Below are 56,672 nucleotides of genomic sequence, written 5' to 3'. Positions count from 1 at the left end.
CGCGGTGCGCCACCCGGGCCGTTCGGAGAACATCCGCCAACAGTTGGAGTGGTTCGCGTCGCGGCGGGACGGTCCCGAGCGGGAGTTGCAGGAGCGGATCGTCAACTGGCTCGCGGGCCGCGCGTCAAGCACCGCCGGCCGTTCCGACCGCTGACCGCACGGCCCCGGCGCCGGGGACCCGAGGCCGGGGCCCGGGGGGTCAAGGCCCGGGCCCCCGGGGGGCCGAGGCCCGCAGCGCCATCGCCGTTCTGATGACCGTGAACGCGACCGCCCGGACCGGACATCGGCGCGGACATCACCCTCCGTGCCGCGCCGGCCGGTGGGCGTCCACCTCTATCTCGATCTTCATGCGTGGGTCCGCCAGTCCGCACACCAGCATCGTCGCCGCCGGGCGCACCTCGCCGAAGTGGCGGCGCAGCACCGGCCAGCAGGGCTCGAAGTCCGCGCGGTCGGGGAGGAGATAGCGGACTCGGACGACGTCGGTCAGGCTGGCGTCGGCCTCGGCGAGGGCGGCGGTGATGTTGCGCAAGCACTGCTCGGCCTGCTCGACGACGTCGTCGGAGATGGTCGTGGTCGCGTAGTCGAAGCCGGTCGTCCCGGAGACGTGCACCCGGTCGCCGTCGACGACGGCGCGGGCGTAACCGATCTGCTCCTCGAACGTCGAGCCGCTGAGGACGGCGCGGCGGACTCCGTCCGGCGCCGCCGCGGCCGGGCGCTCGGCGGGGGTGGCGAAGTCCACCTCGGCGGCGGGCAGGACGCGCACGCTGCGGCGGGGGAAGGCCATGCCCCTAAAGATCCAGTTGTGATGGGCGACCACCTGCTCGGGCGCCGTGAACGCGCCGTCGGCGAGCGGCACGGCGGTGGTGTGCCCGTCGGAGACGTACACCAGGTCGTAGCCGTGGCTCAGGGCTTGGCGGGCGGTGGCCTCCACGCACATCTCCGTCGCGAAGCCGGTGACGACGACCTCGGTGACGCCGAGGCCGCGGAGGATCCGATCGAGGTCGGTGCCGAGGAAGCCGTCCGCCGTGGTCTTGTGGACCACGAGGTCCAGCGGGTCCTTCGGGTCCGGGGCGAGGTCGGGCACGATGCGCCAGCCCTCCGTGCCGGGCACCGCGTCCGCGCCCTGGTCCTGGACCGTGACGATCGGGACCCCGGCCGCCTTGGCGCGCCGTCTGAGCCCGGCGATGGTGGCGACGGTCTCGGCGCCGCGGAAGGCCATCGGCAGATAGCCCTGCTGCATGTCGATGACGAGAAGTGCCGAGAGCGCTGGACGTGCTGTTCCAAGTGACATGCGTTCACCGTAGGGCGGACCGAAATCCCCCGCTGAAGCCTGTGGATAACCTCCGCCCCCGCGCCCGGGCGTTTCATGCTCCGGAGCGGTCCTCACGGATCGGCCACTGCCCGGAATGGCCGGTGGGAAGCGCGAGATCGCTTCGTACGGATTCGTAGTACCGGGCGCGCGCCGCCCGTTGCTCCACGGGCAGCGCGGCCCATCGCTCCGGGTCGTGCGGCCCCGCCCGCAAGAAAGCCTCCATGTCCATCACCACCGTGACCCACTCGCGCGCGCTCGCCACCACCTCCTGCGCGCCCAGCATCAACAGCGCCTCCCCCGACGCGTCCCGGGCGTCGGCGGCCTCGGCGAACAGCGGTGCGGCCTCGGCGGGGGTGAGGGGGTGCGGGTGGGAGTCGCAGCCGAAGTGGGCGGCGACGCGGTACGCGAGGGTGACGGAACGCTTCAAGTCCCGTGCGTAGTCGGCGTACAGCGCGAGTCGCCGCTCCTCCCAACGCGCCTCCTGCTCGCGCTGGAAGCGCGCCCGGTCCCCGCGGGTGATGGCCAGGTACGAGCCGATGGCGCCCACGACGACGCCTATGAGCGCGGGCAGTTGCTGTACGAACGCGGTCATGCGCCTCACGCTACGGGGTGGCCGCCTCGCCTGCTCCGGAACGTCAGCCACCCCCGTACCACCAGCAGCGCCACGCCGGCCGCGGCTGCGACGTACAGCGCGACCGTCGCGTCCGGAACCCACGTCCACGCCTGCCCGAGGGGCATGGCGCGGGCGAGCAGCCAGAGGGCCACCAGCGGCAGGGCGGCCAGCAGGCACCACAGGGCCGTCGGAAGCCAACCGTGGCGGCGGGCGGGACCGCGGCCAGGGCCGTGGGCGGGGCGGCGCAGGAGCAGCAGGGAGCGGGTGGTGGCCGCGAGGAGGAGCACCGCCAGGGCCGTGGTCGTCCACACCGTCAGGTGGTGGACGGTCGCCGACGGGGAGCCGTCCGGGCGGGGCGCGCCGGCCAGCATGCGGGCCGCGCCGAAGCCGACCTCCATGATCGTCTCGTCCTGGAGCAGTCCGTACAGGTTCTGTTGGAGGACCAACGCGACGCCCTGTTCCGGCAGCAGGAAGAGCATCGCCGCGTAGCCGGGACTGGCGCCGGTGTGCCAGACGGCCTTCTCCAAGGGTGCGTCCAGGCCGCCGACGCGCCAGCCCAAGCCGTATCCGCTGCCGGCCTTGCCCTCCTGGCGCATCAGGCGCACGGAATCGGGCGCGAGGACGGGGGCGGCGGCGCGCAGTTGGAAGGAGGCGAAGGCGGCGAGGTCGTCGAGGTCGCCGCCGGTGTAGCCGTACGCGGCGCCGTGGTCGTCGACGCCGTCGGCGGTCGCGGCGGGCATGCCCCACAGGAGTTGGTGGCCGGGGGCGAGGCGGCGCGCGCGGGCCGATTCGCGGTCGACGATCGCTTCGGACATGCCGGCCGGCGCGAGCACCGTGCGCCGCAGCTCGTCGGCGAACGACCGCCCGGTGGCGGCTTCGACGACCGCGGCGAGCAGGAGGTAGTTCGCGCTGGAGTAGGCGTACGCGGCGCCGGGCGGGCCGAGCGGCGTGACGTCGTCGAGTGCGCCGACGCGCTCCCCGGGGCGGGGGCAGTCCGCGTCCAGGCAGTCGGTGACCTTGAGCGTGGCGGAGTTGGGGACGCCCGCGGTCTGCGTGAGCAGGTGTCGCACCGTGACGCGGGACGCGTGGTCCCTGCCGCCGAAGCGGAAGCCCGGCAGGTGGTCGACCACGGGGTCGTCCAGGCCCAGTCGCCCCTCCTCGACCAGGGCCAGCACCGCGGTCGCCGCGATCGGTTTGGCGACCGAGCCCCAGAGGAAGGGGGTGTCGGCGGTGACGCGGTCGCCGCGGCCGTCCGTGCCCCAAGAGCGCTGGTGGAGGGGGCCGTCGGGGCCGACCACCGCGTACGAGAGGCCGGGGGTGTCGGTCGCCGCCATCCGCTCGCGGACGTACGCGTCCAGCTCGGCGTACGAGCTGGGTGACGGCGCTTCAGGCGCAGCCGCGGCCGGCGGCGGTACGGCGAGCAGGCAGAACAGCAGCGGCAGCACGGCCGCGGCGGCGCGGCGCCACCCGGAGCGCGGGGGCAGGTACAGGGGCATGGCGGTCCTCAGGTCCGAGGCGGGCACGGATAACCATATGGCTGTACGGTTTTTACCGTACGCTGGTACGGTTATCAAGTGCCAAGGACCGCCGACCACGACGAACGCCGACGTCAGATCGCCGCCGCCGTCTGCGAACTGATCTCAGAGAACGGGCTCGACGCCGTCACCGTCGCCCGCACCGCCCGGACCGCCGGCATGTCCGTCGGGCTGGTGCAGCACTACTTCCGCTCCAAGGACGAGATGCTGCTGCACGCCTTCACGACCGTGAGCGCGCGCATCCGCGGCCGGGCGGAGGAGCGCATCCGCACCGGGACGCGGCACCGGCGGCCGATCGCCGGGATCATGGCGGAGGTGCTGACGGAGTTCATTCCGCTGGACGACACCCGGCGCGCGGAGTACCGGGTCGCCCGGGCCTTCGCGGGGCGCGCGCTCGACGCGCCCGCGCTCGCCGCGGTGGACGTCGAGACCGCGCGCCGGATCCGCGAGGACCTCGCCCGCGCGGTGCACAACGGCAAGGAGTGCGGCGAGGTCGAGCCGGACGTCGACCCCGCCGCGGCGGCGGTGCGCCTCGCCGCCGTGACGGAGGGGCTGGCGCTCCAGGTGTACCGCGAGCCCCTACCCGACGCCGCCGCGCTCGGCTCTTCGCTCGTCTCCTCGATCGTCGCCGCGGAACTGGCCGCGGTCTTCACCGGCGAGTGCCGTCAGTACGAGCGCAAAGGCGCCCCGGCGAAGGACTGACCGTCAGCCATCGGTCGTCGGTCGTCAGTCGTAGGTCGTCAATCGTCGGCTGTCAATCGTCGGCTGTCAGTCGTGCTCGTGGCTGGAGGACGTGTCCTCCGGGGGCTGTTGGCGTCCGCCGTCGTGGCCCGACAGCACGACGGCCAGCAGCGCGGCGACCACGCCGGCCGCCGCCACCCGCCCCGTCAGCCGTACGCCCCACAACGGCTTGGACGACGCCGCCGACACCGCCGGCAGCCGCTCCGAGCGACGGGCCGGGCGCATCAGCCGGGCCAGGAGCAGCAGGGCCACGGGGATCTGGAGGAGCCAGATCGTGGTGCGGAACCAGCCGTCGTACCAGACGTTCGTGCCGTACAGCAGGGTGTGCCAGACGCTGAGCACGTACACCACGATCACGAAGCGGTGCATCACGCGCCAGGTCTTGGGCCCTATCCGGTGGCGCACGTAGAACAGCAGGCCCAGCGGGATCGCCAGGTACAGCGCCGCCTGGCCGACGGGGATGGCGATGCGGCCGGTGCCGGACTGGTAACCGCCGGGGACGAACGCCTCGACGAAGGCGGTCCAGGTCGCCGCGGGCCAGGAGTCGTCGTCGAAGCGGATGAGTTCCGCGGCGAACAGCAGCGCGTGGGCCGCGATCAGGATCATGGTGTTGAGGCTGGTGGTGCGGTGCAGGCGCTCCAGCCGGGTGGCCGAGATCCGCAGCCAGGAGGGGCGGCGGCCGGAGAGCAGCAGTCCGAGCAGGACCGTGCCCCAGGCCCACAGCAACGCCGACCAGCCGAACGCCTGGCTCAGGAAGTAGAGCCAGAAGGCGCGGGGGTCTTCGGCCATGAAGGGCATCACCGTGGCCGTGGAGGAGGCCCCGGACGTGATGCGGGCCCAGATCAGGGCGAACAGGCCGGCCGTGATCACCACGGCGATCAGCCCGTCGACCCAACTAGCCCGCAGGTCAGCGCGGAGCGTTATGCGCGGCGCTCTGGTGGATTGCGGGGTGGCCGGCTGGGGGGCGGGCGTGGTCCGCTCCGAAGGGGGGTGCATCGAGGTCACTCCTCCGAGATCCGATGTGTACGTGTGGGGGGAAACCAGGGGGATCAGGGGGAACGGGGCGTCAGGAGGTCGGTGAGCCCGGTGAAGTGGGGGAACTCTTGGTGGGGATTCCTGGTGGGACTCCTCGTGGGATTCCTGGGGGAGGACCCCTGGTAGGGGATGGTGTGCTCTCTCAAGTGGTCGGGAGCAGGGGCGGGAAAGTTCCCCGCGTCTTTTCGTGACGTGGGTCACCACCGCCCTCCGTGGCGGTAAACCGCCCAATGGGCGGACATCTGATGATCGAGCCGCTCTCCCAGAGCCGGCCGTCACGCTGGCAACATGAGCCGCATGAGAGCCGGATCCGCGCTCCGCCTCGTCCACACCGCGGTGCTCACCGCCGTGTGCGCCGTGGTGTCCGGGCTCGGCCACACCCTCGCGTCGGGCGACTCGCCCCCGAGGTACGCGTACGGCCTCGCTCTGCCGCCGCTCGCCGCGATCGCCTGGCGATTGACTCGAAAGGAACGTTCCGCCGGGGCCGTCGTCGGCGTCAGCGCCGCCGCACAGGTCGGGCTCCACCTGCTCTTCGCGGCCGTCGGCCACGGCGCGGCGCCGGCGGCGGGCGTCGGAGCGCCGCACCACCCCGGGCCGCACCCGGGCATGCGCTCCGCCCCCGTGGCCGCGCTGGACCGGGCGCTCGACCCCGGACTCCTCACCTCCGGCATGACCTTCGCGCACCTGGTCGCGGGCGCCGTCTGCGGCTGGTGGCTGTGGCGCGGCGAGCGGGCGCTCGCCCAACTGGCCCGACTGGGGCGGGCCGCACCGCTGCCGCAGGCCGTACGACAACGGCTGCTGGCCGTACGACAACGGCTGCGGCTGGTGCGCGCGGCGCTCGGCGGGGGGTGCGCGGCGCTGCCGTGCGCCGTACGCCTCGTCACGGCGCCGCGTCCGCCGCCGCGCCCGCCCGCGTCGCTCACTCCGCTGAGGGCCGTGACCCGTCGCGGGCCGCCCACCCTTCCGTTCTTGACCTCTCTTGGGAAAAGTTCGGATGTGAAGGGCGATTTGTCATGTCTCATTCGCTTTATCCGCATGCCGTGCGAACCGGTCGGAGCGATGCGTCGCGACGCAGCCGGAACGACGCGGAGATCACCGGCTGGGCCCTGGCGGCGGGCGGTGGCGACCGGCGGGCCACGGAGCTGTTCGTCGAGGCCACGTACGAGGACGTACGCCGTTTCCTCGTCCATCTGACCACCGACGTGCCGGGCGCGGACGACCTCGCGCAGGAGACGTATCTACGCGCGCTCACCAGCCTCAGCGGCTTCGCCGGGCGCTCGTGCGCGCGGACCTGGCTGCTGGCGATCGCCCGCCGGGTGGTCGTCGACGGAATCCGGCGGGCCTCGGCCCGCCCCCGGATCGCGGACACCGCGGACGACTGGCTCGCCGCGGCCGACCGCGCCGGGGCGGCCCGGCTGCACCTGCCGGGGTTCGAGGAGTCCGTGGCGTTCATGGACGCGGTGGGGGCGCTGGAGCAGGGGCGGCGGCAGGCGTTCGTGCTGACGCGGCTGTTGGGCCTGTCGTACGGGGAGGCGGCGGACGTGCTCGGCTGCCCGGTCGGCACCATAAGATCCCGGGTGGCCAGGGCCCGCCGCGAGCTCGCGGCGGTCTGGCTGGACGAGGCGCCGCTGCCGCCACGGGAGGCGGCGGAGGAGGGTGCGGGGGTGTTGGTCGCGGCGTAGGGCGTCCCGCCCGGGTGACGGGGCGGCGGGCGGGTGGGCTGGGCCCACCCGCCTCCCCTCTCCCCCTCAGTCCAGCCAGTCCAGTCAGTCCAGGTCGGACATGTCGAGCACGAAGCGGTAGCGGACGTCGCCTCGCCGGAGGCGGTCGAGCGCGGTGTCCACCTGTGACGACGGGAGCACTTCGACGTCGGCGACGATGCCGTTGTCGGCGCAGAACCGAAGCATCTCGGCCGTCGCCGGGCGGCCTCCGCTGCCCGCGGAGCTGAGCTTCTTGCGGCCGATGAGCAGATCCGTGGCCTCGACGGTGACGGGGCCCAGCCGCCCGAGGAGGCTGAGGGTGCCGTCCATCGCCACCAGCTTCAGATACGGGCCGAGGTCGTGCGGGGCGGGGACGGTGTCGACGACGACGTCGAAGGCGTCTCGCAACGCGGCCATCTGCCGGGCGTCGGTGGCGGCGACGAGGTCGTGCGCGCCGAGCCTGCGGGCGTCGTCGGCCTTGTCCCGGGTGCGGCTGACGACGGTGGTGGTGGCGCCGAGCGCCACGGCCATCTTGACCGCGAGGTGGCCCAGGCCGCCGAGTCCGGCCACGGCGACCCGACTGCCGGGGCCGACGCCGAGGTGGCGCAGGGGTTCCCAGACGGTGACGCCGGCGCACATCAGCGGGGCAGCGGCGGCCGGGGCGAGGCCGGAGGGGAGCGGGTAGGCGAAGGCGTCCCGTACGACGTACTCGCGGGAGAAGCCGCCCAGGGTGGTCGTTCCGTCGTGCCGGTCGGTGCCGCCGTAGGTCAGGGTCGGGAAGGAGCGGCAGAAACCAACGTCGTGCCCATCGACGCCGACGACCTCGCGGAGTGGGCGGTCCGCCTCTACGACGAGTACCTGCGCCGCCCCGACCTCATCCGGCTGGCGACCTGGGCGCGGCTGGAGCGACGGCCTGCGGGGCATCTGGTCGAGACGCACCAGGAGTACGACGACCGCAAGCTCGCGGCGATCGCTGCGGCGCAGGCTGCGGGGCGGGTGCGCGGGGGTGACCCGTTCGACGTCATGGCCGTGGTCATCGCGATGTCCATGGCCTGGTCGCCGGTGAGCAACGTGTACGCGGCCAGCGGTGAGGAGCCGGGTGAGGTGCTGCGCGGCGGCGCGAACTGCTCCGTGAGTGCGTCCGAAGCGCGATCGCCCCGGGCGGGGGCGATGGCGCCTGAGGCGCCTCTTGAACCTGCGGCGGGGTGCGGTTGCTCGTGGGGTGGGGGGCGCGCGGTTTCTCTGCGGGTGCGTTGGTCTCTGCAGCCCGGTGGTGAGCTGGTCGCGCTGTTCCGCCCCCTACGCCCAGAGGGCGTGGGGGGGACCCCAGCGCCCCTGAAAGCCCCACGCCCTGCGGGCGTCGGGGCATCTTGTGGCCGGTCGGTCCACTGCCCGCAGGTGGCCAGCTACGGGAGGCCCATCAGGGGCGCGAGGAACTGCGCGAGCAAACCACCACCGGGCCGCAGGGGGCAACGCTCTCGGAAGGGGCGTTCGGGCTACGGGTGGGGCGCGGTGGGATTTGGGCTGCGGGGACGCGTCGTCAGGGGGAGGCACAGCAGCAGGGGGAGCAGGACGGCCTGGGCGGATGCGGCCAGCCAGAAGTGGGACGCGCTGCCCGCGCGTTCGGTCGCGGCGTACAGGGGGGCGCCCAGAAGCGCCGCGGTGCTGGCGCCGAGGCCGGCTGCAAGGCGTTGGCGGGCGAAGACGGTCGCCGGCGGGGCGGTCGAACGGGTCAGGGCCTCCAGGTCGTTGCGGAGGAAGAGGACCGCCTCCGCCAGGCAGATCAGCACCGCGCCCGCCGCGATCCACGCGTGGCCGCCGCCCGCCAGCGTCGCCAGGCCCAGGGCCATCGTGCCGAAGCCCAGCCGTAGGGCGCGGCCGTAGGTCAGTTTCGCCGTCCGGGCGGCGAGCAGCGGCTGGACGACTACCAGCAGGAGGGCGTAGCCCATCAGGACCGCGCCGTAGTAGCCGGTCGAGGTGCGGGGGATCGCGTACAGCGCCAGGTAGTGCTGGAAGAACATGAAGACGTAGACGGCGAGGACCGTGTAGGCGAAGGGCGCGCCCGCGAAACCGCGAGCAGCGCCCGCATAACCGCCCACCGGCTCGTCCGACGCCTCGTCCGACGCCTCGTCCGACGCCTCGGGCAGCAGCAGGTGCGCCGCGCCCACCAGCGCGAACAGCACAGCCACCGCCCCGAACAGCACACCCGGGTCGCCGAGCACCAAGGGCGCGGCGGCCGGCGGGCCCAGGGCGATGCCCGCGTTGAACGCCGATCCGCTCGCCGCCAGCAGCCGGGGGCGCTCGCCGGCCGGGCGCCCGGCCACCAGGTGCGCCTTGTTCGCCGGCAGGTACAGCGCCGCGCCCGCCGACACCAGGAACAGCGCCACCACGGCCAGCCACGGCCGCCCGAGGCCGGGGACGAAGCACGCGAAGCCGACCGTACGCACCGCCAGCGCCAGCAGCATCGTCGCCCGCAGCCCGATCCGCCGGGCCAGCGCCGCCCCCACCACGCCCCCGCTGAACTGCACGAACGACGCCATCGCCAGCACCACGCCCACGAGCGGCAGGCCGAGGCCCAGGCGCTCGTGCAGCAGCACCGACATGTACGGCAGCACGGCGAAGCTGCCGAGGGTGATGAGGAACGAGGCCGTGAGGAGAAGGACTTGGGAGGCGCTGAACCGACGGTCCACCCGCGGTCAGGGGGCGATCAGGGGGCGTACGGTCGTCGCCGCGCTCCACGCCCGGTGCTGCGCCAACTCCGCCGTGGGGCCCTCGGCCAGCACCATGCCGGTGCAGCCGCGCTGGTCGTCGACGGCGGGGACGGCTTCCCCGGGCTCCCGCACCGGATACCACTCCACCCCGCCGGGGAACGCCCGCAGCCCCTCCAGGCCCCGCCAGCCCGTCAGGACCCCGGGCCGGTCCGCGTACACCAGCACGAACGCGACCGCGGGCGCGCCGCTCGGCGCCGGCGCGTCCAGGAGCGCGGGACGCTCGCCGAGCGTGACGGCCACCAGCGCCTCGTACACCTCGTTCCCGTAGGAGCGGCACAGCGCCTCGCCGATGAGCGCACCGCCCATGCGTCGGTTGACCTCGACGAGTTCGGGGCCGTGCGCGGTGAGGACGAACTCGACGTGTGCGAAGCCCTGGTCGTGGCCGGCGACGGCCAGCACGTCCGAGACCCAGGCGGCGACCCGCTCGCCCTCGTGCGGCGGGAGCGCGACGGGGAACGCCGCGGCCTCCTCCCGTACCGCGGGCGTACGGGAGGTCTGCCGGCTCGCCACGCCCAGCAGCCGCGTCTCGCCCTTCCACGTGAGCGTCTCGGCGCTGTACAGCGGGCCGGCGAGGAACGGCTCGGCGAACAGCGTCCCCTTCAGGGCGGCGGTGGCCGCGGCGGCGAGCGCGGCGCGGCGCTCCGGCTCGCCGTGCACGATCCACACGGCGCGCGACGACGTGCCGGCCGAGTCCTTGAGGACCGCGGGCAGTTCGACCGCGGTCGGGTCGTCGGACGCGCTGCCGCGGCTCAGCCCGGCGCGGTGCAGCTTGCGGCGTACGACGGCCTTGTCCCGCAGGTCGCGCACCGCGGCCGGGTCCGGGCCCGGCAGGCCGAACTCGGCGGCGAGGTCGGCGGCCGGCACGCTCCACGTGTCGGTGGTGTTGACCAGCCCGGCGAGGTCGGGCACGGCGGCCAGCGCGCGCCGCACGGCGTCGACGTCCGTGGTGTCGACGTCGACGACGGTGAGCGCGTCGTGGGCGACGGTGGCCAACTCGTGCCGGTACACCGAGCGGTCGCAGGTCAGCAGGTGGAGCCGGTGGCCGCCGGCGCTGGCGGCGCGCGCCAGCCGCTCCAGGCCGAAGGAGAGGGCTTCGAGGGCGACGATCGTCATCAAACGCTCCTGGTGCTGGTGCTGGTGCTGGTGCTGGTGCTGGTGGTACGGGAGGGCGCGGCGATGGGTGCGCGGGCCGCGGGCGGCGCCGGGCGGCCCGCCCACTCCAGCACGGCCCACGGCGGCGCCAACTCGCCGGGTTCGGCGATCCGCTGCGGGCGCAGGGTCTGCGGGTCCAGCGCCTCCGCGTGCCGGGCGAACACCCGCTCCGCGTACCGGTGTCCGGTGTCCGCGCCCAGCACCAGGTGCGTCGCCCCCGTCGCGCCCTGCTCCGCCTCCCAGCGCGCGACGAGGTGCGCGGCGCCGGTCGACAGGCCCGCGAAGACGGCGTGCCGGCGCAGCAGTTCCACCGCGCCCGCCATTGCGTGCCGGAAGTCCAGCCAGTGCAGGGTGTCGTACAGCTCGTGCCGTACGTTCCCGAACGGGATGGAGCTGCCGATGCCCGCGATGATGGCCTCCGGGTCGCTGAACCGCTCGCTGCCGAAGGTGACGCTCCCGAAGGGCTGCACGCCCACCAGCCGCACCTGCCGGCCGCCGGAGCGCAGCGCCCGGGTCAGCCCGCCGGTGGAGGAGCCGGTGCCGACCGCGCCGACGACGGTGAGCGGGCCGGGCGGCAGCGCGGCGGTGACCAGGTCGGCGAACTCCCGGTAGCCGGCGTAGTGGACCGGGTCGTGGTACTGCCGCATCCAGTGCACGTCGGGCCGGCTGCGCAGCAGCTCCCGCACCCGGCGCACCCGCCGCTCCTGGTCGAGCCGCAGGTCGTGGGAGGGCGGCATCTGTTCCACCGTCGCGCCCAGCACGTCGAGTTGGGCCCGCATCGTGGCGTCCACGGTGGTCGAGGCGACGATGTGGCAGTGCAGCCCGTAGCGGTGGCAGGCCATCGCGAGGGCGAGCGCGTAGATTCCGCTGGAGCTGTCGACGACGGTCTGACCCGGCACGACGCGACCGGACTCCAGCAGGGCGCGCACCGCGCCCAGCGCCGCGTACACCTTCATCGTCTCGAAGCGGGCGAGCACGACCGAGTCGGAGAGCCGGACGAAGGCGGGGTCCTTCAGGGCGTCGGTGATGTGCTCGTGCACGGTGACGGACGGCACTGCCGATGCTGCCGGCTCGGACGTGACACGTGTGGCGGGTGTGACGGATGAGGGCATGGTGAAGGAGGTCTCCTCGGGCGGCGGTGGGGGAGGTCGAGGCGGGGGCGTGCGGAGGGGTCAGGCGGGGGGCGTGCGGCCGACGACGACCAGACGGCGCGAGTGCTGGTCGTACGGGCCGCCGTCGAAGTCCCCGTAGCACTCGACGTCGTCGAAGCCGGCCTCGCGGAACAGGTCGTGGAGTTCGGCGGCGCTGTAGAGGAAGGAGTGGATGGAGGCGGTGCGCGCGGTGTCGCCGCGCACCAGGGTCCAGTCGGTGCGCAGCCGGCGCCAGCTGTCGAGGACGGTGTCGCGCTGGACGACGTAGGAGCCGTCGGGCAGGTCGACGGCCTGGGGGCGGCCGATCCAACCGGCCAGCACCTCCTTGCCCATGACGTCGACGATCAGCCGGCCGCCGGGGGCGAGGCTGCGGCGGGCGTTGCGCAGGACCCGGAGGTTGTCGGCGGGGTCGGCGAAGTAGCCGAAGGAGGTGAAGACGTTGAGGACGACGTCGTACGCGCCGGGCCGCACGTGGTGCAGCATGTCGGCGCGCAGCAGCTCGGCGCTGACGCCGGCGTCCTCGCAGGCGGCGCGGGCCCGGGCCAACATCGGTTCGCTCAGGTCGACGCCGGTGACCCGGTGGCCGCTGCGGGCGAGGGGGACGACGAAGAGGCCGGGGCCGCAGCACAGGTCGAGGACGCGCGAGCCGGGCGGGAAGTCGAGCAGGGCGGCGTCGTGGACGAGCGCGGCGACGGACTCGGCCCGGGCGTCGGAGAACATCGTGGGCGCGAAGTCGACCCAGAGCGCGTCGTCCGCATACCACTCCGACGACACTGACGACACCGACGACGCCGCCGCTGCCGTCGTCGACCGGGCTCCGGCCCGACCTCCGTGCTGGCCCTGATCGTGGTCCTGGTCCTGGTCCTGGTCCTGCTCTTCAGCCTGGTCTTGGGGGTGGGGCACCGTCGACCTCCTGGGAACCGTACGTCCTCGTCCGTCCCTGCAGTGGTCGTACCGTAACGCCGGGGAGTTCCCGGACGGACTCACGAACCGCGCTTCGGTGGTCCGCGGGAAACCCCCGCCGCCGATCGTTCCGGGAACGGCGGCGGGGACTGGGGACTGGGAACCCCGTGTGACTAGGCCAGGTCGGTCAGGAGGCCGGCGAAGAGCTGCGGCCGGCTGAAGTACCCCACGTGCGAGGCGGCCAGGGTGTGCACGTCGAACGGGTTGTCCGGGGTCACCTCGTCCGCCTTGCGGATCATGTGGTCCTGGACGGCCGGGGTGATGCTGCGGTCCTCGGACAGCCGGACGTACGTGTGCGGGACGCGGCCCCACCCGTCGGCCCGCACCACGACCCCCGGCTCCAGCACCGAGTAGTTCTCGTCCGGGTCCATCGAGTCCAGCAGCACGCGGAACTGGCCGTCGGTCGCGTCGGCCATGATCGCGGTCTTCAGCTGGGCGAACAGGGCCGGGTCGGCGTGGGCGCTGCGCCAGTTCAGCCGGGCCACGGCCGGGTCCGGCGCGTCCGGCGGGTTCGGCACGGTGATCCGCGCCGCCGCGGCGTCCAGCAGGTTGTCGTCCACCACGTCCCACGGCTCGGTGAGCATGGCCGGGTCGCTGAGGCACAGCGCGGAAAGGTACACGACGCGGTCGAGCAGGTCGGGCACGGCGTTGGCGACGGCGCTGATGGTCAGGCCGCCGAGGCTGTTGCCGACCAGGACGACCGGCCCGTGGTCGGCGAGCCGGCGCACGGCGTCCACGACGTGGGCCACGTTGTCCCGCAGCGTGACGCCACTCATCGGCGAGGGCGCGGCGGCCAGCGCCGCGGCGTCCTGGGGCTGTCGGTAGTAGGCGGCGGGGCTGTCGGCGCGGTCACCGTGGCCGGGCAGGTCGACGGCGTACGAAAGGTGTCCGAGCAGGGCCAGTTCGTTCTGCAGCGGGCCCCAGGCCCGGGCGTTGCTGGAACCGCCGTGCACGAAAACGAAAAGGGGGCGCGAGTGTGCGCGCATGGTGAAGGTCCTCGTCATCCAGAGGCGTACAGGGGACGTGTGGACCCCGATGCCGGCACGACGGGCCGGCAGCACGGGTCAGAACGTCGACCGCGTCCGCGTGGCGTACCAGTTGTGGATGTCGGAACTCATGTGGTGATCGTACCAGCGGGCCTGTCGGCGTGCCCCGGACCGCGGGGCGGCCGAGGGCCTGCCCCGGCCTACTTCAGCGGTCGTCGGTCGGGGCCGACCCGGGCGTCGTCGGCCGCCGCCCGCCCCTCGGTCCAGCCGGCCTCGTCGCTGACGCCGCGCACCCGGGTCGAGGTCGTGCGCGGGAACATCGCCTCCGTCGTGGCCGTCACCGCGACCTCGCGGGTGGCGAGCACGGGCAGCAGGTCGTCCGGGGCGGCGACGGCAGCCGCCGCGGCCGTCAGGCGCTCGCCGACGCGGGCGGCGTAGGCGGTGAGGAAGGACTGCCGGAACGTCTTCGTACGCTTGCGGCCCCCGGCGCGCTGCGCCGCTTCGGCCCTGGTCATCGCCGCGTTGCCCTGGACCAGGAGCGAGGTGTAGAGCACTTCGACGGCGTCGAGGTCGGAGGCGAAGCCGACGACGGTCGAGAAGCCGAAGTCGTCGCTCCACACGGCCCGGCAGCGGTTGGCCTCCGCGACGGCGTCGAGGAGGATCGCCTTCGCCGTCTCGTACGGCGGATCGACCCCGATGCGGCAGGCGACCGGCGCGGCCCCGCCCCCGGCCTGCTCGGCGAGGGCGGCGGGGTCGACGCTGTACCGGGCCGCCAGCTCCTGCGCCTTCGCGCTCAGCGCCTCGGCCTCCTCCGGGTAGTCGGTGGCCTCCGCCTTGGCGAGCAGTGCGCGTATCCGGGTCAGGGTGCGGCTCTCGCCCGCGGGCAGCGGTCCGCGCGGGGCGGCCGGGGCTTCGCCGGGGACCGGGCCGACGGGCTCGATCGACGGCAGGTGCAGCAGCAGGCGGTACAGCTCCAGTACGGCCGTGGCGTACGAGAAGCGGTCGGGCGCCCGCCACGGCGGCACCGCGTCCGGCGCCAGCTCGGCGAGTTGCGCCGCCCAGCGCGCGGGGAGCGCCGCGGACGGGTAGCGCTCGGCCTCGGACCTGATGAGGGCGGCGACGGTGCGCACGTGGTGGTCGTCGAGGTCGCGGCGGACGAGTCGTACGACGTCGGCGGGTTGCCAGCCGCGTTCCCAGGCGCCGCGCAGGAAGCCCTCGCCGCGGCGGGTCAGCTCGGCGTCCGCCGCGGCGGCGGGGGCCGCGGCCAGGAGGGAGGCGGCCGTGTCGAGCGCGGCGTCCACGCCCTTGCGCGGGGCGCGGGCGTACAGGGCGGTCGCGAAGGCCGCGTCGACGGGCGAGGGCGGTGGCGGTGGCGGTGGCGTCTGCTGATTCATGGAGGTCAGGGGGTGTGGGTCACTGGGTGGTGCGTACGGACTGCTTCGCGCGCTCGTACGCGGGGAGCACGGCGTCGTGCTCCGCGTCGTCCATGGCGTCCACGACGATGACGACGACGCCGCTGGGCGTGCCGACCGCGAGCGCGCGTTCCTTCTCGGTCTCCTCGGTGATGCTGCTGGTGCCGAGGTAGGTCACTTCGACGGCCGGCAGCGCGCCGGCCTTCACCTCACGGTAGACGACCTGCTCGCGCTTCTCGTCGGGGACGTCGGCGACGAAGGCTTCCAGGGCGGCGCGCGGGTCCTCGCCCGGCAGCGCGCCGGTCCACACGCGCAGGAAGCCGGTGGCGCCGCTGGGGCGGGCGTCGAGTTCGCAGGCCAGGGTGACGGTGCCCTGGGCGCCGATCGCCGCCGCGACGTCGCCCTCCAGCTTGACGGGCGCCGCCTTCCAGTCGGCGGGGGCGTCCAGGGTCAGGGGGAGGGCGCAGGGGCTGCCCTTGGCGCCGACGCTGCGGACGGGGCCGGTCGCGGGGGCGGGGCCGTTTGCGGCGTCGGCGCTCGCGCTCGGGGCGCTGGAGGGGGCGGCCTTGCCCGACGGCTCGGCTTCGGTGCCGCAGCCAGTGAGCAGGGCGAAGGCGAGAGGCAGTGTGGTGAGCCCGGCGATTCTTCGCGCGGTCCCGTTCGCGTACGTCATGGAAACCCCCTGGATCTGTCCGCTGATCGGAGGTGATCCTAAGCGGGTCGACGGGGACCGCTGCGAGCAGGAGGCTGCAAGGTGGGCGAGCACAAGGACCGGATGCTGGCGGGCGACTGGTACCTGCCCGGCGATCCGGATCTGGCCGATGACATCACGCGCCGCGCCGAGCTGTGCGCCCGGTACAACGCGATCCCCTGGGGCGCGCGGGGAGACCGGGCGGCGATCCTCAAGGAGCTGTTCGGCTCGGTGGGCGAGAACGTACGAATCCGGCCGCCGTTCGAGTGCGACTACGGCACGTACATCACCGTCGGCGACAACGTCTTCGTGAACGTGAACGCGGTCTTCCTGGACGCGGCGCCGATCACCATCGGTTCGGACGTCCAGATCGGGCCGAACGTGCAGTTGGTGACCCCGAACCACGAGATGGACCACGAGCGGCGGCGGGAGGGCTGGGAGCGGGGCGAGCCGATCATGATCGGGGACAACGTCTGGCTCGGCAGCGGGGTCGTCGTCTGCCCGGGCGTGACGATCGGGGAGAACACGGTCGTCGGGGCGGGGTCGGTGGTGGTGAAGGACCTGCCGGCGGGGGTGCTCGCGGTGGGGAACCCGGCGCGGGTGGTGCGCGAACTGCCCTGAGGGAGCCGGCCGCGGGGTCCGTTCCGGGCCAGGTCACCGTGCGATGTCAGACCTCGGGCTCGTTCCGGGCCAGGTCACCGGGCGTTGTCAGACCCGGGTGCGAGACTCGGCGCATGGCTGAACGGTGGGCCGTCGCGGCGGTGGAGGGGGGCGGGGCGCGGCTCGTCCCCCTCCGCCCCGACGGGCTGCCCGCGGGGCCCGTGGTCGAGGAGCCCGACCTCGTCGAAGCGGTCCGGTCGCGGCCGGATGTCGGCCGGTGGGTGTGGCGGTCCACGGCCGAGACGTATCCGCGGCTGCTCGCGGCCGGCGTCCGCGTCGAGCGGTGTTACGACGTCGAGGCGGCGGAGGCGCTGCTGCTCGGGCACGAGGGGCGGCTGGGCGAGCCCCGCTCGGCCGCGGCGGCGCTCGCCCGGCTGCGCCGCCAGCCGGTGCCGCCCGATCCGCCGCAGCGGGCCGCCGAGCCCGGTGCGCAGTCGTCGCTGTTCGAGCCGGAGCCGGTGGCCGTGCCGCTGGAGTCGCTGTTGGAGGTGTACGGGGAGCAGCAGCGAAGACACGGGGCCGCCGAGCACCCCGGGCGGATGCGGCTGCTGACGGCCGCCGAGTCCGCCGGGATGCTGGTGGCCGCGGAGCTGCACCGGGCGGGCCTGCCGTGGCGGGCGGACGTGCACCGGGGCGTGTTGGACGAGCTGCTGGGCGAGCGGTACGCGGGCGGCGGGGAGCCGCGGCGCCTGGCGGAGCTGGCGGACGAGGTGTCGGCGGCGTTCGGGCGCCGGGTGCGGCCGGACCTGCCGGCGGAGGTGGTGAAGGCGTTCGCGGCGGCGGGCATCCGGGTGCGGTCGACCCGGCGGTGGGAGCTGGAGGAGGTCGACCACCCCGCGGTGGCGCCGCTGATCGCGTACAAGAAGCTGTACCGGATCTGGGTGGCCCACGGCTGGAGCTGGCTGCAGGACTGGGTGCGCGACGGCCGGTTCCGCCCGGAGTACGTCCCCGGCGGCACGGTCTCCGGCCGCTGGACGACGAACGGCGGCGGCGCGCTCCAGATCCCCAAGGTGATCCGGCGCGCGGTCGTCGCCGACGAGGGCTGGCGGCTGGTGGTCGCGGACGTGGACCAGATGGAGCCGCGGGTGCTGGCGGCGATCTCCCGCGACCCGGGCCTGATGGACGTCGCCGGACACCCCGGCGACCTGTACACGACCCTGTCCGACCGGGCGTTCTCCGGCGACCGCGACCAGGCGAAGCTGGCGCTGCTCGGCGCGGTGTACGGCCAGACGTCCGGCGACGGACTGAAGAACCTGGCGGCCCTGCGCCGCCGCTTCCCCGCGGCGGTGGCGTACGTCGACGAAGCGGCCCGCGCGGGCGAGGAGGGCCGACTGGTGCGGACCTGGCTGGGGCGCACCAGCCCGCCGGCGGCCGGGTCGGGCGACGACGACGGCGAGGCGGGCCTCCCGCAGGAGGCGCCGGACGAAGCGGACGCCGCGGGTGGTTCGGGTGCTTCGCGCGGCGGTTCCGCCGCCGGCTTCACCCCCGGTTACGCCTCGACGAACGCCCGCGCCCGTGGCCGCTTCACCCGTAACTTCGTCGTCCAGGGCAGCGCGGCGGACTGGGCCCTGCTGCTCCTCGCGGCGCTGCGCCGCTCGACCGCGTCGATGCGCGCGGAGCTGGTCTTCTTCCAACACGACGAGGTCATCGTCCACTGCCCGGCGGACGAGACGGACGCGGTGGCCCGGGCGATCGCGGAGGCGGCGGAGCTGGCGGGCCAGGTCGCCTTCGGCGAGACGCCGGTGAGGTTCCCCCTGACGGTGGGGGTGGTGCGGTGCTACGCGGACGCGAAATGAGTTACGCGGAAGCGAAGTGAGCGACGCGGGCGCGCCGCCGCCGCTCCACTCCGCGAACGTCGCTCACGACCGCGCGCCGCCGACCCCGGCAGTGACCGTCGCTCACGACCGCGTCGCGGTCGCGCACTCCTCGTCCCGGGAGTTCCGCGTCCGCTCGGGGATGGACGTGCTGCGGTCGTACGGGTCCACTTCGGGGCCGCTCCCCTGCTCGATCGACCGCTCCGCCGCGAACTGCGGGGTCAGATAGCCGGTGGTGGGGCCGCAGCCGCCGTTGGTCATGTCGAGGGAGTACGAGACGAGGGAGAAGGTCCCCGGCTCGGTGATCACCTTCTTGGGGTCGTTCCAGTCCAGCACGACCTCGCGCCGCACGATGGTCCGGGTGACCTCGTCGCCGCCGCTCGCCGGGGTGACGGGATAGACGTAGGTGACGTCGGTCGTCACGCGCAGCGCCCCGTCCTTGCCGGCCGCGTAGCTGATGCGCCCCCGGGTCCTGACGTCGTCCCCGACGAGGCGGGCGCGCCCGTCGAAGCGGCTGAAGAGCAACAGCGGGTCGTTCTCGTCGTCCGGAGCGGCGAAAGAGGTCGACAGGAAGTCCTGGACGTCCTTTTGATGGGGGTTCACCAGCGCGATGGCCCGGGTGGGCCGTTCGCCGCGCAGCACGGCGGGGTCGAGGTTGGACGCGGCGAGGAAGTCCCGCGTCTGGTGCAGCGCCTGCTGCACCTGCGTCTGGTTCATCCACCCGGTGGCCTTGGCTGCGGGCATCGTGATCCCGGCCGTGCCGCTGCCCCAACGCGCGGCGGGCGACCCCCGGAACGGCTCCTCGCGCGTGGGCCGTGCGGCGGCTTCCCGGGGCGGCGCACCGGTCGGCCGCTCGGACTCCATGGCGAGCGGCTGCCCGCCCGTGCCGTCCGAGCCGAACCAGTCGGCCACCCGCCCGGAGAGCAGCGCGACCACGAACAGGCCGAGCGCGACGACCAGGGCCACCGCGAGCCAGCGCTTCTTCTTCGGCTTCGGCCGGGCCGGGGCGTGGGCGCGCCACGGGGCCGGCGGCTCGGGTTCTTCACGCAGCCGCCGCGCCACGATCCGGGACCGCGCGGACGGCTCCCGGGGCGCGTTCGCCGTCCCCTCCACGGACTCCTTGAGGAAGCGGTCCCACTCGTCGTCGGACGGTCCCGAACCGCCCGTCCCCCCGCTTGCGTTCACCCAGCACCTCGCACGTTCCGTCGCCCCCGACGCTCCTGCTGAACGTCTGTCACACAATCCCACACAGGCACCCACGGTGACGGGCCTCAAGGACCCGGCCGCCAGCGCTCAAAGGCGTCGGGCGGAGGCTCCGGCGGAGGCCGAGTCGCAGGCTCAGGCTCAGTCGAAGTCGAGGACGTCCCCCACCGCGCGGCGGTGGGTCGAAGGGCCCAACGGGCCGTAGCCGAGGCGGATCACCATGTGGACGTGGCCCATCGCCGTCGCCGGGTCCCGGATCGCCCATCGCAGGTCGCTCCACTCCAGCGCCTGCGAGGCGACCGACGTCGCCAGGCCGTCGAGCGTCGCCTCCAGCAGGACCCGTTCCATCGCCTGACCGGCCCGCAGCCAGTCCACGGGGCGGTCGAAGGCCGTGCCGAGCAAGGCCAGTTGGGGGGACTCCTCGAAGACCGCCCAGCCCCGGACGTACGTGTCGTCCGGGGCCTCGAAGTCCCGCATCGGCGCGCCGCCCGCCCGGCTGCGCGGGCCGAAGGCGTACCGCGGGATGCCTTCGTCGCCGACGCCCTCGTGGCCCGGGCCCTCCGTCCAGCGGGCCGTCTCCTCGCGGTGCGCCGGTTCGGCGAGTTCGCGGTTCATCGCCTCACCGCTGAGTTCGAGGATGGTCTTGCGGTGGAAGGCGTCGGGGAAGGCGAGCCGGGCGCCTTCGAGGAGCGCGGCCCGGCGCAGGACGTCGAGGAGGGAGTCCTCGATCCGCTCGTCGCGGAAGGGCGCGCGGCTGGTGTGGCGGCGGTGGAGCGCGGGGTGGAGTTCGGCGAGTTCGTCGTACGACTCGGGGGGACGGCGCACCAGCTCGACCTCGGCCAGTAGGTCCTGGTCCGCGCGGTCGGGCAGCAGCCGGGTGACCGGGTCCCAGCCCGCGTGCACCGCGGCCACCCGCAGGTTGAAGACGGCGGCGGCGCAGCCGATGTACATGGCCCGGCCGTCGGGGTCCGACTGCGGCATGGAGCGGCTGCGGTCGACCCGAATCCGGAAGGTGCGGGTCGCGGCGGCGTAGCGGAAGGTCCAGGGCTGGGCGTTGTGCATGGACGGCGCCAGGGTCGCGTCCTCGACCAGGGAGGTGACGAGGGCGGTGTCCAGCGGGCGCGCCTCGGGGAGCGCGGTGGGGGTGGGGGGCACGGCCGGCTGCTTCCTCTGGGGGACGGGGGCGGGTCTGCCTCAAGGGTTCCCGTTGGTCCGCCCACAAAGGAGGGTCAAAAGTCTGATTTCACCTTTAAACATAAGAAAAATATCTTTTACCACTCTTTGCTCAGCCGGGTAGGCGCCGGGGAGGCACCCGGGTAGGTCAGCGGGGACGGGCGGGGACTGCGGTCCCCGGGGAGACTGGTCGGTGAGGGTGAGGGGGCTGCGCAGCCCCCGGCCTTCGGCCCCGTGAGGAGGTGCTCGATGGCAGCCGGGGACGTCGGGGAGACCGCCGGGGTCGCCGTCGGCCTGAGCGAGGCCGTCATCCGGCTGCTGAGCAGCCAGGACCCGCAGAGCCTGCTGGCCGCCGCGCTGGAAGCGGGCCTCGTCGGCATCGGCGCGTACGGCGGCTCCGTCTTCGTCGGCGACGAGGACGGCTGGCTCCGGCTCGCCGGCCACCTCGGCACCAACGAGGAGGTCCTTCGGCGCTTCCCGGCGATCGCGCCGGACTCCTCGCTGCCGCTCGCCGTCGCCGTGCGCGAGCGGCGCCCCGTCTACGGCGTCTCGGACGACCTGGTGGAGCGCTATCCGGACCTGGCGGGGCTCCGCGAGGAAGTGCACTTCGTGGTCATGCCGCTCCTGGTCGACGACCGGTGCCTGGGCGGGCTGGTGATCCAGTACGACCGACCGGGCGAGCTGGCGCCCGCCGACCACCGGCTGCTGACCATGGTCACGGAGGTGTGCGCACACCGCCTGGAACACCTGCTGGTGCACGAAGGCGCCGCCGGGCCGGCCCCCGACCCACCCCCCGAGACCGCGACCGCCGTCGAGAGCAGCACCACCACCGACGCCGCGTTCCAGGAGTTCCAGCACCGCAGCCAGAGCCACCGCACCCGTCTGGAGCTGGCCATGTCCAGCGGCAACATCGGCTCCTTCGAGTGGGACATCCCCTCCGGCGTCGTCGTCGCCGACGAGCGCACCATCCGCCTCTTCGGCTTCGAGCCCGACCGCTTCGACTCCCTCGTCTCCACCTTCCTCGGCGCCGTCCACCCCGACGACCTGGAAAAGCTCCGGGCCACCATCGAGAAGAGCAAGCGCGAGGGCGAGCACCACGCCGTCCACCGGGTGGTGCGGCCGGTGGACGGCTCGGTCCACTGGCTGGAGTCCAAGGGCAGCATCGAGTACGCGCCCGACGGCACCCCGGCCCTGATGGTCGGCGTCGTCTGGGACTGCACCGCACAGCGCGAGAGGGTGTCGCGCCGCGAGGCCCGCCGGGAGTTCGTCCTCAAGGTCACCAACTCCTTCGCCTCCGCGCTCTCCACCGAGGACGTGCTCGACACCATGACGGAGACGGTCCTGCCGGAGCTCGGCGCGAACGCCCTCGCCATCCACATCGAGCACGAGGGCCGGCTGCTGCTCGCGGGCGCCGCCGGCTACCCGGAGACCACCATGAGCCGGCTCCGGGTGATCGGAACGGTGGCGAACAACCCCATGTCGGAGGCGCTGCGCGCCGGCCATCCGCTCTTCTTCGGCTCCCGCGAGGAGTATCTGGAGCGCTTCCCCGATCCACGGCTGCGGCCCACCGAGAGCCACGGCGCGTTCGTCTTCCTGCCGCTGACCTCCGCGGACGGCACGGTCGGCACCTGCCTGATCTCGTACGGCCGGCCGCGGCACTTCACCCACGACGACCAGATCATCACCGCCGCGATCGCCGGCATCCTCAGTCAGTCGCTGGGCCGCTCCCGGCTGTCGGACCTGTTCCGGCGGCGGATGACCGAGCTCCAGGAGCTGATGATGCCGCGGGCGCTGCCCCGGCTCCCCGGCTTCGAGATCGCCGCCCGCTACCTGCCGGCCGCCGAGGGCATGCAGGTCGGCGGCGACTGGTTCGACCTGCTGCCGCGCGAGGACGGCGGGGCTTCGCTGGTCATCGGTGACGTCGAGGGCCACAGCGCGCAGGCGGCCGGGGTGATGGGGCAGCTGCGCACGGCGCTGCGGGCGCACGCGTACGACGGCTACCGCGCCGAGCACCTGATGGCCCGCGGCAACCACACCCTGTGGGGCCTGGACACCGACCGCTTCGCGACCTGCTGCATCGTGGACGTGTCGCCGCGCGCCGGCCACCTCCAGATCGTACGGGCCGGCCACCCGAGCCCGCTCCAGGCCGAACCGGACGGCACCGTACGCGAGTTGCCGACCCCCGGGGCGCTCCCGCTCGGTTACGCGCCCACCGACCGGTACCCCGTCTTCCATGCCCAGCTCCGGCCGGGCGCCGCGCTGCTGCTGTACACGGACGGCCTGGTGGACACCCCGGACCGGCCCTACGACGAGGCCGTGGCGGCGGTGTCGGCCACGCTGTCGCAGTGGATGACCCGGCCGCAGCACGGCGGCACGGACCGGCAGGGCGATCTGGAGGCGCTGGCCGACGGCCTGGTGTCGAGCGGCCGAACGGCGAACGGCTCGACGCACCCCGGGTACGACGACGTGGCCGTGTTGCTGGTGCGACGCACGTCGTGGGAGTCGGGCCCGGTGCGGATGGTGGGCTGAGCACCGTACGGAGTGCCGTGCGCCCGCGGCCCGTTCCCTATCGCACACCCTCCCCCGTCCCCGGGCTAAAACGGCGCTTTCTCCCGTACGGCTTCCGGCGGGCGAGCAGTGTGGCCCGTGCCGGGCGTACGCACTAGCGAGACGGGGTGGCTCGTATGACTCACCGGAACACCGGAGCGACACGGACCACGAAGGCCGCAGCGGAAGGAGCGAAGGAAGTACCGGACCCCCGAGAAGCCCAACAGCACTCACAACAAGAGAAGGAAGAGGTGCCGGAGGAAGAGGTGTCGGAGTCGGAGCGGCTCCTCTTCGGCGGCCCCCTGCGCTACGAAGCGGGCTGGAGCACGCACGACGGCTCGTTCCTCGCCCTTGGCCTGCGCGCCATGGTCGCCCGACTGCCGGGGCTCGTCGCCACCACCATCCGACTGGCCCACCGCGCAGACCCGCGCGCCCTGCGCCAGGTCGCCGGCGCGGAGTTGGGCAGCGGCATCGCGCAGGCCGTCGGCCTCGTCGCGGTCAACGAAGTCCTCGTCCACCTGCTGGCCGGCGGCTCCACCGGGGACCGGCTGCACTCGGCGCTGCCCGGCCTGGTCGTCGTGGCGTTCGCCGCGCTCGTCGGCGCGTTGCTGAGGTCCGCGTCCACGGCCGGTACGGGCCGGCTGGAGCCCAAGGTGTTCCGGGTGGCGACCGAGGAGTACCTGGAGCGGGTCGCCCGGGTGGAGTTGGCGGCGGTGGAGGACGAACAGTTCCACAAGCTGCTGGACTCGGCGCAGTGGGGCGCGGAGTCGGCCCGCCGGATGATCAGGTTCTGTACGTCGGTGGTGAACGCCGGCATCTCGCTGGTCGCCGCGGCCGGGGTGCTCACGGTCCTGCACCCGGCGCTGCTGCCGCTGCTCGCCCTGATGACGCTGCCCAGCGCGTGGAGTTCGCTGACGATCGCCCGCCGCCGCTACGTCTCCTTCCACACCTGGGTGCAGCACGCCCGCGCCGGCCAGCTCATCGGCCGGCTCCTCATCGACGCGCAGGCGGCGCCGGAGGTCCGGGTCCACAACATCGGCCCGTTCCTGCTGCGGCACTTCCGGATGATGGCCGAGACGGGCGAGCGGGAACAGACCCGGCTGGCCCGCCTCGCCGCCCGTACCGGACTGATCGCCTCCGGCTGGACGGGGCTGGCGACGGCCGCCACGTACGCCACCCTCGGCGCGCTGCTGTGGACCGGGGCGATGGATCTGGCGGTGGCCGGCACCGCGGTCATCGCCATCCGCACCGGCTCGTCCAACCTGGACGCGCTGGTCGTCCAGTTGAACTACCTCTACGAGGAGAGCCTGTTCGTCTCCGACCTCGGCACGCTGTGCGCGGAGGCGGACCGCCGGCTCATCCCGGCGACGGGCCGGCCGCTCCCGACCGACGTGCGCGCCATCCGCTTCGAGGACGTCACCTTCACCTACCCCGGCGACCACGGGACGCCCGCGCTGGACGGGGTGAACGTCACCATCCCCACCGGCCGCATCATCGCCCTCGTCGGCAACAACGGCAGCGGCAAGTCCACGCTCGCGAAGCTGCTGTGCGGTCTGTACGCGCCCGACGCGGGCCGGGTGATGTGGGACGACGTGGACGCGACGGAGGCGGACCGGGCCGAGCTGTTCGACCGGGTCGCGGTGGTGGCGCAGGACTTCTTCCGCTGGCCCTTCACCGCCCGGGTGAACGTCGCCATCGGCCGCCCCGACGCGCCCTGCGACGACGGCCTGTTGGACGCGGCAGCGGCGTACGCGGGGGCGGACGAGACCGTGACGTCCCTCCCCCGCGGCTGGGACACCCTGCTGGCCCGCGGCTACCGCGGCGGCCACCAGATCTCCGGCGGCCAGTGGCAGCGCCTGGGCATCGCCCGGGCCCGCCACCGGGACGCCCGGATCATGGTCGTGGACGAGCCGACGAGCGCGCTGGACGCGGAGGCGGAGCAGCGGATCTTCGACCAGATCCGCGCGCTGGCGGCGGAGGGCCAGACGGTGGTGCTCATCACCCACCGGCTGCACAGCGTCCGGCACGCCGACGAGATCTACGTGCTGGAGGGCGGCCGGGTCGTCGAGAACGGCTCGTTCGCGGAGCTGATGGCACGGGGCCCGGCCGGCACGTTCCGCCGGATGTACCTGGTGCAGTCGCGCCAGTACGCGTACGAGGAGGGCGGGGCGGACGCGACGGATGGGGCGGACGCAGCAGATGTCGAGCAGACAAAAGGCGGCGTCCCGGCCCCACGGGACCGCATGCCCGAGGCGGTGGCGCAGTCCGAGTGACCGAACGAGCCGCCCAGCGAGGGACGCTGAGCTTCCTAGGTCGTGTCCGCAAAGTCCCGCGCGCGTTCCTGCGCCTCTTGACGTGGCCGCCGTTTCCCTGAGGGAGCATTGGTCTCCGCGGCCCGGTGGTGGGCTGTTCGCGCAGTTCCGCCCCCCTACGCCCGAAGGGCGTGGTGGTACCCCCAGCGCCACCTGATTCGCTACCCCCGTCGCCTACCTGCGGGACGAGGGTCAAGGGGCGCTGGGGCCCCCGTGCCCGCAGGGCACAGGGGGCGGAACTGCGGGCACAGCCACAGACGGGCCGCAAACGCCACACCGCAGCACGGGGCCTCGCGGGACTTGCGGACAAGGCCCAGGGCCTTAAAGCCCCTCGCGCTCGGGGTGGAGCTTGGGCTTGTGCGCGGAGAAGGTGAGGCCGTCGCTCACGCGCAGCGTGATGTCGACGTACCCCAGCGTCTGGAGCCGGACGAGGAACGCGGCCGGCTCCAGCGGGTTGTACACGTCGCCCTCGTGGAACTCGTGCAGCTCGTGACTGGGCAGGCTGTCCGCGCCGACGAGCACGCCGCCCGGCCGCAGCACCCGCAGGATCTCCGCCAGCAGCCGGTTCTGGAGGGCGACCGTCGGCACGTGGTGCAGCATCGTGAAGGACGCCGCCGAGTCGAAGGACCCGTCCGCGAACTCCAGCGCGGCGCCGCTGCCCTGGCGGATCTCCACGTTGGTGCCCGCGTAGCGCTCGGTCAGCAGCGCCGCGGCCTCGTCTTCGAGTTCGACGGCCACCAGCCGTTCGACCCTGGTGCGCAGCCACTCGGTGGCCGCGCCGGGCCCGGGCCCGACTTCGAGCAGCTCCCGCCCGAGGTCGGCGCGGGCGACGGCGACCGGTAACACGTCGCCCTGGAGGAAGGCGGCCCACTCGGGGGTCGCGCACAGTTCGTGGTTCTTGTTCATGACGACCACGCTAGGGACCGGCGCGGCCGTCTTGAAGGCCGTACGCTTCCACGTCATGTCGAGAAGCGGACACGGCGAACGCGGCGCCGGGCTCGTCGTCATCGGTACGTTCCCGATGCCCGCGGGCACGCGGTTCGGTCGACACACCCACCGGGCGCACCAGTTGGCGTGGGCCTCCCGCGGCACGCTCACCGTGCACGCGCAGGGCCGCGCCTGGGTGCTGCCGACGACCCGCGCGCTGTGGATCCCCGCCGAAGTGCCGCACGAGGTGGTCGCGGCGAGCCACAGCACGATGACGTCGCTCTATCTGGACGCGACGCCGCGCACGGAGGTGGAAGGGGCAGCCGGGCCGTGGGCCGTGCCCCAGCCGGTCGAGGTCACCCCGCTGGTCGCGGAGTTGATCCACTACGTGAACGTGGACGAGAACGAGGCCGGCGGACGGCGCATCCACGCCGAAAGCCGCGCGCACGGCGAAGCGCTCCTCCTCGCCCTGCTCGAACCGGTGCCGGTGACCACCCTCGACACCCCGCTGCCGACCGATCCGCGCGCCGCCGAGGTCGCCCGCGCGCTCCTCGACGACCCGGCATCGCCCCGTACGCTCGCCGTCTGGGGCCGGCACGTCGGCGCATCGGGCCGTACGCTCGCCCGGCTCTTCCTCGCCGAGACCGGCATGCCGTTCGGCCGCTGGCGCCGGCTGGCCCGGCTGAACGCGGCCCTGCCGGCGCTGGCCGCGGGCGAACCCCTGAACCGGGTGGCGCGGGCCGTCGGCTACGAGACGGTGAGCGCGTTCGTCGCAGCGTTCCGGCGCGAGACGGGCGTCACCCCGGGCGGCTACTTCAAGCCCCGTCGGCCGCCGCGCTCTGGCTGACCTCCCGCGCTCGTCGGGCGCCGTCGGCGCGGAACGCTCGGCGGTAGGCGCCGGGCGTGGTGCCGAGCGAGTTGAGGAACCGTCGGCGGAGGTTGGTGGCCGAGGACAGCCCGACGCGTCGGGCGACGGCGTCCAACGGCAGGTCGGAGCCCTCCAGCAACTCCCGGGCCGCGGCGATCCGCTGCCCCAGGAGCCACTGCCCCGGACTGGTGCCCAGCTGCTCGGCGAACCGTCGCGCGAGCGTGCGCTGCGATACTCCCGCGTGCGCGGCCATCGCATCGAGGTCAACGGCCTCGCCGAGCCGTTCGGCGGCCCACCCCAGCAGCGGAGCGAGCGAGCCGTCGATCTGCACGGGGTCCTGCGGCGCCGCGTACTGGAGCTGCCCACCCTCGCGGTGGGGCGGCATCACCATGTTCCGTGCGACGTACGCGGCGTACCGGGCTCCTTGGTCCTCCCGTACGAGGTGCAGGCACAGGTCGACGCCGGCGCTGGCGCCCGCGCTGGTGGCCACGTCGCCGTGGTCCATGTACAGCACGTCCGGGTCGAGGCGGACGGCCGGGAAGCGCGCGGCGAATTCCGCCGCGTGCTCCCAGTGGACGGTGGCCCGCCGCCCGTCCAACAGCCCGGCGTGCGCGAGCGCGAAGGCGCCGGAGCAGATGCTGACGATGCGGGCGCCGCGCGCGTGCGCCCGGCGCAGGGCCCGGACGACCGGCTCCGACGGCGGCTCGGAGGTGGGCAGCCAGCCCGGCACGACCACGGTGTCCACCCGGTCCAGCGCGTCGAGGCCGACCGTGACGAGCATGTCGTAACCGGCGCAGGTGGGGACCGGTCCGGGGTGCTCGGTGCACACCTCGAAGGCGTACCGGGTCGGGAGTCCGGACCGTACGATCCCGAAAACTTCTGCGGTGCAGGCGAGTTCGAAGGTCGACTGGGGCGGATGGACGAGGGCGGCTACACGGTGCACGGCAAGAAAGTACCTCAGGATGTCTTTTCTGACACTCGGCGGGAGGGGCGGCTGGCGGCAGGCTGATCTCCATGGCGACGACCGACCACACGGAACACTCACGCGCCGACGAGACGGCGCTCACCACACCGACCTCAAGGATGGCCGGAACCGGCCCGGACATGCCTGGATACGTGTGGTCCACCGTCGGGGACGCGCCCGTGCGCGAGCTCTTCCCCGGCATCCGGCAGCGCCCACTGTGGCGCGGCGACGGCGGCGCGTCGGCGCAGGTGCTGGAGATGGCCCCCGGCAGCCGCTGGGAGGGCATCGACGTCCACGACCCCGGCCCCGAGGAGGTCTTCGTCGTATCCGGCGTCTTCAACGACGGCCACCGCGACTACCCCGCGGGCTCCTTCATCCACGCCCCCGCCGGCTCCTCGCACGTCCCGCAGACGACGACGGGCTGCACGCTGTTCGTCTTCTACCCCGAGGGCTGAGCCGGAGGACGGAGAGCACGCAAGCACTGTCACAAAGGCCCGGGCCGTGTCGTCACAGAGGTGTAGCCATCCGACGAAGGAGCACTCCATGGACTCACGGCTGGACCTCTTCACCGCCCCGGGCAGCAACAAGACCCTCAAGCACTTCAGGTCGGCCGGCCAGGCGTTGAGGGAGGCGTCGACGCTTCCGCCCGCCCTGCAAGAGTTGGTGGCGCTGCGCGTCGGCCAGATCAACGGCTGCGGCGTCTGCGTCGACCTCCACTCCAAGGAGGCCACCGCCGCGGGCGAGACCCCGACGCGCCTGCACCTCGTCGCGACGTGGCGGGAGGCCAGCGTCTTCACCGACGCTGAGCGCGCCGCACTGGAACTGGCGGAGGCGGGCACCCGCGTCGCCGACGGCGCCGGCGGCGTGAGCGACCCGATCTGGTCCCGCGCGGCCGAACACTTCGACGAGGCACAGCTGACCAGCCTGGTGTTCGCAATCGCGTTCCTGAACGCGGCGAACCGACTGAACGTCATCACCCGCCAGCCGGCGGGCGACTACTTGGTCGGCCAGCTCGACTGAACGACGACGGCCGACGGGTCACCGTGCGAGCCTCCCGGTGACCCGGACCGCCCTCGACGGCTGCGCCTCAGCCCGCCGGTTCGGCCCGGTACTCGGCCAGCATCTCCCCCGGCCAGCCCGGCTGCCGTACGGTCCCGCGAGGCCCCATCTCCCGGAAGTACGGCGCGAGATCGTAGACCGGCGACCCGTCGACCGCGTCGAGGTCCGTGACGTGGAGATCGAGCCCGTCGACCCGGAGGAGCCGCGGAAACGACTACGCGAGCTGATTCGGCCGCCGGTGGTTGCGGTGCACGAACGTGCCGGTGCTCGGCCAACGTGGGTCGTTGCGGGGGCTGCGGGCGGGCAGGGCGACGTCGGAGGGGCCCTCGTCGTACGGCGGTTCCGCGAACGCCTCCGCGTACACCAGGCTGAACGCCTCCTCCGCCCGCGCCGCGGCGCGCCCGTCCAGGCGCTCGACCGTGACGGGGTCCTGCTGGGGCGTGCGTCGTGTGCGATGCATGAGGCCGGTCTGACAAAAGGAACACCGTCGGGTTGACCTCGAAGACGGGCTTCCGGTTCTGGTCATATCACATCCGGGCATTTCCCATCGCACCCCCTCCATCGACCGGAGCGACGGTGTGCGAAGCCCGCGCCGCACCGCCCGCCGCACACAGACCGGAACACCTCGATGAAGTCCTCCTTTTCACTTCTGTTGGCTATCACTCGGACCGTGATATCACCGGAATCCGGCTTGGATTCACGCAGGGGCACTCTGACTGGAAACCTCCTAGATCACGCACTTGAGCAAACGTAGCTTCGTGTTGATCGCAAACCCTGCGAATGGAGGATCATCATGGAACCCCAGGTGACCGAGGTTCAGCCGGAGGCTTACGAGGCGCCCGCCCTCATCGAGGTGGGCGAGTTCTCGGAGGACACCCTCGGCTTCGGGAGCAGGCCGCTGGACAGCTTCGGCCTGAGCTTCAGCTAGGCCGGAACAGTGCGCACCGGGTTCGTCGTCCTGCCTGATTCCCCGAGTACCGGCCACCTTATCGACGGGCTTGCGCTACGAGCGCCGCGCACGCTCCGGTACGCGTCGGGGCGGCCGTGGATCGTCGGGGAGTGGGGCGACGAGGACATCGTGGTCGCGAGCGTCGGCCCGGTGCGGGTGGTGGTGATCGGGTTCTGCCCGGTCACCACCGCCGAACTGACCTCGTCGACCCGCCGGATTCGCACCGTTGCCGAGGTGAATCGACTGGCCTCAGAGCTGCCCGGAAGCTTCCACCTCGTCGCCGAGGTCGGCCGACAGCAGCGGGTCCAGGGCAGCGTCACCGGCCTCCGTAGAGTCGCGTGGGCGAAGAGCGACGGCCATACCGTCGTCGCCGACCGCACCGACGTTCTCGCCCGGCTGACCAATGCCGAAATCGACGATTCCCTACTCGCCACGAGAGTGGCGTGCGGCGGAATGCTTCCCTCGCCGCTGCGCGATCGCAGTATGTGGCTGGGCGTCAATTCCCTGCCACCAGAGCACTATCTCCTGCTCGAAAGCGGACGGCCGGCACGCGAAGTGCGATGGTGGCAGCCACCTGCTCCGGAAAGGACCCTCGCCGAGGGGGCCTCGGAGGTCAGGAATTCCCTCACCTCCGCTCTGGAGAAGAGGAATCCAGGCAACAGGACCGCCGACGGCCGGCTCAGCGCGGACCTGTCGGGCGGGCTCGACTCCACCTCGCTGGCCTTCCTCGCCGCCCGGACCACGCCCCACCTCCTCACGCACCGCTGGGCGGAGGCCGAAGCGGGCAACGACGACGGCACCTACGCGGCGATCGCCATACGGGAGTTGCCCGATGCCGAACACCTCGTCGTTCCGCAGGCCGACATGCCGCCCGTCTTCACCGACGCACACCTGAACGGCGACCCCGAGCAGCCCTATCTCTTCGCCCGGACGACCGCCCGGGCCGTGTACACCGCCCGTACGCTCGCCGCGCACGGCTCCACGATCCACATCGCCGGCCACGGCGGGGACGAACTCTTCTACAAGTTCCCCGGATATCTGCACCCACTGCTGCGCCGACGTCCGCTCACCGCCGTCCGGCACCTCCGCGCCCATCTGGCCCTCAGCCGCTGGGACCTGAAGTCCACCGTCGCGCAACTGCTCGACAACAGCGGGTTCCCGGACTGGTGGCGGCGTCAGTCGGACGGGCTGGCCGCACCGCCGCCCGAGGGCCGGCTGCCACCGCTGGGCTGGGGGTTCACGTCCCTGCACGCCCAGCCCTGGGTCACCGGTGAGGCCCTGCACGCCGCCCGCACCACGCTCCGGACGGCGGCGGAAGAGGCCCACCCCTTCGCCTCCGACCGGGGGCAGCACCAGTACCTGCTGGCGCTACGCACCACGGCACCGGCGTACGCGCAGGTCAGCCGGTTGTTCCAGCGAGCCGGCGTCAGGCTGGACATGCCGTACCTGGACGACCGCGTCGTGGAGGCGGCCCTGTCCGTCCGGCTGGAGGAGCGGGCCCACCCCTGGCGCTACAAGCCGCTGCTCGCCGAGGCCGTGCGGGGCATCGTCCCCGAGGCGATCACCGCCCGTGCCACCAAGGGCGAGTTCAGCGCCGACCTGAGCCTCGGGCTGCGCAGGAACCGCATGAACGTGCTGGACGTCCTCACCGACTCCGCGATCGTCGAGAGGGGGCTGATCGACGCCGACGCGCTGCGCCGCCTGCTGCTCGCGCCCCAGGCCGACCACTCCCGGAACATAGCCCTGGAACACCTCCTGGGCTGTGAGACCTGGCTCCGCACCGCCACGAGGGGACAAGATGCGCCTGCACCCTGACGTCATCACCGCCGAAACCGAGGACGGCACGGTCCTGCTGCACCAAAGGACCGGCCGTTACTGGCAGCTGAACACCACGGGCACCACGGTCATCACCGGCCTGACCTCGGGCGATTCCCTCGACGAGATCGCGCACCGGATGGCCGAGCGCTACGGCCTGCCCGCCGAGCAGGCCAGGCGGGACGTCGAGGCCGTCGTCCGGCAACTGCGCACCGCCCGACTGGTGGAGGGCGCCCCGTGAGCATCCCCGCCGCGCTGGTCGAGCGCGAGAAGCCGCCCTTGCGCCGCAGGGCGCTGCCCCTCGTCGCGGTCGGTGTCGCCCGTCTCCTCAGCAGGGCGAAGCCCGCACGGCTGCGTGCCGTGCTGAGCTACGCGCGACGCGGCGCCGAACCGGCCACGGCGCAGCAGGCCACGGCCGCGCGACGAGCGGTCGTCGCCGTCAGCCAACGGTGCGCGGGGCAGGCGTGCCTCCAGCGCTCCATCGCCGCGGCGCTGCTCTGCCGGGCGCGCGGATCGTGGCCGACCTGGTGCACCGGGGTGCGGACCAGCCCGTTCGAGGCACACGCCTGGATCGAGGCTGAAGGCCGACCGATCGGCGAGCCCTACCCGGACGGCCACTACCGACCCCTGTTGACCGTCCCTCCGGTTTCCTGAACGACGGATGGCGGCGGCCGGCGGCCTCCGCCCCCGGCGCGCCACCAGCTCACTTCTTGACGCGGTAGCGCAGGTGGGTCACGCCGGTGCCTTCGACGACCTCCACGGGGCCGTCGAACTGCACGGGAGCGGTGCCGAGTTCACCGAAGAGCTTCTTCCCGTCGCCCAGGACGACCGGCACCAGCGCGACGCCGAACTCGTCGAGCAGACCGGCTTCCAGGCACTGCCGGGCCATCTGCCCGCCGTTCACCACCACGTCCTTGGCGCCGGCCAGCTCCTTCGCCCTGGCCACGGCCGCCTCGATGCCCTCGGTGACGAAGACGAAGTTCTCGTCGTCCTCCGGCCGGTCCTCCGGGCGGCGGTGCGTGAGGACGACCACGGGCACGTCCATCGGGTGGCGTCCGCCCCAGGCGTTCGTCATGTCGTAGAGGTGCCGCCCGACGACCAGCGCCCCCGTGTTCCCCCACTCCTTCGTGACGACCTCGGCGCTGGCCGCGGAGACGCGGAGCGGCGGCACGTCGGGGCTGGCCGTCGGGATCTCGACGTCGCCGTTGCCGTACCACTGGAACAGCAGGTCGAAGCCGCTCTCCTGCGGTCCGGCGATGTAGCCGTCGAGGGACATCGTGGCGCCGGTGGTGACCTTGCTCATGGTGTTGCTTCCTTCGCTCGTCGGCGGGTGTCATGGGTACGTCGGAGCTGGAGCCCGCTTCTCTACATCCCGCGCCGGGGTTCTTTCCGAACTCGGCCGACCGCGGGATCCGCGGGCACGCAGGCATGCACGCGGCTCAGCGCTTGACGCGGTTGCGGACCGCGAGGACCGCCAGGCCCAGGAGGACGGGTTCGGTCAGGCGGGACGCCATCTCGACGTAGGCGCCGGCGGTGGTCAGGTCCTGGCCGGAGGAGCGGAACACCACGGAATTGAGCGTGACGTTCAAGGCCTTCTCGAAGCGCTCGCCGGTGAACCTGTGCCCGGTGGGGTTCTCGGGGTCGGCCTTGGCTATCTCGAAGGTGACCCGGCCTCCGCCGGCGGGGACGGTGCCGGTCGCCGTCTGTCCGGGGGAGTCCTTCGGGAGCCCGAAGCCCATCAGCAGCACGGTGGTGACGACCATGGCGGCGACGAGCCAGCCCACGGCCCGGGAAGCGCGCAGTCCGTAGCCGGACAGCATCCAGTAGCCGTGCAGCAGTCCGCGTTCGGCGCGGCTGGTCCCGGTGCGGTCGCGGCGGCGCATCTCCATCTCGCCGTAGTAGAAGTCCGCCGCGCCCGGCTCGTTCTTGCCGTCCTCGAACGCCTTGCGCAGCGCCCGGTACACCGGCGCCAACTGCGCGGGCCCGACGTGCCGGGCGCCGAAGACCGCGACGTTCCAGCCCCGGGCCGCCGCCGGCCGGCTCGCGCGCCAGTTGTGCTCCTCGGCGAGGGTGCGGCGCGGGGTGAAGCGGGCGAGGCGCCCGGGGGTGCGGGACGGCACCCCGTCGAAGGTGCAGTCGCCTTCCAGCCGTAGCTGGTCCAGGTGCACGGTCCCGGTGAACAGGCACCCGGACAGGTCGACGTCGGCGAGGACCAGGTGCGCCGCGTCCACGCCGCGCAGCGAGGCCACCCGCACGGTGGCGTCGGACGCGTCAGGCGCGACGGGCAGGTTGGTGAGGGCCCCTTCCTCCACCGGTCGCCCGTCGGACCGGACGAAGGGTTCGGCGTCCGCGGCGATCGTGAGGGGGTACTCGAAGACGGCGTGGGCGAAGTCGACCGTCGTGTGGCGCAGCCGCAACTCGGCCGTCGACAGCCAGCGCGTACGCCGGCACTCCAGGCCGCGCGCGGCGAGCGAGAGCATCGCCGGCTCCTTGAACACCGCCTCGGACAGCTGCACCCGGCCGGCACACACCAACGGCCCGAGGCTGAGCGGCCGTTCGAAGACCGTCTGCGAGAAGAGGGCGTCGCCCCGGAAGACCGCCCCGCCGAACCGGACTTCGTCCTCGAAGGTCGCCCGTTCGAACACGGCGGGGTGCTCGAAGGTCGTCGACTCGAAGCGGGCTTCGCCCCGGAAGGTCGACGTGAACTCGGCCCGGTCCTGGAAGGTGGCCTCGTTGAACGCCGCGATGCCCTGGAAGGTCGCTCCGCCGAACTGGGCCTCGCTCTCGAAGGTCGTCGACACGAAGGCGGCGACGTCGTGGAAGTTCGCCCCGCTGAAATCGACGGGCTCCTGGAAGGTCGCTCGGGTGAACACGGCATGGGAGCGCTCGAAGACCGCCGACTCGAACGAGGCACCGCGCCGGAAGGTCACCGACGGGAACCAGGCAATGCCCTGGAAGGTCGTCCCGGTGAACCAGCTGTTCCCCTGGAAGGCGGCCGTCTCGAACCACGCGTCGCGCCGGAAGGTCACCCCGTAGAACCCGGCATCGCGCTCGAAGGTCGCCGACTCGAAGCGGGCGTTGCCGTGGAAGACCGCGCCTTTGAACCAGGTGTGGCATAGGAGCGACGCAGACCCGAAACCGGCGACGCCATGGAAGTTCGCCTCGTTGAACGAAGCGTTGGTGCCCTGGAAGGACGTCGACGCGAAGCCGGCGAAGCGGTGGAAGACCGCCCCGTTGAACGAGGTCCTGCCGTGGAAGGTCGCCGAGTCGAACCCGGCGACGCCTTCGAACACCGCTCCCTCGAACGAGGCGTCCCCCAGGAAGGTCGCCCCGTCGAACCGGGCGGCCAGGAGGACGTCGTCGCCCGGGTCCGCAAATTTCGCTCCGTCGAACTGGGCCTCGCCCAGCAGGGGGTGTCCGGTGGCCGGGTCGCGGAGGGCGTCGAGAAGCGCGTCGAGGAGTTGTCTGGTGAAGGGGGTGCCGCGGTGGTCGACGTCGGCGCCGGGGCTCAGGCCGGCCAGATAGGCGCCGCGGTCGACGTCCGTCACGTGGGCCAGGCATGCCTCATGGCCGGAGAGGTGGACACCACGACAGGTCTCCGACCAGTCTTCTTCGAGGCGACAGTGAGTCGACGTGAACGGTGCAGGGCTCGTGTGGTCCATGTCCGAAGGACGTCGCACCCGGCCGGACAGTTGCCGGTTGCGTCGCCACGTTCCCGGGGCTCGGGCCTCGGCCGGGGCTCACGCCCGCGGTCGCCGAACGCGGAACCGGGGAGGGAGCCGGGGGCGGGTCCTCGGCCGTGGGAACGGCCGCTCTGAGTCGGGGTCTTCGGCGGGTTCCGCCGTGGCTACGTCGGGGAGGCGCAGGGGGATCGCCTCGTCGGGCTCCATCGGATACCCGGGAAGCACCACCACGGTCCGACGGAAGGTCTCCGCGAGGGGGCCCGCCAGCCGCCCGGGGCGCCGGGCGATCAAGCCGTAGAAGACACCGCGCAGCACCCATCCCGGCCCGTCCACCCCGGCGAACCGGATCTCCTGCCACGACCCGGCGCCATCGTGCGCTTCCTCGTACATCCGTGCCCGCACTTCCGGCCCGAAGGTCCCCGGGGACTCCTCCGCGGTACCGCCCTGATCGACGATGCCCCGCACGATCCTGCCGCGGATGTCCTCCCAGCCGCCGTCCTCCGGCGCGGCGAACGCCTGGAGCTGCACGGAGCTGCCTCCCAGGATGACGGTCGCGGCGACGGGGACTTCGCCCACCAAATCCACGCGCACCTCGACCACCCCCGACACCGGAACGAGCAGCCCGCCGAGGTCGACTCGCTCCTCGGCGGGGTCGGGGTCGGGGAGTTCGGAGATGTCCCAGGGGCCAGCGGGGCGGTGCGTCATGCGATCACTCCTGTGAGCCGGGGGCCACGTCCACTGGCGTCCACCCGCTCGGTGCGGGCGTCCGCGATCCGTAGGGGAAGTGTCCCGTCAGGACGCCCGTGACGTCGAGGTTCCGTTCCACCGCCAGGGGCCCCTCGCCCCCGAACGGCCATCCCTGGACAGGTAGTTGATACGTCATGTAAAAAAGATGATGCATCAACCAAACTGGTTCGTGTGCGCCCCCGCACCCCTAGGAGATCTCGATGAGCACGTCGCCGAAGGCCGGCCTCGAAGCCCTGCTGACCCCCGAGGAGAGCGTCCTGGTACTGATCGACCACCAGCCGTACCAGTTCGCCAACCTGCACAGCCACGAGCCGATGATGGTCACCAACAACGTCGTGGGCCTGGCCAAGGCGGCCAAGGGCTACGGCGTCCCGACGATCCTGACCACGGTCGTGGAAGAGCGCGGGGGGCTGCTGATCCAGCCGTTGCAGGACGTCTTTCCGGACCAGAAGCCGATCAACAGGACCTTCATCAACACCTGGGAGGACCAGGTCGTGGTGGACGCCGTGAAGGCCACCGGCCGCAAGAAGCTGATCATCGCCGGCCTGTGGACGGAGGTCTGCGTGGCCATGCCCGCCATACACGCGGCGGGCGAAGGCTTCGACGTCCACGTCGTCACCGACGCCTCCGGGTCCGTGTCGGCCGAGGCCCACGACATGGCGGTGCGCCGCATGGTCCAGGCCGGGGTCGTGCCGATCACCTGGCTGGCCGTGATGAGCGAGTGGCAGCGCGACTGGGCCCGTACGAACCTCATCTCGCCGGAAGACCAGTTGGCGGCGCTGGGGCACGCGGGCGCCACCGGGGTCGTGACGGTCTGGGAGCAGCAGCTCCTGAACACCCCGGTCGCCGAGACGGCCGGAGCGTAACGGCTGGGCCGTGAGGGGGCGGTCCCGGCACGGGTGTGCCGGGGCCGCCCCCTGCCCGTCGGACGGGAAGCCGACCGGGCGTACATCCGAGCGATCAGATGACGCATCGACCAGTTCACTAGACTCGACGCCGTGACTGACCGGGTGGACTGGCTGACGGCGGAAGAGCAGCACGCGTGGCGGAGTTTCGTCCGGCTGCATGAGCGGCTGATCGGCCGCCTGTCGCATCTGCTGCAGACGGAGTCCCACTTGGCGTCGGCGGATTACGCGGTCCTGGTCAACCTGACGGACGTGCCGGAGGGCCGCCAGCGGTATCAGGACCTCGCGCGGGCGCTGGAGTGGGAGAAGAGCCGGATGTCCCACCACATCACGCGCATGATCGGGCGAGGGCTGGTGGTGCGGGAGGACTGCCCGGAGGACGGGCGGGGCGCCTTCGCGGTGATCACGGAAGCGGGACGCGAGGCCATCGCGGCGGCGGCCCCACTGCACGTACAGGCAGTCCGGTCCCTCTTCCTGGACCACCTCACCGGGGCGGAGCTCCGAACCCTGGCCGAGATCTCCACCCGAGTGGTGGAGAAGCTGGACGACGACGCCTGAACGCGGGGTTGGTGACGGCGCGGAGCGGGTACAGACCGTCCAGGTCACCCGCTGGCAGACCCGGTTGGAGATGCTCCTTGAGGAGCTTCCCGACGAGGAGCGGCAGCAGGTGGCCGCTGAGCTCCAGGCCCTCGTCCAGCAGGCGCAGGCCCAGGCCCCGGCGCAGAGCACACACAACGACTTCAGCAACGCGACGTTCACCAACAGCCAGGTTCTCGGCAGCGGCACGCAGAACAACACGAGCGTCAACGTGCAGGCGTACGCGGCGGTGCCGACCGCGCTGAACACCCTGCGGGGGCTGCCGCAGGAGTTCACCGGCCGCGACGACGAGATCGCCAAGGTCCTCTCCCTGTTCGACCCCGAGACGGCTTCGGGCGCGCCGGTGGGGTCGGTCGCGGGGCTGCCGGGCGTGGGCAAGACCACGCTCGCCCATGCCGTGGGACATGCCGCGCGCGACAAGGGCTGGTTCACCGGTGTGCGGACGCTGAACCTGCGCGGCTACGACCCGAACCCCGTTCCGCCCGAGGACGCGCTGGAGGCCCTACTACGGGCCCTCGGCGTCGCGGCCAACCACATCCCGCCCACGCTGGACGAGCGGGAAGGGCTCTACCGGGCTCAACTCGACGCGCTGGGAAGGGAAGGGGAGCGGATTCTGATCGTGGCGGACAACGCCTCGACCTCAAACCAGGTGCGCTCCCTGCTCCCGGCCCGCCACCACGGCGTACTGGTGACCTCCCGACACACCCTGCCCGGCCTCGGCGCCCGCCTGTTCAACCTCCACCCCCTCCAGCCGGACGCCGCCGTCGACCTCCTGGGCCAGCGGCTGGCGGTCGCGGAACCCGACGACCGGCGCGTCGAGGACGAGCCCGCAGCCGCGGAGGAACTCGTCGCGCTCTGCGGCTATCTGCCCCTGGCCCTCCAGATCGCCGCCGCGCTCCTCGCCGACGACCCCGACCAGCCGCTCTCCGAGCGCGTCCAAATGCTCACCGACGCGGGCAGCCGCCTCGGCGGCCTCGACGACGGCGAACGGAACCTGCGCGCCGTCTTCGACGAATGCCTCACCCGGCTCACCCACCAACAGGCCGACCTCTACCGGCTCCTGGGTCTCCATGCCGGCCCCGACATCTCCACGCCGGCCGTCGCGGCCCTCACCGGCCAACCCGCCGACAAAGTCACCCTCCTCCTGCGACAACTCGTCCAGGCGCGCCTGCTCATCCAGGACAGCCAGGCCCGCGACCGCTGGTTATGCACGACCTCCTACGCGTCCACGCACAGGAGCAGGCCCGCACGACCATGGACACCGGCCGCGCCTCCCGCCGCCGCTACGAACAGGCCCGCACCCGCCTCACCGACCACTACGTCCGACACGCCCAAGCAGCCGACACCCACCTGCACCCCCCGGGCCGGTCCGTGTCGACGCTGTTCACCGGGCGGGAGCAGGCGCTGGCGTGGTTCGACGCCGAACGCGAGAACCTCCTCGCCACCACCCACACCCACGCCCACACCCAGATCGCTCTGGATCTTGGATTCGCCCTCGGCCGCTACTTGGACTGGCGACGGCATTTCCAAGACCAGGTCACCGTCCGCGCCCACGCCCTCGCGGCCTGCCAGGCACTCAGCGACACGCTCAATCAAGCCGGCGCTTGGAACAACCTCGGCAACGCGCTCGGGAATCTGAAGCGGCACGCCGAAGCACTCGACGCCCACCGAACCGCGCTCCAACTCCACCAGGAGAGCGGCGACGTCCACGGCCAAGCTGTCGCCTGGAACAACATCGGCGCCGCCAGTCGAGGGCTGGAGCGCTACGCGGAGGCGATCGCGGCAGGCGAGAAGGCAGTGGCGATGCTGACCCAGGACGAGGACTGGGCACGCGCCGGGGAAGCCTGGGGCGAACTCGCCACCACCCTGGACGCGTCCGGTGCCGAACCGTCCCGCGTCCGGGGAGCGTGGGAGCAGTCCGCCGCCGCCTACACCCGCGCCGGCGAAGACGAAGCCGCAGCCACGTCCCGTGCCAACGCCGAAGATCCGCCGGGCACCTGACCAGCCGGCCGTGCTGAGCGCGTGCCCGGCAACGGTTGGCTCCATCGAGGCGCTGACCACGGCGACGGCCCTGCCCCGCGCGGAAGCGGGCCGCCGCGTCCGTCACTCCGACGGTTGCTGATCCGGTGACGGAGCCGTGAGGCCGGCCACCATGCGGGCGAAGGCACGGGCTGCCCGTTCGTCCAGTTCTTCCAGGGGGATCCCGGTGTCGCGGGCGTACGCCTCGCGGAAGATGACGTATCCCATCTGCGCCGCGGCCGTCATCACGTGGGCGGCTTCCGCGTCCGCGCCGTCGGGCAGCGAACCGTCGTCCGTGTCCCGTGCGAGGCTCTGGCGGGTCCGGTCGAACCGGGGGAAGGGGCTGAAGCCCTCGTCTCCGTCGAGGGCCAGCAACGCTTCGAGACGGACCAGTTCGGGCGCGTCCAAGCGGTGGTGGAACATGGCCTGCCGGCGTTCGGCGAACGGCAGCTCCCAGTGCCCGTCACGGTCGGCGGCCTGGCGTTCGACCAGGTCGGCCGCGGCTGCCCGGAGAAGGGACTGGCGGGTGCCGAAGTACTGGTAGATCTGGCCGTGGTTGACCCCGGCCTCGGTGGCGATCTCGCGGAGGTTGACGCCGGCCAGCACCCCGTCGCGCTGAAGCAGCTTCCGCGCGGCGGCCAGTAGGTCCGCCTCGGTCTCCTCCCGGGTGCGCCTGCGCCGCCGAGCCCGTCCCGTCTCGCCCATGCCCTCTCCCCTTCCGTCCCCGTGGATGGATTGTCCCGCAGCAGACCCTTGCCACGCCGCCGTGGTCAGCCTATGGTCCCGCTAACAACGATTCGTTAATAACGAAACGTGAATTCAATGTGGAGGGACACCCATGGCGCAACTTCCGCTGGACGGCATACGCGTCCTCGACCTCTCCACCGTCCTCGCCGCACCCGTCACCGCCACCTTCCTCGGTGACTTCGGCGCCGACGTGGTCAAGGTCGAAGAACCCGGACGCGGCGACTTCACCCGCGGCCCGGCTGCCGGAGCGCGCTCCCCGTACTGGGCCCAGGAGGCGCGCAACAAGAAGTCGGTGACACTGGACCTGCGCACCGAGCAGGGGCAGGACCTGGTACGGAAGCTCGTCCCGCACTTCGACGTGGTGATCACCAACTACCGTCCGCCCACACTCGAAAAGTGGGGCCTGGACCCAGAATCCCTCCAGACGCTGGCTCCCGGTGCGGTGCTGGTGTACGTGACGGGGTACGGGCTGACCGGCCCCTACCGCGACCGCGGCTCCTTCGACCGGACCGCGAGCGCCTTCGCCGGCCTGACCTACGTCACCGGCGACCCCGACCGGGCTCCCGTGCGCAGCGGCTACTCGACGATCGACTACATGGCGGCCTACCTCGGCGCCTTCTCGGTGGTCACCGCGCTCTACCACCGCGACACGGCCGGCGGCGGCGGTCAGGTCATCGACCTCGCACTGTACGAGGCCGGATTCCGCGCCTCCGAGGACGCGCTCACCTCGTACGCCACCACGGGTGCCGTCCGTGAACGGCTCGGCAACCGCAATCCGCAGATCGTCCCCGCCAGCGACTTCACCACCTCCGACGGCCGCCGGATCTCCGTCCACGCGGGAACCGACGCGCTCTTCGGCCGCCTCTGCGCCCTCATGGGAACACCGGAACTGGCGAGTGCACCCGAGTACCGCACGCGGGCCGCCCGCGCCGAGCACGCCGACGCCCTCTACGCGACGGTCGCCGGCTGGGCCGCCGCGCACACCGCGGACGACCTGACCAAGATGCTCAGCGACGCGGACATCCCGGCCTCCCCGCTGATGAGCATCGCCGACATCGCCGCGGATCCGCACTACCGGGAGCGGGGCACCCTGGTCACCGTGACGGACCCCGACTACGGCGAGCTGCCCATGGTCGCGCCCCTTCCCCGGATGTCGAAGACCCCGGGAAGCATCCGTTCGACCGGCCCCGCGCTCGGCGCGCACAACACGGAGATCTACCGGGAACTGCTCGGCCTCAGCGCCGAGACCGTCGCCGCCCTCGGCGCCGACGGCGTGATCTGACGGACGTCCCCGGCCACCGCGCCTCGCCCCCACTCGCGCCGGTTCGGCACGCGTCCGCACCCTCCACACCCGTGACGTCCTCTTTCCCCATCTCCTCGGGAGAACCCGCGTACCATGGCCGCCACCGCCGAAGCCGCCGCGCTCGGGAACCGTCTCGACCGGCTCCCGCTCAGCGCGTTCCACCGCAGACTGGTCATCGCCCTGGCCGGGATGATCCTCTTCGAATGGGTGGAGACCTACGCGTTCGCGTTCGTCGCCCCCGCCCTGCGCGACCAGTGGGGCCTCTCGCTCTCGGCAATCGCCCTCGTGGTGGGCATCAGCCAGCTCGGCGCCTTCGCCGGAGGCGTCCTCGGCGGCTACCTCGCCGACCGGATCGGCCGGCGCCGCACCATGCTCGCCTTCGTCACCGTCTACTGCGCGGGCGCCGCCCTGTGCGTCATCGTGCAGACGCCGTGGCAGCTGGTCGCGGCCCGCAGCGCGGCACACTTCGGCGCGCAGGGCATGGCGGTCGTCGCGATCGTCGTCCTCACCGAATTCGTCCCCGCCGCCGCCCGGGGCCGGTTGCAGACCTACAAGGTCGCGGTGGGCTCGCTCGGCATCCCCATCGCCGCCTGGGCGGGCTACTTCCTCGTACCGCAGTGGACCTGGGGGTGGCGGCTCGTCTTCGCCCTGGGCCTGTTCGGCGCCGTCTTCGCCTGGCTGATCCGCCGCTGGGTACCCGAGAGCCCGCGCTGGCTGGCCTCCCGCGGCGACTTCGCCGGGGCGGAGGAGATCGTCCGGTCCATCGAGAAGCAGTGCGGCGTCCGGCCCCCCGCCGAACCCGGCCCGCCCCCCGCGGCCCTCGAACCGGCACCGCCGGTTCCCGCCCCGGCCCCGCCCCGGGTCACGGAGCTGCTGGCCCGCCCCCACCGTCGCCTGTTCCTCGTCGTGGCGACGATGTGGGTGACCGGGCTGCTCGCCTACTCCGCCTACAACACCTGGACCCCCACCCTCCTGTCGGAAACCGGCCTCGACCTCGACGACACGCTGCTGCTGTCCGCCGTCCTGGCCACGGCCGCGCCGCTCGGCGCGCTCGTCGCCGTGCCGCTCATCGACCGGTGGGACCGCAGGCGCACCCAACTCGCCCTGGGTGCGCTGACCGCCACCGCGCTGCTCCTCTTCGGGCTCGTCCGGGCTCCGGTGGCCGTCCTCGTCCTGGGCTGTGTGGTGAGCCTGCTCTTCCAGATGGCCGTGCCCTTCCTCCAGGTGTACTCGGCCGAGGTGTTCCCCACCCGGATCCGCGCGCTGGGCTCCGGCACCTCCAACGCCTTGTCCCGGATCTTCAACTTCGCCGCCCCGAGCATGGTCGCCCTGGTCTTCACCGGTCTCGGCTACACCGCCGTGTTCGTCGTCCTCGCCGCACTGAGCATCACCGGCGGCGTGCTCGCCGTGGCCTTCGGCCCCCGCACCACCGGCCTGAGCCTGGACGCCACCCCGCCCCCCGGAAACCCGCGGACCGACCCGCGCACCGACCCTCACACCGACCCGCGCACAGCCCTTCCCAGCGCACAGGAGCCCGACCGCCCATGACCGATCTCTCCTTCGCCTCCGCGACCGAACTCACCACCCTCATGCGACGCCGCGAACTGTCGCCCGACGAGCTCATGCGCCACACCCTGGACCGGATCGAGACCGCCGACGCCGAACTGAACTCCGTCGTCGCCCTGGACCCCGAGCGGGCACGAGCCGAAGCAGCCGCCATGACCGCGCGGATCGCCCGAGGCGACGACATCGGCCCCCTGGCCGGGCTGCCCGTCCTGGTCAAGGACCTCGAAGACGCTCAGGGTTTTGTCACCAGCCGGGGCACCAGCGCCTACCGCGACAGCCCGCCCGCGGCCCGCGACGGCATCCAGGTCGCCCGACTGCGCGCCGCCGGCGCCCTGATCATCGGCAAGACGAACGTGCCGCCGATCGGCGCCGGCGTCCACACCGCCAACGAAGCCTTCGGCATCACCCGCAACCCCTGGGACCCCGAGCGGTCCCCGGGCGGCTCCAGCGGCGGCGCCGCGGCAGCGGTCGCCGCCGGACTCGTCGCCCTCGGAACCGCCGGGGACGGGGGCGGATCCACCCGCATCCCGGCGGCGCTGTGCGGGGTCGTCGGCCTCAAACCGAGCCGCGGTCGCATCCCCCACGGCCCCCACCGTCTGCCCAACTGGCCGCAGCACGCCTGCCTCAGCGGCATGGCCCGCACCGTCCGCGACACCGCACTCCACCTCGACGTGGCCGCCGGCCACCACCCGGCCGACCCGTACTCACTCCCCGCACCGGCGATCTCGTACGCGGGCAGCCTCGACACGCCCCTGCCCGTCCTGCGCGTGGGGGTCCTGCGCACCCTCGGCATAACCGCCCCGCGCCCCGAGATGCTGCACGCCCTGGAACGGACGGCCGTCCTCCTGCGCGACCACGGCCACCAGGTCGAGGACGACGATCCGACGATCCCGGGGGCCACCGAATTCCCCGCCCCCTTCCTCCTGCGCCAACAAGTCCTGGCCTACAACCGCCTCATGGGCGTACTCGACGACTTCACCGCGCGACGCCACACCTTCGAGCCGTGGTTCGCCGACGTCCTCGACGAAGGCCGCACCCTCAAGCTCGACGACTTCGCCGCCTACTGGGACCACCGGGCGCGGCTCGACCGATGGGCAGCCGAACTCTTCGAGCAGTACGACCTGCTGCTCATGCCGACCGTACCCACCACTGCATGGCCCGCGGATGGCCCGGACATCGCGGCGGCCGTACGCGAGCGGACCGTCCCGATCGCCTACACGTCCGTCTTCAACGACACCGGCCACCCGGCGATCAGCATCCCCGCCGGCTTGAGCCCGGACGGACTCCCCTGCGCCGTACAACTCGTCGCCCCACACCACCGCGAAGACCTCGTGCTCCGCGCCGCCCAGGTCGTCGAAACCGCCCACGGCACGCTCCACCCGCCGGCCTTCACCGACCTCCCGCCGACTCCCTGACCCACAGCCGCGAGGTGGACCGCGGCAGACGCTCACGGAGACCAGCCGGCCTCCCGCTCGCCGAGCGGCTGCGGGCGTGGCCCCGGATCGACCGGCTCGACGGCGCCTGCCCGCCCGGCTGCCCGCGCCCTGCTGAACGCCACGGTCTCCTACTGCAACTGCGGCAGACGGAACTGCTGCACCCGCACGAGAGGCGCCGCCTCCTCGGCCCAGCGCAGCAGCGGACAGTTGCGGCAGCTGGAGGACGACGTGCGGGGGTGTCGGAAGTGAGGGTGGAGGTCCACCCGCGGTCCGACTTCAGAGAGGGCATCTTTGTGGCCACCTTCCTCTACCGACTGGGCAGATCCGCGTTCCGCGCGCGCTGGCTCGTCGTGGTCCTGTGGGCCGTCGTGCTCGGCGCCCTCGGCATCGCCGCCGCCGTCGCGCCGGCCGCCGAGGAGGACACCGGCTCCTTCATGCCCGGCATCGAGGCGCAGAAGGCGTACGACCTGATCAACGAGCGGTTCCCCGGAGCGGACGCCGAGGGGGCGAGCGCGCAGATCGTGTTCGTCGCGCAGGACGGTCAGAAGGTGACCGCCGCCTCCGTCCGCGCCGTGATCGACGAGTTCGTCGACGAGGCCGGCAGGGGTGATCAGGTCGCCGCTGTCGCCTCTCCGTTCAAGGCCGACTCGGTCAGCGGGGACGAGTCCACCGCCTACGCCACCGTCTCCTACAAGGTCGCCCGGACGGATCTGACCGAGGCCAGCAAGGACGCGCTACAGGGAGCCGTGGACGCGGCGCGTGGCCAGGGCGTCACCGTCGAGGTCGGTGGGAACGCGCTTGCCACCCAGCCGGCTGCCGGCGGCACGGCCGAGGTCGTCGGCATCTGCATCGCCGCGGTGGTCCTGCTGGTCACCCTCGGCTCCCTGGCTGCGGCCGGCCTACCGTTGCTGACCGCACTCATCGGTGTCGGCATTTCCATGGCCGCAATCATGGCGGTCGGCAGCTTCCTGGGCCTGTCGACGACCACCGGCACCCTGGCCATCATGCTGGGCCTGGCCGTCGGCATCGACTACGCGCTGTTCGTCGTCACCCGCTACCGCGAGGAACGCGCGGGCGGCCACGTGCCGCGCGAAGCGGTGGGCCGGGCCGTCGGCACCGCGGGCTCGGCGGTCGTCTTCGCCGGACTCACCGTGATCATCGCCCTGGCGGGTCTGGCCGTGGTCCAGGTCCCGATGTTGACCAAGATGGGCCTGTCCGCCGCCGCGGCCGTGGCGGTCGGCGTCATCATCGCCCTCACCCTTGTCCCCGCGCTGCTGGGCATGTGGCCGAACGCCGTCCTCTCCCGTGCCGTCCGCAAGGGCGGTGCCGGCCGCGGCCGGGCGAACGACGAGGGCAACGGCGGGCAGCGCTGGGCACGGTTCGTGCTGCGCCGCCCCATCACCGTCCTCGTCACCGCCGTCCTGGGCCTGGGTGCCCTGGCCCTGCCGGTGACGAGCCTGGAGCTCGGGATGCCGGGTGCCGAGTCCCAGTCCACCGCCACCACCGAGCGCCGGGCCTACGACGCCCTGGCCGAAGGCTTCGGTCCGGGCTTCAACGGCCCCCTGACCGTCGTCGTCGACGCCCGTGGCGCTTCCGACGCGCAGAGCGCCGCCGCGGGCATCGCCAAGATGATGAAGGACTCGCCCGGCGTCTTGAACGTCACCCCCGTCCGGTTCAACAGCTCCGGCGACACGGCCCTGTTCTCCGCGGTCCCCTCCACCAGCCCCACCGACGAGGCCACCAAGGACCTGGTGCAGGAGATCCGCGACGAGCGCGCCGCCATGGAGGCGAAAACCGGCGCCACTTTCGAGGTGACCGGCTCCACCGCCATGAACATCGACACCGCCACCGGCATGCAGAGCAAGCTGGTGCCCTACCTGACCGTGGTCGTGGGACTCGCGCTGATCCTCCTGCTCGTGGTCTTCCGCTCCGTCCTCGTCCCCGTCAAGGCCGCCTTCGGATTCCTCCTGTCGGTCCTGGCGTCCCTCGGAGTCGTCGTCGCCGTCTTCCAGTGGGGCTGGGGAGCCGACCTCCTCGGCATCGAGGAGACCGGCCCGATCATCAGCCTCATGCCGATCTTCCTGGTGGGCATCGTCTTCGGCCTGGCCATGGACTACGAGGTGTTCCTCGTCGCCCGCATGCGTGAGGCGTACGTCCACGGCGAACACCCCCGCCAAGCGGTCGTGGCCGGCTTCAAGCACAACGCCCGCGTCGTCGTCGCGGCGGCGGGAATCATGATGGCCGTCTTCTCCGGCTTCGTCGGCTCCGACCAAGCCATCATCAAGACCATGGGATTCGGACTCGCCGTCGCCGTCCTGTTCGACGCCTTCGTCGTCCGCATGGCGATCGTCCCCGCCGTCCTGACCCTGCTCGGCGACAAGGCATGGTGGCTACCCCACCGGCTCGACCGACTGCTGCCCCACCTCGACGTCGAAGGCGCCGCCCTCGACACGCCGCCCAAGGAGCGCGCCCCTGACGACGCCGGGCACAAGGAGACCGCGTCCGTCTGACCCACCCCGCGGGAGAGGCCCTGGTTCACCGGGCGCCTCTCCCGAACTCCTATCTTGTTCGTAGTCGTCACGGGAGAGCGACATGAGCCGAACCGAGGTGGCCCCAGCGGGCCCGGCCCGACGCCTGCGCGAGCCACTCGCCCTGCTCGGCCTGTTCGCCCTCGCCGTGGCGGGCTGCTTCACCAGCGTCCTGGTCATCGAATCCCCCCGCTCCCTGTGGCCCGGGGTGGCGCTCGCAGCCGCCGGCTGCGCGAGCCTGACCTGGCGCCGCCGCCACCCGCTGCGGGTCCTGGCCGCCACCACCGCCTCCACCCTCGCCGCGGGCGGTCTCGGATACCTGCTCACGCCGCTGCTGATGGGGCCGCTGCTGCTGGCCCTGTACGACCTGAGCCTGCGCGCCAGCCGGCCCTCCGCCCGAGTCGCCTCACTCGCCGTCGCCACCGTCACCGCCGTCGTAGCACTGCTTCTGCAGCCGCCGGGCCAACCTCTCGTCCTCAAGGTCGTCAACCCCACCGCCTGGGTCCTGCTGGCCGCACTCACCGGCAGCTACACCGGTGTCCGTCGCACCCTCGCCACAGAGCGCGCCGAACAGGAGGAGCGCGCTCGCCAGGAAGAGGTGTGGCGCCACGTCATCCAGGAGCGGATGAGGATCGCCCGCGAACTGCACGACGCCGTCGCCCATCACCTGGCCCTGGCCAACGCCCAGGCCAGCACCGCCACGCACCTCTTCCGCTCCCACCCCGATGCGACCCACGAGATGCTGCGGACCCTGTCGCAGACGACGGCGACGGCCCTGCGGGAGATGAAGTCCACCGTGAGGCTGCTGCGGCAGGACTCCGACCCGCTCGCCGAGAACGCGCCCGCTCCCGGCCTCGCCCAACTCGACGACCTGATCGCCGCCCTGGCCACCGCCGGCCTCGGCGTCACGCTCACCCTCGACGGCGAGCGGCGGCCTCTCACGGCCGGCGCCGACCTGACCGCGTACCGGATCGTCCAGGAGGCTCTGACCAACGTCACCAAACACGCCGCCACCTCCCGGGCCAACGTTCACCTTGCCTACCGGCCCGACGCGCTCACCATCACCATCACCAACGACACCCCGCCCGGCAGCCGGCCGGCCGGAGTCCCGACCGAGCCCACCCAGGGATTCGGCCTCATCGGCATGCGTGAACGCGCCCATTCCGCCGGGGGGACCCTCAGCGCCGGGCCTCGCCCCGAGGGCGGCTTCCGGGTCACCGCCGCCCTGCCCCTCGGCCCCTCCAGCTGAAAGCGCCCGCCATGACCATCCGTGTTGCACTCGCCGACGACCAGGCACTCCTGCGCGCCACCTTCCGGATCCTCATCGACGCGGCCCCCGGCATGAGCGTCGTCGGGGAGGCCGCCAACGGGCAGGAGGCCGTCGGACTCGCCCACGACCACCACCCCGACGTGCTGGTCATGGACATCCGCATGCCCGGCACCGACGGGATCGCCGCCACGGATCTCATCGCCTCCGACCCGGCCCTGGCAAGCACCCGGATCCTGATCCTCACCACGTTCGAGGACGACGAGAACGTGGCCAGGGCGCTACGCGCCGGCGCGAGCGGCTTCCTCGGCAAAGACGTCAGCGCCGAGGTCCTCCTCACCGGCATCAAGACCGTCGCAGCAGGCGAAAGCCTGCTCTCTCCAGCAGCGACCCGCTCGCTGATCAGCCGCTTCCTGACCACGCCCGAACCGCGAACCCCTGTGACCCCGCCCAGGCTCACCACGCTGACCGAACGGGAGCGGGAGGTCGCCCTACTCGCCGCGCTCGGCCGGACCAACGACGAGATCGCCCAGTACCTGGTCGTCAGCCCGCTGACCGTCCGCAGCCACATCCAACGCGCCATGACGAAGGTCGGCGCCCGCGACCGCGCCCAACTCGTCGTTGCTGCCTACCAGAGCGGCCTCGTCACCCCCGGGCAGACCGACCCCTCCCCCTGACGGCACGGCGCCGTCAGCGGCCTGACCGGCCAGACTCAGCTTCCCGTGGCTTCCTATGGCGCCGAGTTGCCCGTCGGCGCCGGAGGCGTGCCCAGGGCCGCGAGGTGGACCGCGTCCGGGCCGAAGCGGGCGCGGGCGCGGTCCGCTGCCGCCTCCAGGCGGTACGCGCGGTCGTCGGTCGGGTCGAGGGTGAGTTGGTGGGTGGTGCGGTCCGCGGGGGCGATCGCCTCCGCGCGCAGTGTGACGCCGCGTACCCGGGCGCGTTGGAGGGCGAGGGACGCGTACATGCGGGTCGCCTCCGTCGCCAGCGCGCGCGAGTGGGCGGTGGGTTCGGGCAGGGTGCGGGTGCGGACCGTCGTCGTGCGGTCGGCGTACGAGACGGTCAGCACCAGCACGCCGCAGGCCAGCCGCTCGCGCCGCAGCCGCCAGCCGATCTCCTCCGCGCAGCCCAGCAGGGCCCGGTGGTGCTGTTCGGGGTCGAGTTCGTCGCGGCCGAACTCCCGTACCGCGCCCACCGAACGCGGCGGCGCCTTCGGCGCCACCCGGGTGGCATCGACACCCCGCGCGGCGTCCGCGAGCGACCGGGCCGCCGGGGCGCCGAGGATGCGGGCGAGCGTCGCGGTCGGGACGCGCTGCACGTCGCCGACGGTCTTCAGGCCGTACGGGGAAAGGGTGCGGACCGTCGCGGGGCCGACCCCGGGCAGCACCCCGACCGGCAGCGGTGCCAGGTAGGCCGCGGCCTCTCCCGGTTCGGCGGGGGCGCAGCGGATCGCGCCCGGGGGGCCGTTCTGGGCGGCGATCCGGGCGAGCAGGGGGTTGGGGCCGACGCCGACGGTGCAGTCGATCCCGTACACCGCGGCGACCCGCAGCCGCACCAGCGCGGCCAGGTCCCGCGCATCGCGCCCGAAGTAGCGGCGGGCGCCCGCGACGTCGGCGAACGCCGCGTCCGGGGGCAGCGCCTGGACGACCGGGGTGATGCCGCCGAGCAGGCCGATCAAGCGCCGGTACACCGCCTCCGTACCCGGGTACTCGAAGCGGTCGCCGTGTTCGCGGACGCCGAAGTGGACGTAGAGGATCACGGCGACACCTACCCCGCGCTTCCGCGGCTCGCGTGGTGCAGCGCCCGACCGCCCACGAGCGGGACGCCGGGCGGGCGCAGGTCCGCCCAGGCGTGCATGACGTAACCGGTGGGCTCGGTGAGGGTCCGGCCCTCGCGCTCCCCGGCGGGCCGTGCGTACGGCTTGGCCAGTCGGTCCGCCACCGCGCCCGCGCCGCCGTCGCGGTACAGGTCGATCAACTCGCCCAGGTCCCACGCCGCGAGGCCGGTCACGCTCAGGCTGTGCGGCTTGCCGCGCGGGCGGGCGACCGTGCCGCGCACCAGCAGCAGCGCGCTGTGGAAGACCGTCGAGGCGCACCGGTCGTGGCTGTCCTCGAAGAAGGCCAGGTCGGACAGGCCGGTGGGGTCGTCGAGGGTGGCGAAGATGACCCGGCGCCCGCCCCGGATCGGCGGGGTCTGCGTCGCCGTCTTCACCCCGGCGACCAGCACCGTCGTGCCGTGCGGCAGCTCCCCGATCCGGGCGGCCGGGGTCACGCCGATGTCCGCGAGCAGCGGGCGGTGGTCGTCGAGGAGGTGGCGGGTGACGTCCATGTCGAGTACGTCGAGCTCCGCAGCGAGTTGGTCCCAGTCGTCCATCGCGGGCAGCCCGCCGTCGTCACTCCGTACGGCTCCGACGTCCGCCTCACTCGCCTCGCCCGTCTCGCCCAACGGCAGTTGCCCCTCCCCCACCGAATCCCGTCCGTGTCCGTGTCCGTGCCGGTGCAGCTCGGTGATCTCCAGCAGCACCTCGCGCCGGCCCGCCCCGCCGGTCACCCCGTCCAACGCCCCCACCCTCGCCAGCCGTTCGGCCACCGGCCGGCTCGGGTGGGCGCGCTGCCAGAAGTCCGGCAGGGAGACGTACGGGCGCCCCGCCTCGATCCGCCCGGCCTCTGCCGCGCTGATGCCGCGGACGTGCGCGAGCCCCAGCCGTACGCCCCACTTCTCCACCCCGTTCTCAGACACCAGTTCGATCACGGACTCCGCGCGGGACGCGTTCACGTCCGGCAGCAGCACCGGCACCCCGCGCCGCCGCGCGTCCGCGACGAAGACCCGCTTGTGGTACATCCCGGGGTCGTGGGTGAGCAGCCCCGCGTAGAACGCCGCCGCCCGGTGGGTCTTGAGCCAGGCGGACTGGTACGTCGGACGGGCGAACGCCGCGCCGTGCCCCTTGCAGAAGCCGTACGCGCCGAACCCCTCCAGTACCGTCCACACCTCCCGCACCACCTCGGCCGAATAGCCGCGGCGCCGTGCGCGGTCGGCGAACCAGGCGCGCAGCCGGCCCTGGCGGTCCCGGTCGGAGAGCGCGCGCCGGGCCTCGTCCGCCTGGCCCAGGTCGCAACCCGTCATCTTCTCCATGATCTGGATGACCTGTTCGTGGAAGACGACCTGGCCGCCGGTTTCGGCGAGGACCTCCCGCAGGTCGTCGTGCGGATAGCGGACGGGGACGCGGCCGTCGCGCACCGCGATCAGCGGGTCGATCATGTTCGCGGCCACCGGGCCCGGCCGGAAGAGGCTGATGTCCAGGGTGATGTCGTCGACCGTCCGGGGCCGCAGCCGCCGCACCAGGTCGCGCTGGCCCGGCGACTCGATCTGGAAGCAGCCCATGGTCTGGGACGAGCCGATGAGTTCGTACGTCGCCGGGTCGTCCAGCGGCACCTGCGCGGGGTCGTCGATGTCGAGCCGTTCGCCGGTGACGCGTTCGACCTCGGCGACCGCGTGCGCCAGCGTCGACTGCATCCGCACGCCGATCAGGTCCGCCTTGATGTGCCCGGTGTCCTCCACGTCCTCCTTGTCGAACTGCGCCATCGCGATGCCGTCGAGGGTGGTGGGGACGACGGGGGTGCGGTCGAGGAGGCCGCCGTCCGAGATCAGCAGGCCGCAGGGGTGCATGGCGGTGCCGTGCGGCAGCCCGTCCAGCGCCTCCACCAGCGTCCACAGCCGGCCGTGGTCCTCGCCCGCGACTTCGCGCAGCTCCGGCAGCTCCCGCAGGGAGGCCCGCACGTCCTTCGCGCGGATCTGCGGGAACGCCTTCGCCAGCCGGCGCGCCTCGTCGGGGTCGATGCCGCGGGCGCGGGCGACGGCCTCGATCGCGCCGCGCGCGCGGTACGTCTCGTACACGGCGAGGGTCGCGACCCGATCACTGCCGAAACGTTTCAGCACGGCTTGGTAGACCTCCACGCGCCGAGCGCTCTCCACGTCCAGGTCGATGTCGGGCATGGCGGTGCGGTACGCGGAGAGGAAGCGCTCCATGACGAGCCCGTGCTCGACGGGGTCGACCGGGCTCATCCCCAGCAGGTGCACCACCAGCGAGCCCACGCCCGAGCCGCGCGCCGCGATCCGTACGCCCATGTCCTGCACCAACCGAACGATCTCGGCCATGGTCAGGAAGTAGCCGGCGAGGCCGAGGCCGGCGATGATCCGCAGTTCCTTCTCCAGCCGGTCCCAGCGTTCGCCGTCCCGGTGGTGGCCGCGGTGCATCATGGCGCCGGCGCAGCGGGCCGCCAGCTCCCGGTCGGCGGAGTCCCGGGTGGCGCCGATCAGATGGGGTTCCGGCAGGTGGAGCCGGCCAAGGCCGAAGGCGTCGCCGGGGTCGACGACGCAGGCGTCCGCCGTCTCCTCCGTGGCGGCGAGCAGCGCGCGGGCGCGGCGGGCCACCGGGTTCGCGCCTGCGGCGTCGGCGATGCGCTCGGCGATCCGCTCCATGCTGCCGGCGTCTTTGAGCCAGCGCTCGCCGCCGTCGAGCGAGGCGCCGTCGCGGACGTCGACGGGGACCAGCAGGCGCGCCGAGTCGAGGATGTCGGCGACCTCGCCCTGGCCGGGGTCGGCGTACCGGACGGCGTTGGTGAGCACGGCGGTGACGCCCTGCTCGTCGGCGAGGGTGAGCATCCGGGCGGCGAGCCGCAGCGAGCCGGGGCCGGCGCCGGGGCGGTCGTGGCAGGAGACCTCCAGGCGCAGGGCGTCGCCGAACCGCTCGCGCCAGGGTTCCAGCAGCCGTACGGCGCGGTCGGGGCGGCCCTGCGCGAGGGCGCGGCCGACCTCGGAGTCCGCGCCGAGCAGTACGAACAGCCCGCCGTCGGTACCTTCGGCAGGCGTGGCTGCGTCCGCGGCCCGGTCGAGGTCGTCCCAGTCGATCCCGCTGTCCGCAGACGCGGAGACGAGCCGACAGAGGGCGGCCCAGCCCGGTGCGGTACGGGCGAGGAAGACGGCGCGCTGGGCCGGCTCGGCGACGAAGACGCCGCCTTTGGCGGGGGTACGGGCGTGTGCGGCGTGCGCAGCGTGCGCGGCCTCGGCGGGGGCGCCGTTCGGGCCGGGCCGCGGCACCGCGGGCACCCCGAGGTCGCTGCCGAACAGCGGCCGGATCCCGACGGCGGCGCACGCCTTGGCGTGCCGGACCGCGCCCGCGAGGCTGTCCCGATCGGTCAGCGCGAGCGCGTCGAGCCCCCGCTCAGCGGCGCGCAGGGCCAGGTCACGGACGTGACTGGCCCCGTACCGCAGGGAGAACCCGGAGGCGGTGCGGAGATGCGTAAACGACATGCGCACCTCCTCTCACCAGCCACAACGCTCCCTCCGACCGACGGCCCCACGTGACTTCCCGACCTCACGATAAACCACTTTCGAAGAAATGTTCGAAATCGAAGGGAGGGCTGTCGACCAGAGAGACGTACCCGACATTTCGAACATATAGCACTCACGGACCGCGACGCCGAGAGCAGAAGGAGAGGGCGAGGCCCTAGGGTCGCGCCCGGCAAGCCCCGCGCGCGACCCTGTGCCTCTAGACATGGCCGCCGTTTCCCTGCGGGAGCATTGGTCTCCACCGCCCGGTGGTGGGCTGGCCGGCGGGGGTTTAGGGGCGCGAGGAACTGCGCGAACAACCCACCACGGTCCGCAGACACCGACGTCCCCGCGGGGCTACGGCGAGTGGGTATAGGGGTACTGGGCCCCAGGCCGGCCCTCTGGGCACAAGGGGCGCTGGAGGTGCCCCATGACCTCTGGGCATAGGTGGGGGTGCCCCGTGCCCGCAGGGCACAAGGGGAGGAACTGCGCGACAAGCCACCCGCGGGCCGCAGGCGCGACAACACAGCCCGCCGCACGGCGAAACCGCGGCGTTCAGGGGCGTCGCGGGCGCCCCAGCGCCTGCGGAACGTCCGCCGCCGTCGGCAGCCACGGCCCCCGCCCCACCGCCGCCCTCGCCGCCAACTCCCGCAGCTGCGCCCGCCCGGCCTCGCGCGCGTACCGGACGAGCCGGGGCAGCTCCGGGTGCGGGTTCCCGGTGTGCCACACCAGGGACCAGGGGTAGACGGGGGCGGGCGGGGCCAGCGGGATGCGGAGCAGCCGCTGGTGGTTGCGCCACACCACCCGCGTACGGTCCCCGACGAAGGTCAGCCGCGCGCCGGCCCCGTCAACCGCACCGGACCCGTCCGCCCCGCCAACCCCGTCCAGCAGCGCGTCGACGCCGAAGTCCGGCCCCGACGTGTCGACGGCGAGCGCGAAGTCCCGGGCCAGCTCGCGATAGAAGGCCCCCCACTCGCGGCTCTCCGGCAGCCCCGGCATCCACACGGTGTGCGGGGCGAGGTCCGCCAGCGCGAGGGGACGCGCGCCGGCGAGCGGGTGCCGCTCGCCGACCACCACCTCCAGCTCCTCCAGGCACACCAGCGCGCTCGCCAGCCGCCCGTCCCACTCCGCCGCCGGCCTGCGCAGGTACGCGAAGGCCGCGTCCACCTCCCCGTCCAGCAGCGCCCGTACGGCCGACTCCGCACCGTCCAGCGTCACGACCTCCAGCGGGGCGTCGGGGTGCGCGCGATGGAAGTCGCGCAGCACCTCCGTCGAGGCGAGCAGGTTCCGCAGCACGTCGACCCGGAGCGGGCGGCCCTCGTGGCGTACGGACTCGACGGCCCGGCGGACGGCGGCGAGCACGGCGCGGGCGTGCGGCAGGAAGGCGCGCCCGTCGGCGGTCAGCTCGGCGCCGGTGGGGACGCGGGCGAACAGCGCGACGCCGAGGGTCGCCTCCAGCGCCGCGACGCGCTTCGACACCGCCTGCTGACTGACGCCGAGCCGGGCGGCGGCGTGCCGGAACTGCCCCTCCTCCGCCACCGCGACGAAGGTCCGCACGGCTTCCAGGTTCACCCTCTCGATCCCCCGGCCCGTCCCCTCGATCCCCAGGCCCATCCCCTCGTTTCCCAGGCCCGTCCCCTCGCCCCTCAGCTCCATCCCCCGACGCTACCGCGACAACCAACGGTTGTCGGAAGGGCCGTTCGGTTGTTTGATCGACCGCACCGCCCCCGATTTGAATGGGCGAATGCCCCCGACGAAACCGCCCTTCACGCATCTGCACGTGCACACGCAGTATTCGCTGCTGGATGGTGCGGCGCGGTTGAAGGACATGTTCGCCGCGTGCAATGAGATGGGCATGACGCACATCGCGATGACCGATCACGGGAATCTGCACGGGGCGTATGACTTCTTCCATTCGGCGGTGAAGGCGGGTGTGACGCCGATCATCGGGATCGAGGCGTATGTGGCACCTGATTCGCGGCGGAACAAGCGGAAGGTGCAGTGGGGTCAGCCGCATCAGAAGCGTGATGACGTGTCTGGTTCGGGTGGTTATACGCATAAGACGATCTGGGCGTCGAACAAGACGGGGTTGCACAATCTGTTCCGGTTGTCTTCGGATGCTTATGCGGAGGGGTGGTTGCAGAAGTGGCCGCGGATGGACCGGGAGACGATCTCCCAGTGGTCTGAGGGGTTGAT

47 protein-coding genes and 3 pseudogenes (1 of these 50 running past the window's edge) are annotated in these 56,672 nt (G+C 72.8%); 26 read left to right on the top strand and 24 right to left on the bottom strand.

All coding sequences use genetic code 11. The features are described 5' to 3' along the window. Nucleotides 1-154, top strand: partial view of a hypothetical protein gene (locus tag ABZ842_RS35360; RefSeq protein ID WP_361546663.1) — the 3' end only. Its footprint begins 482 nt before the window's first position; 154 of the gene's 636 nt are visible here — the last part of the coding sequence; the start codon falls outside the window, past its left edge; it ends in the stop codon at nucleotides 152-154. Nucleotides 155-295: 141 nt separating this feature from the next. Here ABZ842_RS35360 and ABZ842_RS35355 read toward each other — a convergent pair whose 3' ends face one another. The 3 genes from ABZ842_RS35355 to ABZ842_RS35345 all read right to left on the bottom strand — a co-directional run bounded on the left by ABZ842_RS35355 (nucleotide 296) and on the right by ABZ842_RS35345 (nucleotide 3,421). Beyond that, nucleotides 296-1,291: an isochorismatase family protein gene (locus ABZ842_RS35355; protein ID WP_361546660.1), complete on the bottom strand. Its 996-nt coding sequence runs from the start codon at nucleotides 1,289-1,291 to the stop codon at nucleotides 296-298. 73 nt (nucleotides 1,292-1,364) lie between these two features. Continuing rightward, the gene (locus tag ABZ842_RS35350) at nucleotides 1,365-1,904 is read right to left on the bottom strand and encodes a hypothetical protein (RefSeq protein ID WP_361546657.1); all 540 of its coding nucleotides are present in this window, start codon (nucleotides 1,902-1,904) and stop codon (nucleotides 1,365-1,367) included. Nucleotides 1,905-1,909: 5 nt separating this feature from the next. Beyond that, nucleotides 1,910-3,421: a serine hydrolase domain-containing protein gene (locus ABZ842_RS35345; protein ID WP_361546654.1), complete on the bottom strand. Its 1,512-nt coding sequence runs from the start codon at nucleotides 3,419-3,421 to the stop codon at nucleotides 1,910-1,912. A gap of 78 nt (nucleotides 3,422-3,499) precedes the next feature. Here ABZ842_RS35345 and ABZ842_RS35340 point away from each other — a divergent pair, with 78 nt between their 5' ends. Beyond that, nucleotides 3,500-4,162, top strand: coding sequence for a TetR/AcrR family transcriptional regulator (locus tag ABZ842_RS35340; RefSeq protein WP_361546651.1), 663 nt, complete (start codon nucleotides 3,500-3,502; stop codon nucleotides 4,160-4,162). A gap of 66 nt (nucleotides 4,163-4,228) precedes the next feature. Here the strand turns inward: ABZ842_RS35340 and ABZ842_RS35335 are convergent, their stop codons facing one another. Beyond that, entirely contained in the window at nucleotides 4,229-5,197 is a 969-nt protein-coding gene (locus ABZ842_RS35335) for a ferric reductase-like transmembrane domain-containing protein (protein ID WP_361546648.1), read from the bottom strand. Between the two features lie 1,079 nt (nucleotides 5,198-6,276). Here ABZ842_RS35335 and ABZ842_RS35330 point away from each other — a divergent pair. Continuing rightward, nucleotides 6,277-6,918, top strand: a complete 642-nt coding sequence (locus tag ABZ842_RS35330; protein WP_361546645.1) for a sigma-70 family RNA polymerase sigma factor — start codon at nucleotides 6,277-6,279, stop codon at nucleotides 6,916-6,918. A gap of 84 nt (nucleotides 6,919-7,002) precedes the next feature. On the opposite strand, the gene ABZ842_RS35325 is transcribed toward ABZ842_RS35330, so the two are convergent. Continuing rightward, complete coding sequence (locus ABZ842_RS35325; RefSeq protein ID WP_361546642.1) at nucleotides 7,003-7,875, bottom strand: zinc-binding dehydrogenase; 873 nt, start codon at nucleotides 7,873-7,875, stop codon at nucleotides 7,003-7,005. On the opposite strand from ABZ842_RS35325, the pseudogene ABZ842_RS35320 reads away from it, so the two are divergent. Beyond that, a pseudogene (locus ABZ842_RS35320) lies at nucleotides 7,795-7,962 on the top strand (TetR/AcrR family transcriptional regulator); the annotation flags it as partial. The gene ABZ842_RS35325 and the pseudogene ABZ842_RS35320 sit on opposite strands and share 81 nt — an antisense overlap. A 470-nt stretch (nucleotides 7,963-8,432) precedes the next feature. On the opposite strand, the gene ABZ842_RS35315 reads toward ABZ842_RS35320, so the two are convergent. From ABZ842_RS35315 to ABZ842_RS35285, 7 genes are all read right to left on the bottom strand, one after another. Beyond that, entirely contained in the window at nucleotides 8,433-9,626 is a 1,194-nt protein-coding gene (locus ABZ842_RS35315; RefSeq protein WP_361546639.1) for an MFS transporter, read from the bottom strand. 6 nt (nucleotides 9,627-9,632) lie between these two features. Beyond that, a complete protein-coding gene (locus ABZ842_RS35310) occupies nucleotides 9,633-10,820 on the bottom strand; it encodes an ATP-grasp domain-containing protein (protein WP_361546636.1) in 1,188 nt (395 codons plus the stop codon). Further along, nucleotides 10,820-11,971 (bottom strand): pyridoxal-phosphate dependent enzyme, encoded by a 1,152-nt coding sequence (locus ABZ842_RS35305; protein ID WP_361546633.1) that lies wholly within the window; start codon nucleotides 11,969-11,971, stop codon nucleotides 10,820-10,822. Before ABZ842_RS35305 ends, ABZ842_RS35310 begins: the two co-directional genes overlap by 1 nt. Before the next feature lie 60 nt (nucleotides 11,972-12,031). Next, nucleotides 12,032-12,730, bottom strand: coding sequence for a methyltransferase domain-containing protein (locus ABZ842_RS35300; protein ID WP_361546681.1), 699 nt, complete (start codon nucleotides 12,728-12,730; stop codon nucleotides 12,032-12,034). 356 nt (nucleotides 12,731-13,086) lie between these two features. After that, complete coding sequence (locus ABZ842_RS35295; protein WP_361546630.1) at nucleotides 13,087-13,959, bottom strand: alpha/beta hydrolase; 873 nt, start codon at nucleotides 13,957-13,959, stop codon at nucleotides 13,087-13,089. Nucleotides 13,960-14,159: 200 nt separating this feature from the next. Continuing rightward, a complete protein-coding gene (locus ABZ842_RS35290; RefSeq protein WP_361546627.1) occupies nucleotides 14,160-15,353 on the bottom strand; it encodes a DUF2786 domain-containing protein in 1,194 nt (397 codons plus the stop codon). Nucleotides 15,354-15,372: 19 nt separating this feature from the next. Further along, nucleotides 15,373-16,044 (bottom strand): lipoprotein, encoded by a 672-nt coding sequence (locus ABZ842_RS35285; protein ID WP_361546625.1) that lies wholly within the window; start codon nucleotides 16,042-16,044, stop codon nucleotides 15,373-15,375. A gap of 81 nt (nucleotides 16,045-16,125) precedes the next feature. Here ABZ842_RS35285 and ABZ842_RS35280 point away from each other — a divergent pair, with 81 nt between their 5' ends. After that, nucleotides 16,126-16,683, top strand: coding sequence for a sugar O-acetyltransferase (locus ABZ842_RS35280; protein ID WP_361546622.1), 558 nt, complete (start codon nucleotides 16,126-16,128; stop codon nucleotides 16,681-16,683). A gap of 113 nt (nucleotides 16,684-16,796) precedes the next feature. Beyond that, nucleotides 16,797-18,518 (top strand): bifunctional 3'-5' exonuclease/DNA polymerase, encoded by a 1,722-nt coding sequence (locus ABZ842_RS35275; RefSeq protein ID WP_361546619.1) that lies wholly within the window; start codon nucleotides 16,797-16,799, stop codon nucleotides 18,516-18,518. A 102-nt stretch (nucleotides 18,519-18,620) separates the two neighbouring features. On the opposite strand, the gene ABZ842_RS35270 is transcribed toward ABZ842_RS35275, so the two are convergent. Then, nucleotides 18,621-19,721 (bottom strand): hypothetical protein, encoded by a 1,101-nt coding sequence (locus tag ABZ842_RS35270; RefSeq protein ID WP_361546616.1) that lies wholly within the window; start codon nucleotides 19,719-19,721, stop codon nucleotides 18,621-18,623. Between the two features lie 159 nt (nucleotides 19,722-19,880). Next, nucleotides 19,881-20,894 carry a nitroreductase gene (locus tag ABZ842_RS35265; RefSeq protein ID WP_361546613.1) on the bottom strand — a complete coding sequence of 338 codons (1,014 nt, stop codon included), beginning with the start codon at nucleotides 20,892-20,894 and terminating at the stop codon, nucleotides 19,881-19,883. A 267-nt stretch (nucleotides 20,895-21,161) separates the two neighbouring features. On the opposite strand from ABZ842_RS35265, the gene ABZ842_RS35260 reads away from it, so the two are divergent. Both ABZ842_RS35260 and ABZ842_RS35255 read left to right on the top strand, forming a co-directional pair. After that, the gene (locus tag ABZ842_RS35260) at nucleotides 21,162-23,441 is read left to right on the top strand and encodes a SpoIIE family protein phosphatase (RefSeq protein WP_361546610.1); all 2,280 of its coding nucleotides are present in this window, start codon (nucleotides 21,162-21,164) and stop codon (nucleotides 23,439-23,441) included. Between the two features lie 383 nt (nucleotides 23,442-23,824). After that, nucleotides 23,825-25,732, top strand: a complete 1,908-nt coding sequence (locus tag ABZ842_RS35255) for an ABC transporter ATP-binding protein (RefSeq protein ID WP_361546678.1) — start codon at nucleotides 23,825-23,827, stop codon at nucleotides 25,730-25,732. A 360-nt stretch (nucleotides 25,733-26,092) separates the two neighbouring features. Here ABZ842_RS35255 and ABZ842_RS35250 read toward each other — a convergent pair whose 3' ends face one another. Then, nucleotides 26,093-26,677, bottom strand: a complete 585-nt coding sequence (locus tag ABZ842_RS35250; protein WP_361546607.1) for a class I SAM-dependent methyltransferase — start codon at nucleotides 26,675-26,677, stop codon at nucleotides 26,093-26,095. On the opposite strand from ABZ842_RS35250, the gene ABZ842_RS35245 reads away from it, so the two are divergent. Then, entirely contained in the window at nucleotides 26,676-27,545 is an 870-nt protein-coding gene (locus ABZ842_RS35245; protein WP_361546604.1) for a helix-turn-helix transcriptional regulator, read from the top strand. The two genes, ABZ842_RS35250 and ABZ842_RS35245, sit on opposite strands and share 2 nt — an antisense overlap. Here ABZ842_RS35245 and ABZ842_RS35240 read toward each other — a convergent pair. Then, the gene (locus ABZ842_RS35240; RefSeq protein WP_361546601.1) at nucleotides 27,514-28,509 is read right to left on the bottom strand and encodes a helix-turn-helix domain-containing protein; all 996 of its coding nucleotides are present in this window, start codon (nucleotides 28,507-28,509) and stop codon (nucleotides 27,514-27,516) included. The genes ABZ842_RS35245 and ABZ842_RS35240 overlap by 32 nt on opposite strands. A gap of 140 nt (nucleotides 28,510-28,649) precedes the next feature. Here ABZ842_RS35240 and ABZ842_RS35235 point away from each other — a divergent pair, with 140 nt between their 5' ends. After that, a complete protein-coding gene (locus ABZ842_RS35235; protein ID WP_361546675.1) occupies nucleotides 28,650-28,985 on the top strand; it encodes a cupin domain-containing protein in 336 nt (111 codons plus the stop codon). An 88-nt stretch (nucleotides 28,986-29,073) separates the two neighbouring features. Next, complete coding sequence (locus tag ABZ842_RS35230) at nucleotides 29,074-29,550, top strand: carboxymuconolactone decarboxylase family protein (RefSeq protein ID WP_361546598.1); 477 nt, start codon at nucleotides 29,074-29,076, stop codon at nucleotides 29,548-29,550. A 67-nt stretch (nucleotides 29,551-29,617) separates the two neighbouring features. On the opposite strand, the pseudogene ABZ842_RS35225 reads toward ABZ842_RS35230, so the two are convergent. Further along, nucleotides 29,618-30,049: pseudogene (locus ABZ842_RS35225) on the bottom strand (TrmO family methyltransferase). A gap of 333 nt (nucleotides 30,050-30,382) precedes the next feature. Here ABZ842_RS35225 and ABZ842_RS35220 point away from each other — a divergent pair. Genes ABZ842_RS35220 through ABZ842_RS35205 form a run of 4 tightly spaced genes read left to right on the top strand, consistent with a single transcriptional unit; the run spans nucleotide 30,383 to nucleotide 33,007 of the window. Further along, nucleotides 30,383-30,517 (top strand): chaxapeptin family lasso peptide, encoded by a 135-nt coding sequence (locus ABZ842_RS35220; protein ID WP_361546595.1) that lies wholly within the window; start codon nucleotides 30,383-30,385, stop codon nucleotides 30,515-30,517. Nucleotides 30,518-30,526: 9 nt separating this feature from the next. Further along, complete coding sequence (locus tag ABZ842_RS35215; RefSeq protein ID WP_361546592.1) at nucleotides 30,527-32,353, top strand: lasso peptide isopeptide bond-forming cyclase; 1,827 nt, start codon at nucleotides 30,527-30,529, stop codon at nucleotides 32,351-32,353. Next, complete coding sequence (locus ABZ842_RS35210) at nucleotides 32,337-32,594, top strand: lasso peptide biosynthesis PqqD family chaperone (protein WP_361546589.1); 258 nt, start codon at nucleotides 32,337-32,339, stop codon at nucleotides 32,592-32,594. Before ABZ842_RS35215 ends, ABZ842_RS35210 begins: the two co-directional genes overlap by 17 nt. Beyond that, nucleotides 32,591-33,007, top strand: a complete 417-nt coding sequence (locus tag ABZ842_RS35205; protein ID WP_361546586.1) for a lasso peptide biosynthesis B2 protein — start codon at nucleotides 32,591-32,593, stop codon at nucleotides 33,005-33,007. Before ABZ842_RS35210 ends, ABZ842_RS35205 begins: the two co-directional genes overlap by 4 nt. Nucleotides 33,008-33,056: 49 nt before the next feature. On the opposite strand, the gene ABZ842_RS35200 is transcribed toward ABZ842_RS35205, so the two are convergent. The 3 genes from ABZ842_RS35200 to ABZ842_RS35190 all read right to left on the bottom strand — a co-directional run bounded on the left by ABZ842_RS35200 (nucleotide 33,057) and on the right by ABZ842_RS35190 (nucleotide 36,741). After that, nucleotides 33,057-33,656, bottom strand: coding sequence for a dihydrofolate reductase family protein (locus ABZ842_RS35200; RefSeq protein WP_361546583.1), 600 nt, complete (start codon nucleotides 33,654-33,656; stop codon nucleotides 33,057-33,059). A gap of 136 nt (nucleotides 33,657-33,792) precedes the next feature. Continuing rightward, complete coding sequence (locus ABZ842_RS35195; protein ID WP_361546580.1) at nucleotides 33,793-35,901, bottom strand: pentapeptide repeat-containing protein; 2,109 nt, start codon at nucleotides 35,899-35,901, stop codon at nucleotides 33,793-33,795. Nucleotides 35,902-36,093: 192 nt separating this feature from the next. Continuing rightward, complete coding sequence (locus ABZ842_RS35190) at nucleotides 36,094-36,741, bottom strand: DUF3710 domain-containing protein (protein WP_361546577.1); 648 nt, start codon at nucleotides 36,739-36,741, stop codon at nucleotides 36,094-36,096. Nucleotides 36,742-36,983: 242 nt separating this feature from the next. On the opposite strand from ABZ842_RS35190, the gene ABZ842_RS35185 reads away from it, so the two are divergent. From ABZ842_RS35185 to ABZ842_RS35170, 4 genes and pseudogenes are all read left to right on the top strand, one after another. Next, on the top strand, nucleotides 36,984-37,649 hold the full coding sequence (locus ABZ842_RS35185) for a hydrolase (protein ID WP_361546574.1): 666 nt from the start codon (nucleotides 36,984-36,986) through the stop codon (nucleotides 37,647-37,649). 132 nt (nucleotides 37,650-37,781) lie between these two features. Then, entirely contained in the window at nucleotides 37,782-38,246 is a 465-nt protein-coding gene (locus tag ABZ842_RS35180; RefSeq protein WP_361546571.1) for a MarR family winged helix-turn-helix transcriptional regulator, read from the top strand. Nucleotides 38,247-38,316: 70 nt separating this feature from the next. Next, nucleotides 38,317-39,129 (top strand): annotated as a pseudogene (locus tag ABZ842_RS35175) (ATP-binding protein); the annotation flags it as partial. Between the two features lie 362 nt (nucleotides 39,130-39,491). Next, nucleotides 39,492-40,286, top strand: a complete 795-nt coding sequence (locus ABZ842_RS35170) for a tetratricopeptide repeat protein (RefSeq protein WP_361546568.1) — start codon at nucleotides 39,492-39,494, stop codon at nucleotides 40,284-40,286. Nucleotides 40,287-40,388: 102 nt separating this feature from the next. On the opposite strand, the gene ABZ842_RS35165 is transcribed toward ABZ842_RS35170, so the two are convergent. Then, entirely contained in the window at nucleotides 40,389-41,009 is a 621-nt protein-coding gene (locus ABZ842_RS35165; RefSeq protein WP_361546565.1) for a helix-turn-helix domain-containing protein, read from the bottom strand. A gap of 133 nt (nucleotides 41,010-41,142) precedes the next feature. On the opposite strand from ABZ842_RS35165, the gene ABZ842_RS35160 reads away from it, so the two are divergent. From ABZ842_RS35160 to ABZ842_RS35135, 6 genes are all read left to right on the top strand, one after another. Then, nucleotides 41,143-42,333 carry a CoA transferase gene (locus ABZ842_RS35160; protein WP_361546562.1) on the top strand — a complete coding sequence of 397 codons (1,191 nt, stop codon included), beginning with the start codon at nucleotides 41,143-41,145 and terminating at the stop codon, nucleotides 42,331-42,333. A 114-nt stretch (nucleotides 42,334-42,447) separates the two neighbouring features. Continuing rightward, on the top strand, nucleotides 42,448-43,902 hold the full coding sequence (locus tag ABZ842_RS35155; RefSeq protein ID WP_361546559.1) for an MFS transporter: 1,455 nt from the start codon (nucleotides 42,448-42,450) through the stop codon (nucleotides 43,900-43,902). Continuing rightward, nucleotides 43,899-45,335, top strand: coding sequence for an amidase (locus ABZ842_RS35150; RefSeq protein ID WP_361546556.1), 1,437 nt, complete (start codon nucleotides 43,899-43,901; stop codon nucleotides 45,333-45,335). Before ABZ842_RS35155 ends, ABZ842_RS35150 begins: the two co-directional genes overlap by 4 nt. A gap of 314 nt (nucleotides 45,336-45,649) precedes the next feature. Then, entirely contained in the window at nucleotides 45,650-47,866 is a 2,217-nt protein-coding gene (locus ABZ842_RS35145; RefSeq protein ID WP_361546553.1) for an MMPL family transporter, read from the top strand. Between the two features lie 82 nt (nucleotides 47,867-47,948). Beyond that, on the top strand, nucleotides 47,949-49,133 hold the full coding sequence (locus ABZ842_RS35140) for a sensor histidine kinase (RefSeq protein WP_361546550.1): 1,185 nt from the start codon (nucleotides 47,949-47,951) through the stop codon (nucleotides 49,131-49,133). Nucleotides 49,134-49,144: 11 nt separating this feature from the next. After that, entirely contained in the window at nucleotides 49,145-49,828 is a 684-nt protein-coding gene (locus ABZ842_RS35135; RefSeq protein ID WP_361546547.1) for a response regulator transcription factor, read from the top strand. Nucleotides 49,829-49,881: 53 nt separating this feature from the next. Here ABZ842_RS35135 and ABZ842_RS35130 read toward each other — a convergent pair whose 3' ends face one another. The 3 genes from ABZ842_RS35130 to ABZ842_RS35120 form a co-directional block, all read right to left on the bottom strand. Further along, nucleotides 49,882-50,907 (bottom strand): hypothetical protein, encoded by a 1,026-nt coding sequence (locus ABZ842_RS35130; RefSeq protein ID WP_361546544.1) that lies wholly within the window; start codon nucleotides 50,905-50,907, stop codon nucleotides 49,882-49,884. Between the two features lie 8 nt (nucleotides 50,908-50,915). Continuing rightward, nucleotides 50,916-54,458, bottom strand: coding sequence for a DNA polymerase III subunit alpha (dnaE, locus tag ABZ842_RS35125; RefSeq protein ID WP_361546541.1), 3,543 nt, complete (start codon nucleotides 54,456-54,458; stop codon nucleotides 50,916-50,918). A gap of 573 nt (nucleotides 54,459-55,031) precedes the next feature. Further along, the gene (locus ABZ842_RS35120) at nucleotides 55,032-56,132 is read right to left on the bottom strand and encodes a LysR family transcriptional regulator (protein WP_361546538.1); all 1,101 of its coding nucleotides are present in this window, start codon (nucleotides 56,130-56,132) and stop codon (nucleotides 55,032-55,034) included. A gap of 88 nt (nucleotides 56,133-56,220) precedes the next feature. Between ABZ842_RS35120 and ABZ842_RS35115 the strand changes: the two genes are divergently transcribed. Continuing rightward, nucleotides 56,221-56,672: PHP domain-containing protein (locus tag ABZ842_RS35115; protein ID WP_361546672.1), on the top strand; the 452-nt coding region annotated here is incomplete at its 3' end.

Source organism: Streptomyces sp. NPDC047315, assembly GCF_040643215.1.
In the GTDB taxonomy this organism is placed as follows: Bacteria; Actinomycetota; Actinomycetes; order Streptomycetales; family Streptomycetaceae; genus Streptomyces.
This window is presented reverse-complemented; position numbering and strand designations above follow the sequence as displayed.

What these genes read in the sequence shown, in the direction of transcription:
- ABZ842_RS35275 (WP_361546619.1), top strand. Translation starts at nt 16,797, where the DNA reads ATGGCTGAACGGTGGGCCGTCGCGGCGGTGGAGGGGGGCGGGGCGCGG.
- ABZ842_RS35310 (WP_361546636.1), bottom strand. Translation starts at nt 10,820, where the DNA reads ATGACGATCGTCGCCCTCGAAGCCCTCTCCTTCGGCCTGGAGCGGCTG.
- ABZ842_RS35190 (WP_361546577.1), bottom strand. Translation starts at nt 36,741, where the DNA reads ATGACGCACCGCCCCGCTGGCCCCTGGGACATCTCCGAACTCCCCGAC.
- ABZ842_RS35285 (WP_361546625.1), bottom strand. Translation starts at nt 16,044, where the DNA reads ATGACGTACGCGAACGGGACCGCGCGAAGAATCGCCGGGCTCACCACA.
- ABZ842_RS35350 (WP_361546657.1), bottom strand. Translation starts at nt 1,904, where the DNA reads ATGACCGCGTTCGTACAGCAACTGCCCGCGCTCATAGGCGTCGTCGTG.
- dnaE (WP_361546541.1), bottom strand. Translation starts at nt 54,458, where the DNA reads ATGTCGTTTACGCATCTCCGCACCGCCTCCGGGTTCTCCCTGCGGTAC.
- ABZ842_RS35335 (WP_361546648.1), bottom strand. Translation starts at nt 5,197, where the DNA reads ATGCACCCCCCTTCGGAGCGGACCACGCCCGCCCCCCAGCCGGCCACC.
- ABZ842_RS35255 (WP_361546678.1), top strand. Translation starts at nt 23,825, where the DNA reads ATGGTCGCCCGACTGCCGGGGCTCGTCGCCACCACCATCCGACTGGCC.
- ABZ842_RS35250 (WP_361546607.1), bottom strand. Translation starts at nt 26,677, where the DNA reads ATGAACAAGAACCACGAACTGTGCGCGACCCCCGAGTGGGCCGCCTTC.
- ABZ842_RS35355 (WP_361546660.1), bottom strand. Translation starts at nt 1,291, where the DNA reads ATGTCACTTGGAACAGCACGTCCAGCGCTCTCGGCACTTCTCGTCATC.
- ABZ842_RS35300 (WP_361546681.1), bottom strand. Translation starts at nt 12,730, where the DNA reads ATGTTCTCCGACGCCCGGGCCGAGTCCGTCGCCGCGCTCGTCCACGAC.
- ABZ842_RS35235 (WP_361546675.1), top strand. Translation starts at nt 28,650, where the DNA reads ATGGCCGGAACCGGCCCGGACATGCCTGGATACGTGTGGTCCACCGTC.
- ABZ842_RS35305 (WP_361546633.1), bottom strand. Translation starts at nt 11,971, where the DNA reads ATGCCCTCATCCGTCACACCCGCCACACGTGTCACGTCCGAGCCGGCA.
- ABZ842_RS35345 (WP_361546654.1), bottom strand. Translation starts at nt 3,421, where the DNA reads ATGCCCCTGTACCTGCCCCCGCGCTCCGGGTGGCGCCGCGCCGCCGCG.
- ABZ842_RS35120 (WP_361546538.1), bottom strand. Translation starts at nt 56,132, where the DNA reads ATGGAGCTGAGGGGCGAGGGGACGGGCCTGGGAAACGAGGGGATGGGC.
- ABZ842_RS35155 (WP_361546559.1), top strand. Translation starts at nt 42,448, where the DNA reads ATGGCCGCCACCGCCGAAGCCGCCGCGCTCGGGAACCGTCTCGACCGG.
- ABZ842_RS35165 (WP_361546565.1), bottom strand. Translation starts at nt 41,009, where the DNA reads ATGGGCGAGACGGGACGGGCTCGGCGGCGCAGGCGCACCCGGGAGGAG.
- ABZ842_RS35260 (WP_361546610.1), top strand. Translation starts at nt 21,162, where the DNA reads ATGGCAGCCGGGGACGTCGGGGAGACCGCCGGGGTCGCCGTCGGCCTG.
- ABZ842_RS35230 (WP_361546598.1), top strand. Translation starts at nt 29,074, where the DNA reads ATGGACTCACGGCTGGACCTCTTCACCGCCCCGGGCAGCAACAAGACC.
- ABZ842_RS35290 (WP_361546627.1), bottom strand. Translation starts at nt 15,353, where the DNA reads ATGAATCAGCAGACGCCACCGCCACCGCCACCGCCCTCGCCCGTCGAC.
- ABZ842_RS35170 (WP_361546568.1), top strand. Translation starts at nt 39,492, where the DNA reads ATGCACGACCTCCTACGCGTCCACGCACAGGAGCAGGCCCGCACGACC.
- ABZ842_RS35245 (WP_361546604.1), top strand. Translation starts at nt 26,676, where the DNA reads ATGACGACCACGCTAGGGACCGGCGCGGCCGTCTTGAAGGCCGTACGC.
- ABZ842_RS35295 (WP_361546630.1), bottom strand. Translation starts at nt 13,959, where the DNA reads ATGCGCGCACACTCGCGCCCCCTTTTCGTTTTCGTGCACGGCGGTTCC.
- ABZ842_RS35160 (WP_361546562.1), top strand. Translation starts at nt 41,143, where the DNA reads ATGGCGCAACTTCCGCTGGACGGCATACGCGTCCTCGACCTCTCCACC.
- ABZ842_RS35185 (WP_361546574.1), top strand. Translation starts at nt 36,984, where the DNA reads ATGAGCACGTCGCCGAAGGCCGGCCTCGAAGCCCTGCTGACCCCCGAG.
- ABZ842_RS35140 (WP_361546550.1), top strand. Translation starts at nt 47,949, where the DNA reads ATGAGCCGAACCGAGGTGGCCCCAGCGGGCCCGGCCCGACGCCTGCGC.
- ABZ842_RS35220 (WP_361546595.1), top strand. Translation starts at nt 30,383, where the DNA reads ATGGAACCCCAGGTGACCGAGGTTCAGCCGGAGGCTTACGAGGCGCCC.
- ABZ842_RS35135 (WP_361546547.1), top strand. Translation starts at nt 49,145, where the DNA reads ATGACCATCCGTGTTGCACTCGCCGACGACCAGGCACTCCTGCGCGCC.
- ABZ842_RS35150 (WP_361546556.1), top strand. Translation starts at nt 43,899, where the DNA reads ATGACCGATCTCTCCTTCGCCTCCGCGACCGAACTCACCACCCTCATG.
- ABZ842_RS35210 (WP_361546589.1), top strand. Translation starts at nt 32,337, where the DNA reads ATGCGCCTGCACCCTGACGTCATCACCGCCGAAACCGAGGACGGCACG.
- ABZ842_RS35200 (WP_361546583.1), bottom strand. Translation starts at nt 33,656, where the DNA reads ATGAGCAAGGTCACCACCGGCGCCACGATGTCCCTCGACGGCTACATC.